Here is a 57,671-nt window from a genome sequence, read left to right as displayed (position 1 = left end):
CTTTAAATGAATATTAATAAAACCTGGGCCGGCAATTTCTGTTTTTTCAGCGATGTCGGTTACATCTAGGTTATCAATAATTTTTTGCGCAAGCTCACGTGGGTTGCTTTTCATTTTTTTAGCGGCGCCCATTGCACCATTAATTTGGTAATCACCAAACTGTGGGCGTGTGCTTTGTGTAACAGCTGGGTTTGTGTCTTCTGGTAGGCCTGCTGCGGTCATGGCGGCAATGGCTTTTTCTACTAAAATAGTACGAATGTTCATTATATTATTTACCTTTGTAAGCCCGCCATAGCAGGCTTTCAGTTAACTTTAGTCAGTCGATTCTAGTTTTCGCGCGTATGGTTAAAGGTTACTTCTGGGTAACGCTCTACCGATAAGTTAAGGTTTACACGGCTCGGTGCTATGTAAGTTAAGTTATCGCCACCATCGAGTGCTAAGTTGCTTTCGCACTTACGTTTAAACTCTTCAAACTTTTTAACATCGTCGCTGCTTACCCAACGTGCCGTATTTACATTTACGCCTTCGTAAATTGCATCTACGTTGTACTCAGCTTTTAAGCGCGCTACAACTACGTCAAACTGTAGTACACCTACCGCGCCTACAATTAAATCGTTGTTAGTAAGCGGTCTAAATACCTGTACAGCACCTTCTTCAGAAAGTTGTACTAAGCCTTTTAATAACTGCTTTTGCTTAAGCGGATCGCGCAAACGAATACGACGAAATAGCTCAGGCGCAAAGTTAGGAATACCGCTAAATTTAAGCTTTTCGCCTTGCGTAAAGGTATCACCAATTTGAATGGTACCGTGGTTATGCAAACCAATAATATCGCCCGCATATGCATCTGCTGCACGCTCACGATCGCCCGCCATAAAGGTTACCGCATCAGAAATACTAATTTGCTTACCAAGGCGTACGTGGTTCATTTTCATGCCTTGGCTGTATTTGCCCGACACAATACGCATAAAGGCAATGCGGTCACGGTGTTTAGGGTCCATGTTGGCCTGAATTTTAAACACAAAGCCAGTAAAGTTTTCTTCTGTTGCGATTACTTGGCGGTCATCTGTTTCGCGCGGTAATGGCGTTGGTGCCCATTGCGTTAAACCATCAAGTACATGGTCTACACCAAAGTTACCAAGGGCTGTACCAAAGTACACCGGTGAAAGCTCACCCGCTAAAAACAATTCAAGATCAAACTCATTTGAGGCACCAATTACCAGCTCTAGCTCTTCACGTAATTGCTCAGCGAGTTCTTCACCAATGGCGGTATCAAGCTCTGGGTTATCTAGGCCTTTTACAGTGCGAACTTCTTGAATAGTATGACCTTGGCCTGTTTTGTATAAAACCGCTTCGTCGTTATGAATGTGATAAACACCTTTAAACTCTTTACCACAACCAATTGGCCAGGTAATAGGCGCACAGGCAATATTTAGCTCTGTTTCTACTTCATCAAGTAGTTCCATTGGGTCACGAATATCACGGTCACACTTATTCATAAAGGTAACAATAGGCGTGGTACGTAGGCGCGTAACTTCCATTAGCTTACGGGTACGTTCTTCTACACCTTTTGCGGCATCAATAACCATTAAACACGAATCTACCGCGGTCAATGTACGGTAAGTATCTTCTGAGAAGTCTTCGTGTCCAGGGGTATCAAGTAAATTAACCAGCGCATTGTTATACGGAAACTGCATTACAGAGGTAGTAACCGATATACCACGCTCTTTTTCCATTTCCATCCAGTCAGACTTTGCATGCTGATTAGAGCCACGGCCTTTTACAGTACCGGCTTTTTGAATCGCTTGTCCGAACAAAAGTACTTTTTCGGTGATGGTGGTTTTACCAGCATCCGGGTGCGAGATGATAGCAAAGGTCCTTCGCTTATTGATTTCATTGAGAAAATCTTGGTTTGCCATGTATAAATTCTTTTAGTTTGTACACGGATTTGTACACACTTTTGGAAGTACTCTCTTTTCAGTTCTTCGCTTGTCAAATCCGTCGTGTTAATCGTAATTGGTCGCTATTTTCGCTGATCTTGACTTTATAAACAATCAATGGTTATCTAATCGGTTACCATTTACTCTCAGCGTGCGCCAATGCTCAGTTGTAGCTGTTTGCAATCGTTGCTTCTTCAGCTCATGAACAACTGTGGCTAAACCACAAATTCCTTCGCTACCAAAAATCGATGATAGCTTGTTTAACAACGCCAATAATTGAGCAATTGCCGTTGATCGGTATTGCTGGATATTGTGGATTGAGAGGCTTCAAATATTTTTGCTCACCATCCAAGACTAATTGTTTAAAGGTTGCTTCTCTTGAATCATCAAGCCGCGCTACAACCAATGAACCAGATGAGTAAGGAGCATCAGGATCTACAACTATAACAGCACCTTCTGGTATTGATTTTTTGCCGCTTGGATTTTCCATACTGTCGCCTTTTACGCGAAGCGCGAAACAACCTTCATGTGCTTTCCCAGTGACTTCACGCCACTCCTCTGCATCTTCAAAGGCAAATCCCTCCGCTATTTCAGTCCAATCCCCAGCCTGAACCCAATTAATAAGAGGAATACTCCCTTTAATGTCAGGCCCTACTTCTACATTACCGACCCCCAAGCCAATCTCGCCATCACCTGTGGCGAGCCAATGAGCATTCACGCGAAGCGCCTCCGCGATCTGCATGGTGTAACGAGACCTAGCCGATTTACCAGAGCAAATCTGGCTGATCGACTGCTGTTTGATACCAATGCGACGAGCCAACTCAGACTGAGTCACCCCAGTAAGCTGCAAGGCATGGTTTAGTCGTTCGGATAAAGTTTTCATAAGCCCGTATTCTACAAATAAAACTGTAGCCTTTCAACAATTTTAACTGTTGACTTACCTACAGTTTAAACTGTAACATTCAATCTTGTAACAGTTATTATTGTAACAGGAGACGGTATGGAAGTGTTCAACACGACACAAAAACATCTCCGCCGTGCCATTGACTTGGTCGGCGGGCAATCAGCATTAGCACGAGCCATCAACTCAAAACAGCAAAACGTCTGGTTTTGGTTGAATAAATCAGGGCGTGTTCCCGCTGAATTCGTTTTACCCATCGAACAAGCTACGCAAGGACAGGTAACCCGATCTCAGTTAAGACCGGACATCTACCCCGAATGCCCAAGCGAGCTGAAAGCCAGTAACCAGTAGGATTAAGGGCAAGTAATGGTCAGCATTTTACGTAAACACAAAAGCGAGTACCTCCATGCGTGATTATGGCAAGGTCTATACCCGCTTTTGGCTAAAGCAAAGTGTTTTGTCCTGGAGTGACTCAGCGAAGTTGCTAGGACTGTATTTGCTTACATGCCCGCATTGTAATTTGCTTGGCTGCTTTCGACTGCCGATTGGTTACGTTGCTTCTGACTTGAACTGGGATGAGCAACAGGTTGCCAAGGCGTTAAGTGAGTTAGAACAAGATCAGTTCCTGATTCGTTGCGAGGAATCTGGTTGGACTTTGATTCGAAGCTTTCTGAAGCACAACCCAATCGAAAACCCAAACCAAGGTAAGGCAGCCTTTCGGTTGCTTAAAGATGTACCTGCCGACTTCGTTGGTATGGCATCGCTTTTGAAATCTCTTGCCGCTTTTCAAGCTCGGCTTCCAGAAGAATTTTCATCATTGTTTATGCCTGTTGGCAACCCGGTAAGGGACTCTCAACGGTCGGATGACTCTGAGAGAAGCAATAAACCAACAGTTAAAACTGTTTATCACATACAGTTTGAAGACTTCTGGGATGTACAAATACGCAAAGAAAAAAAAGCTAAAGCCAAAGAAGAATGGCTACGCATGGGCCTCAATGAAGACCATGAACTCGCCTTGGAAGTGCTAACACGCTGGAAAGAGCAACGAGACAACCGATTGCAGTATCAAGATCGGACTAAGACCCCTATGCCACATAACTGGCTTTTAAACCGGCAATGGGAAGACGAGTACGTTCGCATTGATGAAGTACAGCAATCATCGACGAGCCTAAAGGGCAGCAATCACCAATTGAATATTGAAGAAAGCAATCGTCGCATCGCTGAAAGCTGGGCCGGACCAGGTATTCGGGAGGTTCGTTCAAGTGCAGGAGGTTGATAAACGCGAGTTTGCTGAAGTTTGGGGAGCAGCTTGGGCCATGTATGGCAAAAGCGTATCACCGCAATTGCTATCCATCGCATTTGAAGCCCTTCGTGCTTATAGCATTGAAGAAGTGCGAATCGGTCTGACTCGGCATATTCAATCACCGGATACTGGGCAATTTTTTCCAAAGCCCGCTGACGTCATCAAGCATATCGATGGCAACTCGGGTTCAAGAGCCATGGTTGCTTGGAACAAAGTTGACAAGGCTGTTCGTCAGGTTGGTGCTTGGACATCCGTGATGTTTGACGATGCACTTATCCACCGCGTGATTTCAGACATGGGGGGATGGGTTGAACTCTGCAAAGTTGATGACAGGGAATACCCCTTTAAGCAAAAAGAGTTTTTAACACGCTACCAGGCTTACTTGCTGCGGGACGAAGTGGGTGAATACCCAAGGCTATTACAGGGTATTGCAGACCATCAGAACCAGCAAAAAGGATTTGATATGCAAGCGCCTGTTGCCGTGGGTGACTGGTCAAAAGCGGCACAAGTTTACACGAGAGGCATCGCCAATTTTAGCGCAGTGCCTTTGAAAAGAATAAGCCCGAAAGCCATTCAGGCGCTTCTCGGAAATCAATTAGAGGACAAAAATGAAAACGATTAAAGCAAAAACCGTTGCCCTAGTGATAGCCATGTCCGCAAGCACTTCAGTCTATGCGTTTCCGGGCTATCAGTGGGAAAAAGCAGCACAAAGTGTTGGTATTGATCCAGTCATGCTCTACGCCGTTGCCTTGGCTGAGTCAGCCTCACATCGAGGTCTTAACATGACCAGTCCATGGCCATACGCAATTCGCAATGGTTCAAACGCAACCTACGCCAAATCTAAGACAGAAGCGGAGCAACTGTTAAACCAGGCACTTCAAGAGAGTGAAAAATACCAGCTCGATATTGGCCTTATGCAAATCAATTTGCATTGGCATGGGCATCGAGTGAGCTCAGCAGCTGAACTGCTAGACCCCATCACCAACCTTACTGTCGGCTCCAGTATTTTGGCCGAAGCAATCAAGTCTTCACCAAACGATTTAGAGCTTGGCATAGGCCGCTATCACAGTTGGAACGAAGAGCGTGCACGCTGGTATGGGCAAAGAGTGCTTTCTATTTATCGCAATATTTTACATGAACTGGAGGTCCGTCAATGACAACCAATCAACAAGACTTCTATCAATTAAATTTGGCGTACCTACACGCAGCACGAGAATTAGCGCGAATTGATCCGCAAGAGGCTGTCTTGCGCTTTGGACTTACACGCGATGTGGTTGATGCACTGATTAATGCTGGTGTTGACGACCTGCAACGAGTGGCGACCTCATCATTCATGCTGTTTCAACCAAGGGGAAACCAGAGCCAACTGATTGAGATGGTGAAGAGCAAAGGCACAGGTATCCCAAGAATCGCTTATTTATTATCAACCTTAAACAACAAGGGGGATGCATGATTGATAACCTGTCCAAAAGTGAGCTGTTTACCCGAGCCTCGCTGCTTATTAAATACGGATTTCGAACAACCATTATCGCGCTCGATACAGGTTTGCCAATCCACATTATCAGAAGGCTCCACAAAGAAGTGACTGGCAAGTCACCTTGTCCTGGTCAATTGCCAGAATCTGATGCCATCGTTAAAAGTAGAAGAGCCTTGGTTGAAGGCTCCCTGCTGATGGCGCTTTATGTCAATATTGGTGGTGACAATGTCTACAAGCAATTAAATATTGATGCTTTGATGAAGGCTTACGATGCGTACTTGGTTGCAAGAAAAGAAGCAGATCTTCCAGCTGAGATCCCCTGGAAAAAACTAACCATCAATGAAGGTTGGGTTCTAGCTCGTGATTTAAGATCACAGCTTGCATCCTTACACCGGTGTCGATGCGGTAGTCTGTATTTGACGGTATCTCAACAGCGCATTCAGCTTAAATGTCCTGTGTGCGAAATTATGGCCGAGCAAACCACTAGAGCACTTTTTGAGAACTAACATGCTGATACATGATTTGATTGTGCACCGCCCGTGCACTTTGAGAGTACTAAGATGACAAACTTACTTAAATCTTTACCAGCACGCTGCTGGGTTATATCACTGGGGCTTTTTCTGGCGACTTTGGCTGCGGCTCATTTTTTTCCATCAGAAATATTAACGGCATCTGCCAAGTTAGCGGCTCTGCCATTTCTGTTCTGCACCGTCGTTTTTCTCAGCTACTTGGGATTCAAAGCGACCTGCAACCCCATCGGCCTTATAGCCATCACCACTATGTTTTTAGCAATCGCATATTGGCAAGCGAGTTGGACAATTTTCTGTGTCGGCTTAGCTTTCTTAGGCTTAAGCGGTCTAATCCGTTTGTTTCAAAGGCAACTGAAAGATACCGGTCGAGAACTAAGCCTGAGCGAAAAAAAATATTGGTACTGGGTAAACGAATTTGCAGATGGTCGCTCATCTATTCTCCCCAAAAAACCAAAAAAGTAGCCAGCCTATCACGCTGGCTACCTTCTATTTCTAGTTCCTTCCTGATGCCTGGTTATAGGCCCTAATATCAATCAAGTTGTTCTGAGCATAATCTCCCGCAAGGGATGCATTTGAGATCACCGCTATCTGCTTATCCACAAATGCTTTATCTTCTTCAGACACACTGTCAGAGATGTAAGCGCCACTCTCATCCTTTTGACGATACTCATTTAGCATTTGCTCCCTTAGGCCAAGCATTTCAGGCGACCAACTCGATGAGTCTTCAGAGTTGAATACGCGCCCCGCCAAACCTTCATTGAAAGCTTGAGCGAACACTTGACTTTGAATCGGGGTCAATCCCATTCTCTGCCCTTCGCTGTATGCTTCCTGTTTAAAATCACCGGCATACTGTTCTAAGAACTCACCATATCGATTGTTAACTGCCGCACCGAATGCCCCAGCCAACATGGCTTCAGACTTAGTACCCCAGTTTACTTCGGAGGCATACTGCGAACTCGATCCACTGTATGCATCATTAAACGCCGTCAATGGGTTTTCCAAAGAGGTTCCGGCGTCAACGGCTGCTTTTAAGCCATCCCAGGTTGATTTACTGGCCACCGTTGCATTGTGCAAGAAACCTCGTGAGCCAGGATCTTCAAGCGCTTGTTCTTTGTAACTCTCATAGTCTTCGCCAAAGTGATTCAAGGTATGCAGTGCTGCATCAGTATGCTTGCCACTGAAATCACCAATAGCACTGGCGCTGTTGAAGAACATTTCAGCACCAGAAACTCCGCTATCATCAGCCATAATGCGTGCTCGCCACTGAGACCCAGCTTCACTGTTTAGTCCAGATTGATAGGTACTTGTGTCAGAAACTACGGCCTGTTGGGCTTGTTGTTGATGCGCATTTAGTTGTCCATCAACACCAGACAAATTAGTTTGGTAAGCTGATTGAGCTGCGTTGAACTGAGTTTGAACAGTTGCAGCATCCTCGTAGCCGCCCAATACACCCGATTCCACTTGGCTTTGAGTGCCACCAAAAGTAGGTGCAGCTGATGACAAGCCTTCATTAGAGCGCGGTTGAATTGATCGTAAATCGGCTCCGGTAGCCATGGCCATAACAGTCATTGCTGCTTGATAATCATTGTCTCGTTCAGCGGGCGTCGATGAGTTGCTATAGGTTAAAGACTCCATAGCTGCGGCCACATACGCCTGATTATCATCAGGTAGCAAGCGCTGATACATTGGAAGGTTTTCACGTAATCGGTTACCTGCTTCAACATGCTGGTTCATATAGCGACCTAAATAATCCATGACTTCAGGATTATCCGCTGCTAATCGAGTTAACGTCGCACCATCCGTGTTCCTTTGTCCTGATAGACTGTAGCTGGCCTGATCAAGCTCACTAAAGCGGTTTGATGCCGTGATAACGTCTTGTGCTGAACTCTGAAGTGACTGATAGTCTTGGTTAGACAACGACATTTCAACGCCAGAACGTCTTGAATCTGAAAGGTCCTTAACCATGGCATCGCGAAACTCAGCACGTCGTGAATCACTCGATGCCAAGCTTTGCATCTCCCCAGTGAGCGTATTTGCGGTCGTAGACCGAGAACTGCCTTCTGACGACTCAACTTGGCCACTAAAGTTTCCACCTAAATCCAAGCCTGCTCGTAACCGTGATATTTTTGGCACTCTTGAGGATTCGGGCTTATCGACTCCAGGCAAGTTACCTTGTCGGGAGTCATTCCCCCCTGTACCAAGTAATCTTCCCAAGAACCCTTTATCTGCTACTTCTTTATCATCGGTATTTGTAATGGTTCCATCTCCACCGACCCTTAGGCCTCCCGATAACACGCCAGATACCAAGCCACGTACAGCGTCTTTTTTATCGTCTCCGAAACCATACCGTGTTTGCAGGTCATCAGTGACCTGATTAACAACGGCGCTAGATGCGGAATTAGAAGAACCGATCTGACGTCCAACCGAAGAAAGGTTGTCGTAACTTAGCTTTTCACCAAAGGTTCGACTCATGGTATTGCCAACCTGACGGCTAAAGGCTTGAGTTGCCTGAGTCATGGATTCTTTTGTAGAGCCGACCATTGAACCCACTGCGTTTCCAACAGAGAAACTGCTTAGTAGGTTTGACGCGCCGGTCATAGCAGAACCAGTGAGGGCTGAATTTTGGAACATTGACTGTGATTGCATCACCGGGGCATTTTTCGCGACATCTGGACTTGCCATCTTTTCATCAATGGCATCGCCGTTTTGAAGACGTCCAGCCAAGTGGGTAGCGGTTATTGCTGAGCCATACACGAGCATGAGCGAAATCGCCGGAACACTCGACGCCAACATGCCGCCAGTAGCTATCCAGGTTTGCAGCACTGAATCCATCTGCATCATCCCAGCAAAAGATGGCACTTCTGTACCTGCAAAGGCATCAAGAGCCGACATTTTCCCTGCAACGGTTAAATGAATATACAGGTTAATGATGGCCATGACAGGCATCCAAAGTTGAATCCAAAGCAGGATTAACAAGTACTTCCCAGCCATTCGCATCCCGATTTGGCCAAGGGCTATCACAAAGGCCATCAAAGGGGTGATGGCGTAAATGAAACCCTCAAAAAACGTCATCATCGGACGAACGATACTTTGGAAAAGAGTCTGCTCCGCCGCCCATTGTGTATTGCGCTGTTCAATCGCTTGGTTAACCATAACGGCGGCGGTGAAAGCTTGATCATCCATATACTTGCCCGTCACGCTTTGCTCATAAATAGGCAAAAGCACTGACGCGGTCATGTACTCTTGGGTGTTAACCGAAGCCAAACCAAGGTTATTCAGTGCATTTCGGATCACGTCATCAGTGTCAGTGGCTGACGAAGTCCCCAATGAGGCTGACAGAACCTGTTTAAGCCTCGGAATGAAGGTTGATTCTGTCATGAGTTTCAGTTGGCTATAGGCATCGGTGCAGTCCAGATCGCTACTGCTACCACTGAGCATGATGCGCGTGCCATAAATGCGCGAATCAAACCTAATCGCAGTCATCGGGTTAGGATCACTCAGCACCTGATCGAGGTTCTTTTGGCCAATGTCGATACCAATCAAGGTGCACTCTTTAATGTAGTTAAACCACGATTGCTCGATATCCGAGCCGCCGACACGATTTGCATCACCCAACCCAGAGCGATCCATCACCTGTTTTCTCACTATAATCAGTGACTGTAAACTGGATGCAAAGCCGTATTCCGTCATGGCGGGAGTTGAGAACGCCGTTTCAAACAATCGCGTGATTTGAAAGCCAACAGTTGAAATCGTACTGCCTGCGGCAGCAACACCGATGGGCACATTATCAACCACTCGAACTTGTCCCGTGTACGCATCCTCAATGCTCACTCGGGTACTGGGTCCAAACATGGTTGCAAAGACGAGCCATGAGACTAAAACGTGTTGAAAGTTAATCCCACGACCGCCTTGCATTAAGGCCTGAACAGAGACCATCAATACCCCAATGAGCAAGCCAATGCGAACCATTGAAGTAAAGTCGCCTGTACCAGTGATCATCGCGACAGCGTTCAGGACCTGCTCTAAAAAAGCCGAATCCCCGATGGAATAGATTTCCCACATGACCTATTCCCCCAGCGCCGTAGATTTAACGGTGTAATAACGCTGTTTGCGAATGGTCTGAATCACCTGGTTAAAATGCGCCAGCAATTCTTGCTCTGAGCCGTATCTTCGCTGCAACGCAGCGTACTCCTCATTGATTTGGCGACGTGCACGTTCAAGGTCTTCGGTTAACAACTTCGCATAGGCATGATCTTCCACACCGGAGGTACTTCTAGCTGCATTGAGCATGTCTTCAACCAATGCTCGGGCCATCTCAACAGCAATAAATGGTGCCGCTCTTGAAGCAAACGACCTAGCGGCCCCTTCATTTAATGCAGAAAGTGTTCGAATCATACCGCCAATGCTCGCAGGAGCCGAGGTCATAAAAGCCTTTTCGGTGGTGCTAGCAGCCCCTGTATTTCGAGCAAACTTAAAAATAATGCCGTTACTAGAACCTGTACCAAGAAGTAAATTTTCTACCTGAGTTGATAACCCGGTAAGAGTCACGTTAGTAATTGTCGGATTCAGACAGCCGTCTTGTGTCACTGTGTCACATCGGTACATAGCGACGTTACCGCCATGAATTAGATGCTCAATAGTCACTTTATTGCCATTCAATCTGGTCAGTTTTGGGGCTTTACCTTGACCATCAGCCGCATTAGCCAAATCACCAACGATGATCGAACCCGTCACCGACATAACCGCTTCAAGAAAACGGTCATCCCCCGATGCAAACCAGCTTGATGCCGAATGACGTTTCAGTGCTCGCCAGACCAAGTTACCTTTAATCGTTTTATTCACATCAGATGCCGCGACACTTGAAGCATTCTCATAAGGGTTCTTACCGTTGGACTCACTCCAACTGGTAAAAATGTCTCCAGCCCCTTTAAGTGAGCTCAACATGCTGGCTTCTGTTTGCCCCTTTTTACCAAAAGCAGCCAGGGTATCGTTCACGACTCCCTGAGCCATTTGACAGGAATTGCCAAAATACTCGTTCAACTGCTGGATTTTCTTTTGCAGTGTCTCCATGTGCTGAGAGCATTTCTCACACATAGCACTGAGCGCCAATTGGAATGCGTACCCCTTGGCATTTGCCGCTACAGAGCGAAGTAATTGAACAAACTGATCTGCATTAACAAATGACAAACTTCCAGCGAACATATCAATGCCGCCACAACCTGCTTGGAATGACGGAGGCACCATTGAGACGAGGTTCTCGTTCATGATCCTGTTACGGACAACAACGCTTCCACCAGATATAACGCCACGCCGCTGACTCTCGAATACACCAGGCGCAGTGGTGTTGGTCATTGAACCAAACAATTGATTCATCTCCTGTTGCAAGCTTGCTTGGCTCATAGACGAAAAACCAATCGCACAGGCGATTAGCGATACTCGGAATACTTTTTTCATTGTTATAACCCTCCTTGTGCACGCAGATAGCGAACAAGGAACTCAGGGTCCTGTAATATCTTTTCGTTAAGCTCTTGGGCTGACATCGCGAGTGACACGCCGGGTTGAACAGGTCTGGTGGCATAGTAAGTTTGATCGTCAATCCAACTGGCTTGATGGGCTGCAAGAATGATTCGATTATTGAGCTCATCAAGGCTCATTGCGCCTTGGCCAATCGGAGTGATGACATTAGGCGGATCAACTAAGAACACGGCAGGGACAGTCGTAACGGACAAGGATTGAGCTTGTCCTGAATCGACTTTGTAATTAGGAAACTCTCCACCAGGTAAAGGCAAGCCATCGACTGCAATAGCAAACACCTCGAAACCATAGTTCAAAGCCATTGATTCGATGATAGGCGCTTGAGCATGGCAGTAAGGGCAATCAGAGCGATAGAAGAAGAATAAGCCAGCCCGTTTTGCTACTTCACCTAAAGCAATATCTCGTTGAGCGCCAGCTTCTCGATCCATCCGATTGGCAGCATAGGTAGCCAAGGGTCTGCGACTGATTTCATCCAAAACTGGATCGCCCATGACCACCTGCTGACTAACATCAGCAAATAGTGAGCCCTTATCCATCATGACGCGCTGTAGATACAGATAGGCTCGGACGTTCTCATTCGTCGGCTCATCAATTGCCTTGTCCATGAACGACTGCATATGCTCTCGAAACCAGGCAGCACTGAAGGGCTTTAGCTCGCTCTGACTCGACTCTGCCGCACCAGATTCCGGCTTAATAAGCTCTTCAGCCTCCGCTGGCTCAGGAATGACCTGATACCAAAACCAGCCTTCCTGGCCACGCTGATAGAATGGCTCGTCACTGGCATAGGCGGGTAAAATGAATAGAAAGAAAATAATGATTGGGATGGTCACCCATAGGATGAACCAAGGTAACAAAGGCGTTCTCATTGTCAGCTCCAGAACATTTCATAGAGCTAACATGCTAAAGATCCCCGCTAGAGCGATTGGCCAGATAGATGAAGGAATTGTGAGTGTTTCTGACTAGCTGTTGTAACTAGTAACAACAGCTAACGTTAATGAACAAAAGATATGATTTTACGCTTTGAGCGAAAGGCTAAGCCTCAGCATAGCCATCACTTTTATCTCAAAGATTAAGAGATAAGCTTTTGAGCAACAGTTTTTAGTTTAAGTTTTAAGTCGTCAGAAATAATTGGAAGCGCTACACCGTCATCGCCAACAGCTACTGCTGGCCCATAATCATCATAATCTTCACCAGTGTCAGCATTGATTGCCCTGTAACAATCTTTGGTTACGTCGACATCATCCTGTAGACCAACGTAATACCAAAACCACTTTTCAGTTTCACTAATCGTAGCTTCGATTATTTCAATCAACCCTTCGCGTGACGGAGCAACAATCATTTCAGCTTTTAGCCAATCAAGATAAAAACTAATTGGGATTACTGGCTCATCTTCGTCATGACAATGCAAAGCATATCCAATAGCCTCAATCACAACATAAGGATCATCATAAAAATAGCCACTCCAGCAGTGGCTATGGCCGTCACCACATTGATCATAGATTGGTTTCAACGATGAAGGAATTGGAAATACCGCATCATTACTGTTTTCAAATTTCTTTAATACCAGCGTTAAAAGCTCTCGATAAGGGACGATTTTCTGGTATTGCTCAGCAACGTCAGACTGAATTACATTAAGCGAATGACCAGCTAGTTTTTTGTTATACCAGAACTCGCCACTTCTGTTATCCGGATTGTCTTCATATTCAGCCAATAATGTCGCAGCTACAACAAGACCAACCAATATCGCTTCTGAGTCATTTGCATCTATGAATGAGGTTAAAACACCTAGCATTCGTGTTTCACCTAATGCTTTTTCAAAAGAAGCCTCAGCATAAAATGCATAAACATCATCTAAAGAGATAATGTTAAATTGCTCCCAAGCTTGCTGGATTCGCTGGCATACTTGAAGCGTAACACCTGCATCAAAATCCAAAGCTTGCAAGCGCTCAAAGCACTGTCTATTTGCGATCTCAAGGTTTTCAACTCTATATTCAGAGGCAACTTGAAATGCCGCGTAGCTTTTAAAGCCGCAAAATGCTGCGAACGCTTCGTATAAATGGCTTTTCTTTATTGATGGAATTGCTGTTTTTAACTCAGAATGAGCCGTAAAAATGATGGGTTTTAAACTTTTCATATACATATCCATATGCTTGAGACAGTTATTAACCGTTATCAATCATTGCTACACACGATTACAACATGATCTCTCAAGCCATGTATGTATAATTAAAATTTAAGTAAATATTGGGTTCTCTATACGCCTTTTCAGGTCAATTTGCTGTTTTTCACTCGTGTGCAAGTGTGGCTAGCGCCACTAAAAAATATATAGGATTTTTGAAATTCAGGCAACCATCACAAAGAAAAACTGAAAACGTATGGATCGTGCAGTTCAAAAAAGGAAAAGATGAATCGACCAGATCAGTGCTCAAGGTAGACCCCTAACGTCTACTTCTGGCACATAAAGCAATATTCAGAAACTTCGAATACTACGTTAGCTCACTTTACTGCAATAACCGTAACCAAAATTTTAATTGAGCAACTTGGAACCATGACAAAGTACATTTTGCTCCCCACATGCTGCCAGAACTCGGCCTCTTGGGCATATTTTTTTGCTTTTTGGATAGCGACGTTTTCTGGCAACTGAGTTTTAGTTAGCCCCGAACATAGCAGCTTTGAGCACAAAGCCTTCCAAGGATGCTTAGGTACGCCGTCTGAAAGCCGTTCCACAAACCGATCCAGTGCATGATGAGTCACCACGACAGGTCCAATGTTCGGAACATTTATTACCTCATCGATTTCTCTCACTGTAGCATTATCGACGCTGTATTCTTCGAAGGAATATGAGAGCCAATCTTCCCGTTTCTCTACCGATATCTGTGCTTCTTGGTAACGGGTGAGCAAGAACCTGGTCAGGCTGTAAAGTGAATGCTGAGTTGAGCGTTGTTTCTGTAACTTTTTGATGGCTCCTTTACTGACTCGGATTTGAAGCCCATTGCCGCTTCGGTTACTCCCCATCACCTCTTTCACTGACAATAGGTGGTGAATAGCATAAAGCTCAGCTGCAATTAGCTTTTGCTGCCCAGGTAACTTGTCGTATTGCTCACCTAAATCGACCTTTAGCTCACCAGCTCTTCGAAGGCCGGTCTTCCAGTAAACCGTAAATTCACCATCAATCTGCTTTGTCAAAAGGGTTAAAACCATCATGTTTGTTTCTCCTATTGGTTATCTATTTTTCATTCTCCATGTTTTTTCAAATATGCAAGGCGCAAAAAAAGGGGCCGAAGCCCCTTCGATCAGATATGAACTTTAGGAAAGCCCATGGCTCCGTAAACATTCAGCACATCATTCCAATCCCAACTTTTCACGCCAAGTGACGTTGGTATCGGAGGGATCAGAACTTGTGTCAGAATGCCTTTTTGCCAGGCTTTTTTCTTGAGTTCATTCGCTGCATTCAGGCCGGTCTCAGAGAGATCGTGATCTGCCCAGATGTACAGCATTTTCACATTACTTGGTGGTTCAAACCTAGCCAGTAGCGTTGCATTCACAACCGACCAACATGTCTGTCCCGTAGCTCTGGTAACCGCTAAAGCTGTTTCGATGCCTTCAGAAACACCTAATACCTCACCAGGCTCACCTATCGGAATGGCACCACCAGTGATTGTTCTGTCACTTGGTATCGGCATCATCTTTTTAGGCTTTTCAACCGGCGCTTTGAATCCATCTTCACTTAGGTAGATCCGATGAAACGTGGCCGAACGCCCTTGCTGAGTAACGATTTTACCTAGCAGCGCTGGGTAGCTATCGATAAACAAGCCATCTTCATCATGGTAAGGCAAGTTTGGATGATACCTCAGCACCGAATCCCATTCAGGACGAAGCCGGGTAACAATGCCACGACGATGCATGTAGTTCCAAACTGGTTGCGCACGAGTATCTGCAAGAGAAAACGTTTCTCCCCAGGTTTGATTCAAGCGATGGATAATCGCTTTGTCCTCTTCCTGCTTTCTAGCCTTCCAGTCAACAGCGTTACTCGGTATTACCCGAGTTGGTACTTGTCCGGGTTGAATACCTAGAGCTTGACCGATTGCTTCAATAGACTGAGCAAAGTTCCATCCATTAATCCAAGACAACAGTTCAAAGCCATCATGAAAGATCCCGCAGGTGTTACAAACGCCACCTCCGGTATATTCAGCATCTTTGAACAGCCTAAAGCCATCACGACCGCCATGAACAGGACAAGCCACATGACGGCCTTTTCGAGCAATAGCGGCATCAAGTTCTGGCACCAACGCCGCCAGTATTTGAAGCCACTGGCCATTAAGATATGGCCTTACAGTTTCAATTTGTAAAGGTAACGCCATATAACCTCCTTAAGTAAAAAGCCGACTCCTACCACAAGTGATAAAAGTCAGCTCTGGGCCTGCATTGAGCCGTTTGGTTAATGCAGGAACGTTAGTCAAGCTGGATACCATGTCGTCTTAATAGCCACATGATGGAATCACGAAGCACATCAGGATCGACAACCGCAGCCATTGCGCAAACACGAAAGCAAAATGGCGTTAATTCGTCATTTTGAATCCACGACAACACATCCTTTCGCAATCGAGTACTGACACGACCGTCTAGCAATACACGGATCGCATCCAATAGAATGCCTTCGCGTAACTGCCAGATTTCCGTGTCAGACCAAGTGACAGGGGCATCATCAAACTCAAATAGAAATTCGAGCTGTGCTGATGTGTGCTCATGGGACTGCTTTTGTGATGTAGGAGAATGGGCAATACGCCCATTCATTACAGATAACCGCGTTCGGCAAGCGAAACGCAGCCCTCGGATGCGACCACGACATGGTCAAGCGTTCGAATATCAACAAGTGACAAGGCGTCACGAAGTCGATGAGTGATGCGTTTATCAGCTTCACTGGGTTCAGGATCACCCGATGGATGGTTATGAACCAGTATCACAGCTGCCGCATTAAATTCCAACGCCCGCTTTGTTACTTCCCTTGGATACACGCTCGCTGCATCTAAAGTGCCTTTGAACAGCTCTTCAAATCGAATAACGCGATGCTTTGTATCAAGAAACAGCACGCCAAAGACTTCGTGCTCATACTCGTGCATCAGTGTTTGCAGGTATGAGAACGCCGATGATGGCTGTTCAATTTTGCGACCTTTACTCAATCGATCACGGGCAAGCTTGAGCGCCATATCTAAGATATCCGCTTCAGTCACTTGCTCAGGAACGATGTAAGTACCGGCTTCTTCGCCAGCTAAGAATTTTTTGTTTTTCATAGGAGTCTCCAAAAAAAACGGAGACGAACCCATGCCCTGAAGGGGACGGAATCGTCCCCGCAGGGTGGTAAAATTGATGTGGTTACTGAATTAACAGTTGTTGTGTTACTTCGAATAACTCACGCTTCAGATCTTTGACGTCGTTAATCACGATGCTTTGAGGAAAGAATTTCTCAACACTGCGTGTTTGAATCCCTATTCCCAGCAGCTCAAAGCCACTTCGTCTGCACCGGTCAACAATGTCATGCGTGGCAGCCCAATCATCTGGGTCACCATCCGTTAGCACTATCATTAGCTTTCGCTTCTGTTTTTGCGCTAACAAACTGTTTGCCGCAAACCACATCGCTTGTGCCATAGGCGTACAACCTCGTGGTTTTTGGTCAAAACAGGCGGCCCGATGTCGAACCGATTGCTTGGGCAATAACGCGATAGAAACTTCCTGATGAATACCAGGAAAATAACTGACCGCAGGTACAACACCCGGTATGCCTTCCAGTGCCATGGCCAAAGCCAAAGCGGCTTCATTAGCAACATGAAAGTACTTTCGATTACCTTCGCCAATGGGCTTACCCATTGAGCCCGATATATCGACAAGCAAGTGCACAGCAGCATTGGGCGCAATGCGAGGTTGCCTTTGAATAAACAATCTCGACTCACCTGCTTGTGAAGCGGCAAGACGATGAGTTGCAACTCGAAGACCGTGCCTTTTGGCATGATTCCGATTGTCCTGACTGGACTGAACCATGCCCCTAAGTCGGGCTCGAATTTGAGCCGACTCAGACGCCGATAAGCTCAAGATGGCCTCATCACCCAACATAGCTTGCTCTGCTTGGGGCAAACTGAGAGGTGTGACGCCCTGATGTCCTTCAGCTTGTTCCGACAACACTTCTGCCACTTGGGCAAAGGTATCGGGTTCAAACTGAGCGGCACTGGCCTCTAAGGCTTGTCGCAAATTGTCAGCTTGATCAGAGTTATCAGAATCACTCGTTTCAGCAGCATCCCCTGTTACAGACGAACCTGTTTCCGGGGTTTGACTGTCACTACTGCTATTGCTGTCATTACTCGCATCTTGTCCAATGTCATCACCGCCATCAGCATCAGACTCATCCTGTGGTGGACGAGATTCTTCTTCCAACATGGCAACGATGGCATCGACAAGTTTCAGCACTTCACCTGTAGATGCCAGGCTAGGCACTGCTGTCAGCATGGCGCTTAACCGGCTCATCGCTGCGGCAGGAAAGAGTTGTCTCACTCTTTCATCAACAGCTTGATACAAAGGCGTCAGCGCTTTCTGGCCCAGAAAATGGCATCTCAAGCGAAACAACAACCAGGCTTGCAAGTTAGATGCAGGCTCAGGCTGTTCAGGTACACACATTTGCTGTGTGTCCACCATGTACTCAATCACTTGCGAAATACTGCGCCGGGTTCCGGGGTAATCCTTTGCCAATTCGTTTTCAATGCGAACGTCCTCAATGATATTGAGAAGTGCCTTACGGATCGGCTTAGACGACGCCTTCTGCACCATGTCAAAATTGGTATGCCGAATATGCGCCGCTTCATGAGCCAGATAACCCCAAGCTATCTGTTGATAGTGTGGGTCGTCTGGGTTTGCTGTTGGGATCACAATCCGCTCACCATCGGTAAACGCATCTTGTCCTTGAATAAGCACCTTCACACCAAACTTTTCGCCATAAGCGGCGGCAACGATTGGCAGTGCGTTTTTTAATGGATGATTCATGGGAGTCTCCTAATCATTAGGGGGAATACTCCCTCAGCGGGAGCGTTTCCCCGCTGGGAATGTAAGTGTTTAAACCTGTGCTTTTAGCTTATCCATGTCGTATTTTTGACCTAACCAAGCCACCAATTGAGCTGGACTCTCGTGCTGCTCAAATGACGTTTTAAGCTGGTCTAAACTCAGGATGTCATCCAATGTCAGACCGTACTGGTCTTGTAACTGAGTAGACACCTCGTGTTGATATTGCAGCCAGGCCCGCTCATGAGCGGTTTGCTGCAATGCCATGTTTGGAACAAATACCATGGCCGTTACCCAAGCTCCTTGTGCGTCCGCATCTGCGATCAGCACAGGGTTCTCGGGGATCACGACACTATGTGTTGAGTACGACCGTTGTACTAACCTTCGACAACACGCCACTTCTGGTATCGATTCACTTTCAACAGCATCAGTCACACCACGAAAATGCGGTTCAAACTGCTTTAGTTGGCTGGGGTTATGGATGGTTGATTGCATAATTTCCTCTTATATAGTTCAGAGGACATGCGCCCTTCAGGGCAACATGCCCTCAAGGACGTTAGAAATAAAACGAGTTTGGTACAGTCGAACCAAGGTTTGGTCTGACGGTTGGTTGGGGTATTGCACGCAAGTTATCTGCCTGAGCAGATACTGGCTGTGCGGGTTTAGGTTCAGGTTTGGGCATCAGTTGCCTGATATCCAATTGACCTTCACCGTGCATTCTCATCTTGTCTGGATCAGACAAAATTAAAATGGTCGCCATCAGTTCGTGATAGAGATTGTCTGTCACAGGGCCGGTCTTCGGCAGACGAACAAATAAATTGTCCATCGCTTCAACCATCGGCTGAACTCGATGATCCAGAAATGACAAACCATCCAACTTGTCTCTTAACCGTTTGAGAGGGTTAAGGGCTCGCTGACTGATTTGATTCTTACCTGCAACGGAGCGCTCAAACAGTTCGTTGGCATCACGAGCTACCTCCCTAAAGAGGGTGTGTCCCATACCATTGACCTTGTCATCTAAGCCGCCAGCTTGATCAGCCGGTTGCATTCGATAGATGGCATAATCGAACTGAAGCCGTTGTTCCACGTCTTCGATGGGTGATAATGCACGTCGGATTGCATCTGCAAATTCCGGGTGTTTTGCAACCCAGTCAAAAGTCACCTGATCATAGTTGTCCAAGAACAACTGCTTGCACTGCGCAAACTCCTGACCGATCCGGTCAAGCTCTGGAACAATCTGATCAATTCGGTCTTCAGGGACGGCATAGCCTCCTAAGAACCGCACACCGACTTGCTCACACAAACGCTGCGCTTCTTTCTTAAGCCTTTCAAAGTTCGCCAATGCCTCAGGGTCGCAAATTTTTTTACTCCCTAAGCTGGCAACATCCTTCGGTGGAAGTTGGCTGCCATTGGCTAATCTGAAATCTTCAGGCCTTAGTTTTTTTCTACCGCTCCAGATGGAACAGTCGATGTGACAAATCAAAAGTTTGTCGAGGGTTTGAATACTCATAGTGCATCCTCATGCGAGATGGGGACACACCACTCCCAACAGGAGCAATGGCCCCCGCTTGGGTGGTAGTAGTTGACGCGCTAATGGCAATACCACTATCAGAAATAGTAATTTTGCGAATCAGGCGACGATTGGTTGAGATCGATTTTCGCAGGCATTAAATCCAGTGCTTCAGCTATCGGGCGAACCCGCTCTAAATCACTGCCTAGCAACCGCAATACATCTTTTTCCAACTTCAGTTGGTCAGATACTTCTATCCCTTCAGGACTCGCTACTGTGAGCGAACAAAGTGGTGGTAATTGACGCTTAAAGGCCAGTAACAGCAACAATGGCCACGGGCCATCATCAGTGTTAACAATGCCAGCGCCTTCACCTGACACCATGCTGATTTGATTGGTACTAGGTAATCCGCTTTTGCAAAACCCTAATGACCATTCTCCAATCCTGACCTGGTTATCATCAATAACAGCCAAGCCATAGGCTTCAAGCAGCTTTGCCATATCGAACAACGCTTTTTGCGCTAGCGAGATTTGGCCATTGACGTCCTTGCGAGTACGAAACTCCCAACTGACGTTATTGGCGCACGCGACGCTATCAAGCGCATTTGATAGTTCAAATGGCCGCCCTTGATGATCAATGCCGACTTGTCCAACAAATCGATAACCCTTGTTGATTTTCTCATTGATTCTTCGGTCTGCTTCTGCGTTAGGATCAGTCGAGTCAATCAATCGCTGCTGCGACAATTGACCTGCTTTTCCAAACCGAACTTCAACCTCCTGGTTATCTGCTCCAACGTAAATAGCCCATTCTTTGGCTGTCCCATCAGAATGACTGTAACGGTAAAGAGCAAAGCACTTTTCCATCATCAATCCTCCCAGTGGTCACCGAAGACATCAGCGGCAATACGGTGAATGGCTTCTCGTTGCTCCAACTCAGCACGAGCCGTCAAAGACCGAACCAGTGCATACTCCACTGCGTTAGGAGCACCTTTGAAAGCAAGTGTTAACTTTGCCCAGCGCACCAAGGTCCTTGTGGACATGGTGATACTAAGCTCAGCACCGCCATCCGCGCCGCCAATAAAAAGGCGACGAATGTCACCAGCCACTTTCACCATTTTTTGGCGAAAGACTTCTGGCAAGCCCGGCGCAACGTTCTCCAGAATGGCTTCCTCTACAGATGGCTCTGCATAGGTCGCTTCGATGATTCTAAAGCGATCAAGAAAAGCCAAATTCTGTTGAAGCACGCCTTGATACAAGCCCGTTTGGTCACCGCTGCCCGCACTGTTGCCGGTAGCGATAAAACGAAACTTGGCATGTGGCATGATGATCTCACCGCCATTTTGTGCGATGACCAACGGGGCACCTTCCAAAATGTCATTGAGCCCAGCCAGTTCAGCAGGCTCAGCAAGATCCATTTCATTAATGATCAGCAAATGGCCATGCTTGACAGCCAGTGCCAGTGGTCCATACACAAAGGTCATGTTGCCATTAACCAGCGTGTGGTGACCGATAAGATCGGACAACTCCAATCGACCGTGCGCCGTAATTTGCTGAACAGGCCAATTCAATCGAGAAGCAACTTGGCAAATTAGCGAGGTCTTACCGCATCCCGTGGGGCCTGTAATATATAAACCGTCACCGTCTGGGTGAGACAAGAACGCCAATACGTCACGTAAGTCTTCTTTTCTAAAAACATACTCGTCCTTGCGAACGGGAATGTTTGGATGGGTAGTGTCGGCACCATATCCTTCCAGAACGAAAGCATCAGGAGCCGGGACATTAAACGCTTGATTCACTTGAACCAAAAATGGGGATTGTTCTGTCATGGTAAACCTCATTAGTTTTAACGAGGCCCCATGCCCCAACAGGGAATGAAGTCCCCGTCGGGTGGTGTGTTGATTGTGGTATGGCTGTGTATGTAAGAGTTCAGCTCGCTCTATCATTCGTACCCAGCATTGGCTACGAGTGAAACTGCTTTCTGATGCACTCGATGTAAGCGCATGAGAAAGGAGCCGAAATCGGCTCCAAGTGAACGTTAAAAGTAAAATGAGCTCGGCGAGTCACCTGGCAGAACCAAGTTCTCTTGCTCAAGACTGATTTTGATTGGTGTTTCAACGGGCTGATCTGGCTTATTGGTGCTGATACGCAACCGCTCTTGTGGCGATTTTCGGTAAGCGGCTAAAACCTGTTCATCCAGCTCGCCTAACTTATCGGTGGCCAATTGCTTATAGTCCACCGTGCCCGCCATCATGTAGCGACTGAGTTTGACCCCAGCATAGTCGGCATGAGCGTAGTTACCCATCATGGCGACCAATTTTGACTGGGCGTCTCGCATTTCCTCTTTCAAAGATTTAATGTGATTTTCCAGTCGGACAACTTCGGAATGTGCTGAGCAATACTGCCGAGACAGCGATGTCCAGCGGTATTGGGCTTCACCCTTGGGAACAAAACAATCTTGTTCAGGGCATTTTGACGGTTCTTTTTTGGTCTGTACTAACTCCCAAAACTGAAGCGCTGTTTCTTGCAATTCAGTTAAGAACGCCGCGTCTCGTTGTATTTCAAACTCAATCAGTTGATCCTCAAAATAGAATACCAACCAACCACGCGTGCTATTGGCGACCAGTATTTGATGCTGTACTTGCACCCAATACAACTGGTACGCCTCGCTTTGTTCTCGGTGAGCTTGCACATCCTCAAAAACTGACTGGCAAGGACATTTCAGTTCAACGGGTTCGCCCGCATCGTTGATGCCATCAAAGCTGGCTCGAAAGATTGCGTTATGATCGGCTTCTGCACATAACGGCAGAAGAAAGTCATTATGCGCATTCTCAAATGCTCGCCTTGCTTGAGGCTCCAACCTTATACCGCGAAGCACATTTGGATTATTCGACAGGTCTTCCGGTAATACGAATCCGGTTTTTTCTGCCCATAATCGCCAAGGTGTTTTGTAGGGTGAACGCCCCATAATAATTGGGGCTTCAGATGCCGTAACCCCTGCAATGCGCCACTGGTGCCATGCAGGAGTACGCTGTGATAGGTCGATAACCTTCATATTGCCTCCTTTGAGGGGAGACTCCCCCGAAGGAGAGAACTCCCCTTCAGGGTTAAGTGGTTACTTTGCAGCTTGTGCTAACGCTGTTTGGTGCTGAACAACACTTGCTTGAACCGAATCAATTGCCGCTTTACCGGCTTGAATCGAACCTACGACAAGGGCAACAACCAATACCAAGCGAAAAAGTGAGGCTGATTTAGTCATGGAAGATCTCCAAAAAAAAAGACGAGACCTTCCCCCTGACGGGAGAATAATCCCGCCAGGGTTCGTAAAGTGAATGCGTGGCGCTAAGAAGCTAAAGGCTGTGTGAGCGCTTTGGCTGCTTGTTGCTGTGCATTAAATATTTCTTGTTTCGCAAACGTCAGTTCAACACCTTGAAAATGTTCATTGGCATATTCCAATGCACTATTCCAAGCGTTTGAAGCTTCCGCCCGCTCGATAAGCTTGTAAACAAGCCCTCGGGTTCGATCATCAACTTGCTCGGGTGGAATCACCGATGGCTCAACAACGTGTGTTGCTTGGCCTTCGATAATTCGCTCCGCTTCGTCTTGATCGAAAATTCCCACAAAGCCAAACGCAATGCGGGAACACTGGATCATGGATTTATGCCTTAGCATTCGCTTAGTGTGCGTCTGCCATGGACCATCCACACGGTAAGGGCCATTTTTGCCGTTACCTTCAAAAGGCGGTCGATAGACTTCATCCAGGTACTCAGTGATTTTGACTGGGTGCGAACGGTCGCGCCGATAGATAATGCATTCCATCCATTCCGGGCATTCTTTCGCGCCATCCAGTGAGACTTTGGTTTCTGAAGTCTTGAACTCCATGCCATCAAACTGGTCGTGTTGATTGATGATGCGAGACCATCCATCGACACCTACCACTGGAATAATTCCAGCTTGTTTATCAGGGAACGCAAAAATCTCTTTGGTGAAAGGGTTCAAGCCGTACTGATCTGCAACCACCAAGAGCGCCATCATCTGCTCATTGGTCGGTGCACTACCGTCACGTTGCTTGAATGCTGTTGCTTTTAGGGTATCGAACAACTTGTTTGGATCGACACTAAAGCGCTCAGCAAAGCGTTGGATTAGCTTTGGTTTTTCCATTGTGGACTCCGACAATCAAAGTGGGAGTCTGACCCTGACGGGAAAGTACTCCCGGCTGGGTTAAAGCGTTTTCGCTCGGTTAAAAATCTGGTTCAGGATAAGTTTGTGCCCAATTAGTTTGGGAGCCTGCATCATCCGCCGGTGATGGCTCAGATGCTCTGTTCACACTATCAAGAAGCAGAAACTCGTCCGCGTCCACTTCGGTCAATCGATGCTTAGTGCCATCTTTCTCCCATGATCGCGTGCGCTGAGGCCCTTGAACAAAAAGCTTCGCTCCTTTTTGGATCAAATCTTTTGCTCTTAGCCCTAACTTAAATCCACCACGATCTCGAAAAACAACCCGATGCCATTCCGTATGCTCTTTGAGCTCATTGGATTGACGGTCGCGCCATTTCTCAGAAGTGGCCAGTGAAATACTGGTCACTAAATCACCTGATGGATAGGCTCGTGTCTCTGGCTCAGCGCCAACGTAGCCTATGAGTGTTACTTGGTTTTTCATGATGTTCTCCTCGTCTTAGTTGAACTCTGTGCACACAGTCGTTTCTACCCGGCTGGGCAAAGAAGACTGACGGCGCAGATAGGTTGGTATTTCGAGTAAAGCCATGTCGTACTGATGTGGCTCTTTGTAAAACGCAGATGTCAAACGGGGCATACCAGGAGCTTTAGGCACTGCCATTGGACGACGTTTTGGTGTTGGTGTGAGCAACCGTTTGATTTGAATAAATACAAATCGAAACGGGCGCACGCTTTGACGAGCAACCAATCGTAAAAGCGACCAGCTCAGTTTTGCAAGCAACATAATGCCTGCGATTTGGATAATAAATCCGAAGATATATTCCATTGGTGACTCCTTAATTAGGTTGTGAAGGAGTCACCCCCAACTGGGGAAAACTCCCCCAGTTGGGTGGTGAAAAGGCGAACCATTAGGAACGCATGGTTGAGCATGTAAAAACATGCAGGCTATTTGTTTAAGGAGGCTAGCTACCTCTTAGTACCACTGAGAATACTCAGCGGCGGGCTTCCTTTGAGCTCATGCTCTCAGGCGCAGATATCACTGAAACAGATCAGCAATATTTGATAGTCAGTGTAACCGTCTTATTCAGACAGGATAGTTAGAAAGATGCTCAATTCTTCCACCTAGCTGAAAGGCCATTACCTCACAGAGGATTAGTCTAGGGACTGATTATTGTCATATCAGGAGCAAACTTATGGCCCAAACAAAACCCAATTACTCAAAACCCATCTTTGAACAATCATTCACAATTAATAGCTTACAGGCGCAACGTGTCGTTGACCGTGTTTTTAGACGGACGGTCAGTGCGCTTTACGGAATCGATGTCATCCTACGCATCATTGGCGATGAGAACGAAATTGATGAAGTAGAACAGATCATTAGCCAGTTGATCGAGGATTGCGCTAAAGCGGTAGACAACGAACAAGCTCGTTTGGACAAATTGATGGAGTCCAACGGCATCGATGAAGTACCTGACTACACCGACCCGATTACCTTCAACGCCAAAATCAGCTCGCCTCAGGTTGGCCAGTTTGTCGGCTTAGTTCGCAAACTCGATGCGTTGATGATCTCAATGGACACACTCTGGTTGTCTAGCGTGCTTAGCAACAAACAACGTGTTGATGGCAACTACGCATGGCAACAGCGCATTATCAAACTGGCTCGACGCATTATTGATATCGAAATTCGAGCACGAAAATCAGCTCAAGCCAAGGGTAAAGAAGCAGAAGTTGAACAAGCAGTACCTTCAACCGATGACGATATCACTGAAGAGGAAACAGATACCCCCGCCAACTAGGCTCCCATCAACCAGCCCCTCTCGAAGGGGCTCTTCAATATTTGGTGTTGTGGACTTTGTAACAGAGTTTTGGACATTAGTGAGTTTGAAGCTTCGAACGAAATCTACCCATCAGAAAGTTTTCCATCTTCCAAACAGCAGAACGGCACCACTTCAGGTGGTGCCGCTAGTGAAAAAAGTGGACAATTTCTATCATTACATGGAGTATTACCTGCAACCCCTTAATGCATTTCAATGCTATTTGAAGAGATGTCTATTCAATAGTCAACCATTCACGTTTACTATGCTTTTTATTAGGCGAATTTTTTACGAACTTCTCCAGGCCCCATATTGAATTGTTTTTTAAAAGCATGAGCGAATGAAGCCTCAGAACGATAACCAACGCTTTCCGCTACATTCGATACAAGCTCACCATTTTTCAATAATGACCATGCCTTTTGCATACGCCACCAAGTTAAATAACCAATTGGCGTCCATCCAGATATTTTTAGAAATCTAGTCGCAAATGAAGATCTAGACATTGCACACTCTTTAGCGAGTTTTTCTACTGTCCAGCTGTTCTGGGGCTCATGTTGAATGACACTAAGGGCTCTGCTAAGTTTGTTATCGGACATTAAGTTGAATATTCCAGCCTTAAAGGTACTATTTTCTATATAGGAACGAATGGAATGTACAAAAAGAGATTCTATTAACTGCTTTATAATAAGCTCCGAACCGAGACCAAAATTACAGTTTTCGTACTGAATTAACTTTATTAACGGGCCAATCCAATGTTTTGTATGCTCATTATTTTTGATTACAAGAATTGGGGGCAAAGCAGCAAGAACACTCTCAGTCGAGTTGTTCTGATAAGTAAAAGACCCACAGAGTATGCCCGTAGAACCTACAACCAGCCCCCCTTCATACTTTAGCCTTTCTGCTTCACAAGAAGTGGATTCTCCTGCAACCAACTTATACTTCACATCACGCGTGTAAATTACTAAATCACCGGAATTAAGGAGCTGTGCTTCTTGATCATCGATGATTAGTGAACATGAACCATGGGAAATCACATGAAACCATTTTGTTCTTTTGGCTTTGTCACCCAACAACCAATCTCCACAAAACTGTTCATTGATAGAAATTGTGACATTAAGGTGTACGTTTAACAGCATTTCAGAAAGCGGATCCTGATAATTTGGACGATTAAACATATTACGTAGACTCCTAAACATTCACTAGTCGATAGTGTAAGCATACAGTTAATCACGGTGATAAAAAGACAACCCCAGCATTGTACCAATAGGTACAGTATAGGTGCAAAAATAGTTCTTGAACTCTTAAAGCACGTGTCTGGAATAACCTATTTAATTAACGTGACTTTACGAAAAATTCATACAAATCAATAAAGGAGAAAATATGGGCAGTTCTGTTAAGTTAAAAATAAATGAAAGCTTTCCAAAATTAACCGTAACACTATTCGGTGATAAAAAAATCGTTTTAGGTGAGCCACGAGAAGGTTCTTCATGGAAAGCTGTTTTTATATATAGAGGATTGCATTGTCCGATTTGTACTGATTATCTGAATCAACTTGAGACACTCCAGCAAGAGTTCTACAAAACTGGAATTGATATTATCGCTGTTTCTGCGGATACGAAAGAGAAGCTCATTACTCATAAGACATCTGGCATCAAAGTGACTTTTCCTATTGCTTATGGTTTGACGATAGAACAAATGGAAGAGTTGGGGCTTTATATCTCCTATAACACCGATGATATCGTAGGAAACTACAATTTTTCAGAGCCAGGTCTGTTTATTATTAACGAAAAAGGAAATGTTCATGTAGCAGATATTTCCAATGCACCATTTGCAAGACCTGATTTGAAAACGTTAATTAAAGGCCTGAAGTTTATCCGTAGTAAAGATAACTACCCTATACGCGGTACCGAAGGATACTGAACACTTATTATCGAACTCTAACTGGCTTACCTAGCCACTCATAATATGTATTGAGGCTAAACCGTAAAGCTGGCCTGAATATATCTAATTCAGAATCATTGGGTTAATAAACACAAAATGGAAATAACTTTAAGAACGCACAATAAATATGTAGTCATTGTTCCCTGGCTTTTTGTATTTCTCTGGAGTACAGGGTTCATCGGTGCGAAATACGCACTGGCATACAGCGAACCTTACTTTTTGCTTTTTTTGAGAGGTGGCTTTTCTTGTGTTTCATTCGCCATTTTGTCTTGGGTTATGAAAGTTGAATGGCCAAATCTCAGTATTGCTTTCAAACATATGAAAGCAGGTTTTATGCTTCAAGCAATGTTTGGAGTAGGATGCTTCACTGCTATATCATTAGGAATGCCGGCCTCAATCACGTCGCTTATTGTTGGAATGCAGCCGATCCTTACCGCTTTGATTGTTACGCTTGCTTTTAAAAAATCATTTCAGCCACAACAATGGCTTGGTCTTATGTTAGGCTTTTTAGGCGTTTTTCTAGTATTAAATCCAGTGGCCTCTCACGACTATGAGCTAACAACCCCTGCGATTATTGGATCAGTTATTGGCTTGATAGGCATTACTACCGGAACTCTCTATCAAAAAAAAATAAACACTGAAGGTCACCCTATTGCACAGATATTCTTTCAACAACTGTCGCTAGTGATCACTGCTGGAATATTAACATTGGGTATTGAAGACCAACAGGCTCATTGGAATGTGAACTTTGTGTTTGCCCTTGCATGGTTAGTTACAATTGTAGGTGTAGGTGCGACTTTGCTGCTGATGTATATGATTAAAAATGGTGAATCCACAAAGGTAGCTACCTATTTCTATTTGGTTCCAGTATTCACTGCATTCGAGTCTTGGATGTTATTCGGTAAAACAATTTCTTACATGGGGTTTGTTGGAATGGCAGTTTCCATTACTGGCTTATTGCTCGTTGTTCGTTATTCAAAAGGTAAGCAGCGTTAAATATACGTTGATGATTAGTCTACCAGGTCGTTAATTCAAAACTATCCAAAATGTAACTTTGAGAACGCCATTATTGTGAAAATGCTAAGATTTTTGGTCGTGGGCATCCGTCCCCTACCACGTTGCAGAGCTACATTGTGAATTATTATGCATTTTGAACACGGCCAAAAAATATTTGTTTATGAACATTTCTGGGAGTAATGAGCACTTCGCTTTAGCTCCCAGTCATTCCAGTAAGCCCGATTAATTGCGGACGGAATTTATCGGTTCAAAATCGGGCTGAATTGCAATGGGGCAAAACCGAGTTATCTGAATTATGTTCGAGCTGCAATTATAAAGTGCAAAAATGGTTACTTTGTAGCGAAAAAATGCATTAAAGTAACCAATATGAAACATTAATGAAAAGCCGTCTGAGCTAAAGTCTACCCCTAACCACCTCTGGTACAACACTCAATTATTCCCCGAAATTTCTTCCGTCGCCTCCTGACGCAGTTTCTGTGCATCCATTCCGTTTAGCCGTTCAATGGCTCTATCTGCGGCACTTTGACGGTTTCCATCAACATTTAGCGTACTTCCTGAGCCTGTGAGTCGTTCCAGATCCAGTGACGGTACTTCAGGTAGGTTGCCAGTTATCGATAAAATACCTATCCATTCATCAAGATTGACTTGGCTCCAATCCACTTGGTTTAACTGACTCGCGGTCAAACCTTCACAGTTGGGAGATTTCGCACTGCCCCAGCCAAGACCAAGTTGCGGACGCACTTGTTCTTGAATGATCCGTGAAAGTGGCGAAGTAAAACAGCAATATGACTGCCGTTTTTCAACACAGGCACCTAAGAACTTAGACTTGCAGTAAGAGCCTACATAGTGGCAACTCTTCAATACCCGCTTGGCGTTCATTTCAAACTCGCTCTGCTCACATTTCCAGATAAGCTGAATGAGGATCATAGTGACTGAATAAATCATGTAGGCCGTCATAACCGTACTCAGAACCGCGCCCGCAGCGCCCCCCAGGGCAAAGTTACCACCCGAAACGACACCATCGGCTCCAACTGCGCCACCAACGTTACTAAACAGTGCCGATTGCGCCCCCGAACCAAACGTAGAGCCTACCCACTCAGCCGTTTTGTTGGTCAACACCTGCATAAAGCCAGTCGCAGCTTGCTCCGCTCCCGCGCCAGCAGCCGTTGATGGCCCAGCCCCCATGAGAGAGTCCCATGCAGACACAAAAGGCTCTTTAACCGCACTCCAGGTACTGGTGATTGGTTCCCTGAGCGTATTCCACGAACCATAGATTGCCGAAGACGGATTCATGGCCATGACTGCCGTATCAAGCTTGTTAACCGCCACTATCATCGTGATGTAATCCGATAACGACACGCCACTTGGCTTTTCACAGCAATCCACTATGCCACCAACGGCTTTTTTGCACTGGCCAGCATTACCTTTAAAGACCGTACACTCGACGTTATCTTGGCCATCAGCGCCCGTACATGACATATCATTGGTCATAAACTGCGCCGCATTAAGCATCGCAGCTGCTTCTGCAAAGTTAGCCTGCTTGATTGACTCTGGCTCTAAACAATCAGTGCCCATACAGCGAACTGGCCCCTCACAGTTGTATTGAGTTTCCATTCGAGCATTTTGCACTTCAACGCTTTGTCCGCAGTCATACACCAAACTTTGGATATAACAGAAGCCTTCATGACCAGCCCCGCCTTCAGTGCATTCGGTTCTGACATACTGGCAGGCAGGGTTTTGCTCTAGCGCGGCACACGTATTGGTGGTCGTGTTTTGTCCGTTATTGACGATGGTTTGTGTATTACCATTGGCATCTACCCAGCTATCTGAGCTGCCCATGTTGAACTCTGGATGAGCAGTCGAAGCATTGTAGGTCGCTCTTGCCCTCCAGCATGAGAGCCCCAGTCCATCAGAACTGCCGCGACTGGTTAAATGAGCAGGAGACGAAACAACAGCCGGATAAAGGCTTCCAAGATTGGCCAACTCGCCACTACCAACCGTTAACCCGTCGATTCGTTTTGTGCCCGTATCCAAACACTGCCACTGCACCGCAGTGAACTGATCCGTTTGCATCAAGCATTGGTCTATGCCGGGATCACTTGATTGATGAACAATGTCCTGTTCTAAGTACTTGCCGGAGAAGGTCAATGAAGCTCTCAGTTTCGCAGGAACCAAACACTTCTGGACTTCTCGGCTGCAAGTGTCGAAATCGACTTTATTCCAGCCGGATTCACATCTGGAACGAGTGACTTCCTGAGGTTCATGCCACGAAATAATCGACCCATTAACGACCTTGCACAATGAGCCAACCAAGGTTCCTTTTGGACAGGTCATTTCAGGGTACTTAATGGACGGTTTCGTCTCAGTCACCGTCTCCTTGTTGCCCGTCAATGAGAGTGTCGTTTTCCAACCATTTGCCTTCGATGGCGACTCGGTGATTTGTATCTCAGTATTTTGATTATCAAAAATCCTCAGCGTCGCGTTTCCAGTTTGCATAGTGCTGCTGTGCTGTGGAACAAAGCTGAGCGTTTCAGAGCTAAAGCAACCGCGCTCAATGGACCAGCTTTTTTGATGGGTTTCAACGGATACACGTCGTTCTAACTGACACTGAGTAAGCGTGCTGATCTTCTCGCACACCTGGTAATCGGGTACATGCTTGGTTTCAGTAAATGGCGTGATCGTCTGAGTAGGCTCACAGGCCTCAAAACTACTCGGCATAAGATTGGATACCACACACTTTGGATCGCTGGTTTGCAATCCACAGTCATAGGTATCGGTAAAACGAATGCATTCACCTTTATCATTGGTCTCGGCACATTCTGACGACATGAATCCACAGGAAGGATTCGCTTCAAGCACTTGGCAGGCCTGATTTTCAATCCCCTTATAGCTTTCATCATCCACACTAACTTGTACACGCCGACACAAAGGCGATATGCCAGCCACTGGGCTTGGGGCAAAATAGGATTCACAAACTGAAACACCATTGACCACCGTACATCCGTTGGTTGATGACGGCTGATCCGTACATTGAATGCTGTAGTCTGAAAACTTAGCCGGGATATCCGCTGCTTGTTCGATACAGGACTGTGGTGACCAACTATCATTCATCACCACCTTGGTTGGATCAAAGCGGACCTTGATGCGTGCATACCCCTCACCACTACCCGTTACCGATACGCGAATTTTGACTGGCACTTCTAAACCGGGCTCTACCGCTTTTAACTTGGCGGTGAGGTCAGTATTAGGATTGCGCTCCCAACTGGTACTGAGCTCGCAGCGGCCAGCCGTTTCTGGTGGAAAGTTATTGTTCGGCCCAGACCAGACTTTCTGATCGCCAAGCCAAACTTGCATGTAGTCATCCCATTTGGCGTACTCAAGAACGGCTGAAGTAATCGCATCGGGGTTCACGACTTTTAGTGTGATGGCCTGTTCAAACACTTTACAACGGCCACTCCAGTAGTTGTCGCCAATACGTCCTATCCAAACTTCAAGACACCCTTCACCACAAGAGCGAAGGTTCATCGGCCCTGAAACATGCTCAATGATGCCTGCCGTGTAATCGTGAGTAATAGTGCAGCTGTTAACCGCTGTATTGAGCCTGTCACATTGCTGGTAATTTGGGCTGCCTTCACCTTGAGACTCACAGCCTGGGAAGCTTTGCGTTAATAGATTGGGGTCAGTTTGAACCGCATCAGTTAATGCCCAAAGCGGATCATTGACCATATCTGGCCGAGACCGGTCTTTGATTTGCTGTAGCGAACGAAATGCTTCACCCATAGCGCCACTTTCGGATGCCATGCTCTCTTGGCGCTGTGTCCCCAATTGATTCATACTGGCATCAGAGCCATAAACGCCCGTTAAGACATCCAATGAGCCCTGATCCATACCAGGGAAAAGCTCTTGCAAGTTAATCGTCTCATTACCACTGCCATTCGGCACCGACAACGTATTGCCGTTAAGTGCGGGCATCGTCCAGTTTTGCAGTAATTGCTTACCTTCTTGTTGTCCGCTTAGGCCGGATTGGCGCTGCACATCAGCGGCCACACCATGTAAGGGCAAGCACGCCATAGTGATTGATAAAATACCCGCTAAAACTCGGGTAAAAAGCGTTGGTTTCATGGTTAACCTCCCGAGTTACAGCAGTCTTGCCAGCGCCACAAAATGTAGAGCGCATCTTCACCGGCACCGGGGATCATTCTCCACTCTCCCCATTTCATGGTGCTTTCACCGATGACATGCGCACTTTCAGTTTCCGGTACAGGGAAGAACATACTCATCTTGTATTGTGATTTCGGCAGCATGGGTTCGATAACAGGTCGGCATAGCGCACTGTTCCCCATTGTTCGTCTTGCAAGACCACGCCTGTGTTGAGCCGCGATTGCACGCGCCGCTAAATGACTGGTGTTTTCTGCTAATGAACCAAAGGCTAAGGTGTGGCCAGATAACGGATAGAGATGTCCCCAACTGCCAGCACACCAAAACAACTGGTCGATGGGTTTACCAAGCGTTGATGAGGCAGCGTCAGCGGTACAAGCAGAGATAGCTAATGGATTGGCAACGGCAGCCGCTTCAGGCTGAGTAAAAAAGGCCAGTTCATCGTTCAGCCATGTCGGGTCCAATTCCGACAAATACATCAAGTCAAAGTCCATGTAACCATCGGCATTGCAATTGCCATCCATGAACAAATCGAGCATGACCAAAAGCGGAAAGGCGTAATAATGGTAATGGTAGAAAGCGAGATCACCGGTATCGTATTCACCCTCACCATGACCACCTTGCAATCGCCTATCACCTAACGGTAAGCGAATCCCTCCCAGTGAAGGCGAACAACCTGGCGTTCTGACCAGTTCAATCAAACGCGCTGGCTCCCACATGCTGGTAACAATACCTGGCCTTGGCACACCTAAGTTATCTTCACATAAGCAAAACGACTTGTTTGATGCGCCGCTTGGGACATTGCCTGAGCCAAGAGGAAGACCGGCAACCCGGATAGGAAAAATGCATGACCAGCAAACATCCGTCAGCAACTTGCCCGACAATAAACCCGCGTCTGGGCAGGTCAGTTCGGCTTTTGCAGGAATAGATGCGCTTAGGACAAACATGACAACGAGAGTCCACAACAGACGATACGTATTATTGAGCTTTTTCATGAACAAGCTCCTTTGCTGGAATTTCTTCTATTTCAAACGCTAGTCCCTTTGCTTGAACAAACGATGGGGTGACTTGCAGATCAAAGCGCTGCTTTAGCGAGGCATTGAGAAGGTAAACCGGACTATTCAATGTCTTTTCGAGCGCATTGAGGCGATTCCAGCCTTGGGCACGGTCGAGCTGCGTGGTGATAAGCGTAATGCGGCGCAGTGTCCTATCTTGCGTCTCAAGCCAATGCGCTACTGCGTCCACTTCTTCAGCGTTCGACGCATTAAACACCACGAGCTGCTGAGTAAATGGCAAGGCTTTTAGCGGGTTAATACGCGTTCCTGCTGGGATCAATGTTCGGCCATTGGCATCCAATAGTGGCCGCTGCATGACGATGGTTGGATCAACCGTTCTTATCCGATACTGCGTGGCTTTGGGTAAGTCAGTGAATGTTTGGCGAGACCAGAAACGCTCAATGGCTTTTTTCTTTAACGCGCCCAGGTCAAGCGACTGTAAACGCTGCATCGCCACTTGCATCAAATCCGGTTCTAAAATCGAATGAATTGGACCGCGTTGACCCAATGAACCGGTATTGCCTGTTTCAATTTGACGCTGCAACCAGTCCTTGCTGTAAACCCCTAGTGCACTTGCAGTCACCTTGTCATCTTCTATGCGGAAAATGGCAGGCACGCTAGTCACCCGCCAGTGCACAAAGGCTTTCGGATCAATTCGAACCTGAGGAACAGGATCAAGCCCCGTCATCAGCATATGCCAATCACGGATAGCCGCCCCCAAGGTCTTTCCTTCAGGAATTCCCCGAAACAACACAATAGCGCCGGTAGCACTGGCCTCTTTAAATAGCTGCTTCAGTGAGGAATCCCCCAGTGAGGACGACGCAAATATCAACCATTCATCGCTGTGTTTGAGCGACACAGGTTGTTCAACCGGTGTAAAAGGCTCAATAAATTCAGATGAACCATCCACAGCACTTTGTAAAATGCTGCGGCTCATTTCGACGATCTTTTTGTCCTCGTCAGACAACGGAAAAGGCTCTTGTGCCCAGGACACTTGAACCCAAGACAATGGAGCAACCAACAAAAATAAGAGACATAGTCTTTGCATCATCCACCTCCTACCAAAGCGGCCAAGCGCGACCGACAATCTGCTCGCGCTTAACGGCATTCCAATAACGGGAGTCGAAACTCGTTGCGGCCTCACCGGAAAACCAATACTCGTTTTCTTGCAGCGTCAATGAGCGGCTAAATTGTGATCCCGCCACACCAAGACGCTGGGCTAATGCCATGCCGGTAGAGACTTCAGCACCGTTCACCAGCACATGATCAGGCGTCACATTGACTTCATCCCCAGGCATCCCTGTTAGGCGTTTCAGCATCCGAGTACCGTCGTTATATAACGGAGCGAGTCCTTTTGAGTGGAAGGCATACAAACCATCCTTAACGGGCTCTTTATTCCATAGGTCAATCAGATACACCGTGGTATCAGGCAGGCAGCGCTCTTGCTGGGTATCAATACCTATTCGGTAGCGCATCATGGCGTAGGTGCCTACCAAGGCCATGATTAACGCAAGAACAGTCAACCGGATGAGGTATGGCCGCCAAGGCATTCTTTTACGGAGTATCTGCATGAGACACCTCCTTTGAGCCTACTGGCACAAATACGGAATCATCAGCACCCACCACCGCTTGGGCATCCAGCACGATAAAACCGGCTTTTTTTAACTTTTCAATTTGCTGATTGGTCTGAAGCAACCTGGATTCGATGTCTTGTTCGCTGGCATTGGGGCCCAGTGACAACACCGCCTCCCCAAAATCTACGACTGCAATGGGCGTACTTAACGCCAACTGGCTGTGGATGGGTTCGAGTGTTTTCATTAAGAGCCAGCTGGTCATTAAACCGCTGCCTGCAATAGACAAAGTAATAGAGGCCATAAATGGCCAAAGCGTGGTTTTATTCATAGCCTCGCTCCTTCAACAACTGAGAGATGGCATCAGCAACAGAAAGGCCTTTGCGCGTTAACTGTTTAATCGCGTTTACATCTTCTGCACGGGACGAGTACAACAGCTTGTGAAACGGATCGACGATGAGGCGGCCAATCCCGGTGCCCATTTCGGTAATAAAGAAAATTTCGGAATAGACACCAGTGACGGTATGAACGGTTTTCAGGTACTCATAACCGCCTTCACCTAGTGGCAAGCGGCCTTCTTTTTTGAGTGCGTTGATGGTTTCAGCTTTTTGGCCAAGCAGGTACATATTGGCCGAGTTTTCAGCGATGGCTTTACCTGTAGGGCTGTCATACAAATCGTTGACCGACTGCGTTACCGTTACAGCACTGCCGCCATATTTTCGAAATCGCCGGTAACCCGTCTCGATGAACTTACCGACATCACCTTGAGTCAGCAGATCCCAGGCTTCGTCGATAAACACAATCTTGCGACGATCCCGCTCACCTAAGTACATCTCTTGTTGGATTTGGTAGATAAGCTGAAGCAACACCACTTGTTGTAGGTGCTTGCGCCCCTTGAGCTCTTCTAACTCCAAAACAGTGAAACGGTTTTTGAAGCGAATATTGTTGTGACCATTAAAGAAACGGCCATATTCGCCCTGTGTCGTAAACGGATAGAGCTGCTCACCCACGTCCTGCACACGTCGGTCTTCATGATTTTTTAAAGCCTCTGCCACATCATCAACCAACATGGCACGACCTTTTTTCTCCCACAGTTCACGGGTCTGACGCTTTAGATTGGCCATCTGAAAATCGGTTAATGACTGCGTAGGTGCGGCCATTGCGGCCAATAACCCAACCAGTACATCCGCTTCTTCGTCATAGTCCTCAACGATTTCAAACGGGTTTAAGCAAATGCCACTATCCCGCCCGAACTGTAAGAACTCTCCGTCATAAACTTCACACAGCTTTTCATAAGAGCGGCCAACATCAATCACCCAGCATTGGCCGCCTTCTGATAAGTAGGAGGAGATGATTTCGTTCACCAGGAATGACTTGCCCGACCCCGATTGCGCCGCGATGCAACAGTTGTAATTACTGCCCGAGTCATAAAGGGACACACTCATGATCTGGCCATTACGGGAAACAAAGTTAATCACTGGCGTGCCAGTGCCTTTCCAATCCGCAAACAAAGGCAACAGAGGGATCACATGCCGTGTCGCCATAGTCTTGAATCGAAACAAGTCGTTCATCGCTTGGCGGTCAGCACCAAAAGGCAAGGCATTCAGGAAAATGGGCAAACAGAAGTACTTGTCTTCCATCAGCTCAAATCCGAGTTCTTTGAAATAAGTTCGAGCATTTGAAACAGAGCTGATGGACGCTTCTTCCGTTGGTGAAAACAGCGTCAAAGTCATATTGGCCCGAATAGGACGATCACCTTCTTGCAAAGCTTCAAAAAGAACATCAAATCCCTTTTTCTTGGCTGCAAGCACCGGCACAAACTTGAGCATCGGGCCATAGGCCTGATTGACCGCCCACTGACGCTTCGTCTCTAAACGAGATCGCATCGCCTCAGCTGAGGGAAAGTGAATGGTGACATTTAGCAAAAAGCTGCCGCGTAAACCGCGACTGCCCGTCATCATATCGCCCGCAAAACTTGCGGCATGACCAAACCAGATCCGCTCAGGCAAGCGCTTAAACGATAAGGTTTTAACTCGGTAATCACCCAGCATCAGACCTTGGCTATCCACCTTGATAGCTCGGTCATAATCCAACACTTGCTCTCGAAGTGGTTTATCTGCCTCACTGCGGATTGGTGATGGATTGCGCCAGGAAGCATCTTTTCCCCAGTTAAGCTGCGCACTTAATGCTGCGAGCCAATTTCGGTCAGTCATCTCCGTGACGCGAAAACCAACCGTTGCCAGCGCTTGCGAGAAAGAAGCCCGAAGCGCGGATGCTCGACTCAACTCACGCTCCGTCGGTATAGGACTTTCCAAAGGCAATTTGCAGGTGACGATCAGTTGAAAGTTGCGTACCTGAGTCTGGGTCGATTCTTCTATCGGTTGAACCGTGCCCCCATCGAGGAAATCCGCACGTTTGCGTATCGACGCCCTAAGCAATGGATCGGATTGACGATGCCGTAAGCCCATCATGCGCTGAAGGTCGGTTTGAATATCAGGGGATGCGTACAGGCCAAATTGCAGCAAAGTGTCTTTTGGCCAGTCGTTGTTGAGTAGAACATTAACCCTGTCTGCAACAGACTCATCACCACCTGGCAATGGGTCACATAGAAAACCAAAGCCAACACTTTGGTCTTCCATGAAAAACAGTTGCTCATCGTCGGAATAGGCCAATACTGGCAAGAGCTCTGAAGCGCGTTGCCCTGAATACAGAGAGGCTTTCATTAACGCCCCTCCAACCAAGCAGAAAGATCATAAGGACGGCCTCGGCTGATGCGACCATCATTGGCGACGATGAAAGGCACACCTTGAATGCCCAGGATTTGAGCCGTCACCAAGGTACGCTGCATTGGTTCTAAGTTGCAGGCATCATCCTGTTCTAGGTTACCAATCCGGCCATTCAGCAATGCATCGGTGGCCGCTTTTTTGTCACGCGCACAGCCAAGCTGGCGAACCTGACGCTCTGAATCAGGACCAAGCACTGGCACAGGGAGTATTTGGAAGGTGTATTCTTTGGTTAACGGTAAAGCTTGTTTCAAAAGCTCATGGCAGTGCGGGCATCGTGGGTCAACAAAGACCACCACTTTCTTTTTGCCTTCGCCCAGCGTCAGTGGGTTCAAATCATCCATTTTTAAGCCAAGACGACTTAAGTCCAGCGTGTTCCCCGCTTCACGAATTTCTTCAAGGCTGGTAAGCGGCTTTTTGGACCAGGCATCATAGAGCGTGCCATCAATGACGAACCGGCCACTGTCTGACATGAAAACAATACGGCCATTGCTTTCGACCGCTTTCATACCCGTGACAGGTAAAGAAACCATGCCGTCAATTTTGCCAACGGGCGACACTTCAGACACAGGTTCAGCTTGAACCAAAGGAGACAGCGCAAGCGCCAGAATGATTGGAGATAGTTTTCGCATGAGGAGTCCTCGTTAATGTATATCGAGGCTCCAGTCTATGCAGTTGTCCTATGTGGACTCGGTTAGATAGATTGAAGAATTTGTCGTCTTGCTAAGCAGCACCAACACCAAATCTTAATGAAAACAATCACACACTAAAATAACTCAATTGTCTCTCATATACTTTTGCAAAGTTTTTTGATCTACCTTCAATGCTTCTGCGGCTTTAACCCATGTACCAAATTGCTTTTTGGCAGCTGTTGCAAATTCCTTATGAAACGCTTTCATTAACTCATCCTTAGTTGTCTTGGATAAATCACCAAATGCAAACCTTGTGTCAGGACTATCCTCCTGGATAACAGGCTCGCCCAACGCAGCTAATGAGCTAGAGATTGCCGACTCTGTCGTTTGGGAGCTCAAAAAAGCACAAGACATGTATGCCAGCTTTTTTAGGTCACGTAAGTTACCTGGTAAATATGCCGAGTTAAAAAACTGGATTAATTCATTTGATACTGGAGCTTCCGCAGGCAGATTGGGGTTAACATTAACTTCCTGCCAGATTCTTTGCCAATCCGACAGAATATCTTCTCTGCATGCACGAAGTGGAGGTATTGTTATTGTGAGCATGGATACACGATCAAAGAAATCAGCATCGAGTATCGTTGCCAATTGCTCAAGTGATTTATTACTCGCACAAACTAGCTCGAAGTCAGATGCTTCCTCAGTGTCACTTCCAACAGGGCGAAAACTGTGATGGTTATCTTGAAGCACTCGAACCAGCTTTCGCTGAACCGAAGTTGGTAAATCTTGAATCTCATCCAAAAACAAAACTTTTCCATTTGCTTCTTTCAAAAGTCCATTGCGATCCTTTTCCGCCCCAGTGAAGGCACCTTTTACGTGGCCAAACAACATACTATCAACCACTTGAGAATCTAGTCCTCCACATGCAAGCGTAACAACCTGCTTTTGCTTTACCTTACCGACAACGGTTTCAATTAGCCTCGTTTTCCCTGTACCACGTTCACCCAGTACAAGTAACGGAGCTTTGGGAACACAAGAGAACTGCTTTAACGTTTGTAATGCATCCTGCCTTGCTTTTGATTTAGGGTCTAAATCGTAAAGGGCGTAACCGCCCTCTGAACTTGAAATAGCAGAGATCTCTGCCAAATACGTATTTACACTGAAATCAACTTTGGCAATGCTGGTTCTTTTGGTATCGGGGTTATATTGTGATGACCAGAGGATTGTTTCGCGTGGAAAATGCCCCCGAGCATGAAGAATCAACCAAACCGCATGCATCGCCGGAGTTCCCGGCGATACATTGATATGAAGATTCTGTTCAAGCTTTAGCTCTGGAATAATCTCAGACTCTATTGCGTGATAGATTTCGTTATGATCAGCTGGGTTCTCGATAGCTACAGTTCGAAAGGTAATCTGTATATCGCCAAATTCATGCTCTTTGTACAGACTGTTATCCCCAGCTGACTGAGTAAGAACAATTACTTTGCCAACATAAACTTTACGATTCTTAAGCCGCTTTAACGCTTCGTCTAATACCTCAACCCCAGCTCTTTTTGAGTGCCAACAAAGCAGTGTGTTTTTGTTATCCAAAATTACGCCTCCAATACAATTCGGGCGTTTGGCAATTCACTTTGCTTCAGCCTTTTTGCCATGGCAAGTTCGTATTCTTGACGAACTGTAATAGCTAACTGTTTTTTTGTCAGTCGAACAACCTTTGGCTCATAACTCTCTCTAGGCGATCCTGAATCCTGCTTCTTAGAAGTTTTATCCTTAGCCGTTAAAGGTTTGAAATACTCTGGACTGGCGTTAGTGATAACTGGCGGCTCTATACGCCATTTATACTCAATCTTGTGCGATGTTTTTTCCCGCCAGTTTGCATTGGGTATTTTTGGGTGCTTATCCATATCAGACAAACAATCTGCTTTTATAGGTGATAACTCAACAATGTCTACTTCGCTGACTGAGTACCTCTTGAATGTATTATTTTCCCAAGCTTCAAAACCACCAGAAATCATCCCTAGACTCATGTCGATGCTCAATTCATTGTGGCTATTAGTTAAAAACATATCTAAGCAGTTCATCAGCTCTTTTACCTGAATACCGGTGAGTTTTACGCCTAACTCAAAGCCTTGATCCATACCATGCGCTTGAAAATTGGCCGACATCACCATGCCATGCATTCCATCTACTACAATCGCTTTGGCATGTAGCCATTTAAAACACATCACCGATGCACCAGCCTGTTTCATAGCCAACAACGCTGGCATGGCTGCGGGTCTTTGGCGAGATAGAATGGTGACTTTTAGCCCCGACTTCGCACGTTCACATATTGCTTTTACAAGCTGATGGTCCTCTTGCCATCCAAAACTCGATATGATGAGTTCATTTTCCGCTTGATTGATCAACGCTAATGCGTGTTCCCTAATTCGAGCGTCTTCACTCGATGTGACCAGTATTTCAGTTAATTCCCTTGGGTATCTGACATTGCCTGGCGACTTATATGCTGAGAATTCACCACGGCTTGTCATATGGTGCTGCGCACTCTCGAAGATTGCCCAACGGAACACATTCACGATCTCAGCTATTTGATGGCGTGAAAGCGCGACCCCCAGCTCTTCATTTCGTAAAAGTGCTTCTTCTGTAAGGTTTGCCGTTAAAAGCAACCCTTTAGCATTACCAGTTTCATGTAATGCGTCTATAACAACGGCTTTTGCGTGGAAATGCGGCGCAGATGCAAAGTGAACATGTCCAGACAATTTGTTTAACATTTCCTTATGCTGCACAAGACACTTCTTACCAAAGTCATCGTCAGGCACATCGCCATCAAGACGAGTCTCACATGCCAATAGTATGTACACACGAACTTTGCGCTTTGCAGCTTTTAGGACAGCAGATTCGACATTCTCATCAGCAAGTAAAAACGTACTAAGAATAACCGAGTGCTCAGCATTATCGATTAATTCGACAACTCTTGATTGCAGCTCATTGCAGAACAAAGAGCTATTAATAGGTTGCGGATCAGATACCTGTTTAGGTAAAACAGGCAAAAGCACAGGGGGCAACTTGGTATTTGATTGATCAACAATCTTAGTTTCAGTCTTAGTAAACTTTTCAATTAAATTCATCACTATTATTCCTTATAGGTTCCAATCATGGGCTGCAATGACATGCCAGGTATGCTGATTTTGCTGGTCTTCTTCAGTCCAAAACTGATTTGCCAACTCAGCCCTATCAGGTAGTGTGAAATTCCAACGTTTAAAAGGTTCGAGTGCTTTTTCTCTCCAAACTTGGTACTTGCTATTAGTGGCATACATATTGATATTTTTCTCTAATCTCCATTCAGCCCACTTTTTAGCATCCAATTCAGTCAATGCTGATATAGAAATATTGTGTAACTTCATCGCATCAAACGAGCCCAACTTGTGAACAGATGGTCTTTTTACGCTTACCGAGCGCTTCATATTGATTCGCTCAGATTCAGTAGTATTTTCGAAAACCACTGACAAGATTTCAGTTTGCTCATCCCATTGTTCAAGCAAGCCCTCACTATGCAGAAGTACTTTCAAAACTTGCTGACGACTGATTGGTTCAACCCGACGTGAAAATATAAGATCCTTTCCGCGCTTCACATCGACATTGCCTTCAGTCACATTCCACTCGATGTAATACGGTTTTCCTTGCGGTGAGATGCGCTCACCTTTGAGTTCAATTTTGTCAACGCGTACTTCCGAACCTCCACCTATTGGTTCAACCTTCAGGCCACGAACGTCTTTGACTAGTTGAGGAACCTCAACTAGTCGCTTTGCTCTTTCATTTAGCTCATTTCTGTTTTTTCCAAGTCCGATCGACGCTGCACTAGGCTCTGTGTGCGCATCAATAGTAAGAAGTGGATGAGGCAATAAAGGCTCATGACAAACGCAAAGGCTCCAACACCCATCTTCTGGCACTAGGATTTGATCTTTCTCAAGAGCAATCAGTCCTGATTCAGTGAGCCTGTATTGGTCTCGATTAGACTCAGCAAGCCCATATAATCGACATATGTTTAGTAACCTATCAGCAACTACACGACGTCCGAATTTCTCCCCAAATAAATGCTCGGAGCACTCAGCAGAACTCGCATTCGGATAATCTTGAAGGAATTGCAGCACGCAGTTAATTTCTGGACGGCTATCTGCCAGCGCGATTTCACCCTGTATGAGCCAACTTTCAGTTTTAATTTCTCGTTTTAGTATGATGTCCTGGCTCATAGTGCCTCCTGTGATTCAGTCTCGATTGTTGTAGACCAGTAAGAATTGCTGGCAAAAGTACCTAACACACCCGATGCCTTTTGCATTGCAGGGCGGTTTCCGTACACAATGAGCTGATGCTTGGCCCTCGTAATTGCCACATTCAAGCGATTTGGGCTTTCAAGAAAACTCGTGGGATGGTTATTTGCGAAACTAAGCATGACAAAATCAGCCTCATGCCCTTGAAAACGGTCTACGGTACATATCTGAATATCAATATACGGTGAGGATTTTTCACCTCGATAGAAATGCCTTACTCCGTGATGATTTCCCGTCCACTTTCGTAAAGCTCGACGTATAGCTCGCTCTTGAGCCCGATAGAATGCCAAAACAGCAACTTCCCAAGGCTTTTGTTGGTTTTTCTCAACATTTGGGTTTGATTTTGCCCAAGAATCAAAGCGACTTAATTCTTTTAATATTTCTTCTACTTCAGCGGTGATTTCACCTTCTTTTCCTTTTCGACCTTTAACATCGTGCCATATACAACGATGTGAGCCGCTTCGGTATCCCCAGTCCCGCTTTTCAGCTTGGCCATCAGGACTTTGCAGTGCTTTTTCATGGTATATATGTACTCGGGAAAACTCGGCAATGTCTGGATGCATTCTGTGCTGGTAACTAAGCCGTATTTGTCGTTGTTCCAAAACACTGGCTGGAAGTCCATCAGACAGAGCGGTGCCTTGTTTCTGATACTCTGTTCGTTCAAATCCAACTTGTAGTGATTCAAGGATAGAAGGCAGTGCGATCCTACGTACCCTGTCTATTGCAGTGAACGTATCTTTTTCTGAGTCAAATGGTAGTAGCGCTTTGATATCTTCCTCTAACTTATTAACAGTTTTAGAACTTCCGTTAGATTCTGTATTTAGGCGCTGTTCGTACATACGAGCCAGTCGCCACGCTAACTGGGATTCCCAGCTATCGGACTCGGTCTTGATTTTTGTACGAGTTAATCTCGAATGCGCTGCAAGTCGCATTTCTAACTTTTCCGGTAACGCAGGCAGCCCCCTTATGGTCGTCAAATCCAGGGGTAGGTGATTAGCATTCTGAGCGATGAACGCTGACGAACCAAGGATTACTGATGCGTAAGGGAGATCTGTCTTCGGACCTGTAGATGATGCAACCAATACATTTTTGGACTTTGCTTGCTGATGATAAAATTCAATTGTCTTTTCATCGTCAGTGCAAACCAAGGATACTTCTCGTTTCTGAATATTGATTTGTCGAGCAGAGAAAATATCTGCGCATGCTTCTCGCTGATAACTATCCTGTAAACATGGCTGCAAATTTACTTCGGTAGCTTCATCATCAACATAAGGTGAAAGCTGTTTTGGGTCTCCCACCATGATCCAACGCTTGGCAAGTACCGCTGGCACCAAAAACTCTTGAAAAGTTGTTTTTGATGCTTCATCAATAATCATCACATCGAAGATTGGCGATGTTGATTGTTTATTTTTGATATCAGGATGCTGAAGCAAACCAATAGTTGTCCCGCAAACTAAATTCGCCGCTTCAAGAACAAGACGCTCAACAATATGTTTACCTTCACCGACCTTACTTTTAAGTAACTTCTGACTAACTGAAATGTGCGGTTGTTGCTGAAGATGTTTTAGCAATCTTGTGCGTTCAGTTTTAACAAACTCTTCCAATTGCCATGGCTTTGCCTTTTGAGAAACGCTTGATTTATCTCCAATCCGTACAGGTAACACCATGTCGCGATAAATATTTTCTTCAGACATCATTCGTTCAAGAACATTGTCAACAGCAACGTGTGTTGATGCACAAAGTAAGATCCGCTTACCTCGCTTTATTAATTGAAGAATCAGTTCGCAAATGGCTGTAGTTTTGCCAGATCCTGGGGGGCCTTCAAGGAAGGCAAAGTCTGGTGTATTGAGTGCAATATTTACAAAATCACGCTGCTGAGATGTTCCCTCTCTTGCTCCATCGGTAAGAACGTAGTAGTCATCGTTAAATAAGTGCTCATCATAAGGAACATTCGGCCACTTAGCATGATCCTTACCTTCAAACAGCCTCAATAGCGGAAGATGGTGAATAGAAGGGGTGTCTTGTAAGCTTTGTAATGCATTAATCTGACACTTTAACTGGTATGTGTTTGGACGAATAACCAAATAGTCGTGGTCAGGTAAACGATCCAATAACAAGCTGTCATTCTCTACATTTCTGTCCAGGACTGAAATTGCGTTGGATTTATTGAATCCAACATTGCTTTGTGATTTACCCGTCAAATGCCAACCATAACCGTCTGGACACTCATACGACGACAGCCCATTGCCTAATTCACTCGCAATTTCGTCCGCGTGCTCCTCAGTTGCATAAGCCATTTTAGGTTTACCGTGACTTCTACAATTTGGGCATTCTCTAGCGGCACTACCCACGGCTTTCCATCTAGCGGGGCTTGCTTCGTATACCGTGTCGGTACTTTCATCTAAAAAGAGCTTTAAGTTCTTTTCGAAATCACCGCAGTTATCGGCAGGCTCAACTAATTGTATCCATACTCCACTTTGAGCATCGTCCAGCTTTTCCCAAGCTACCGCTTTAACAGCCTTCGTACTTTCTAGGTATTTTCGAGTGGTGTCTAAATACTTATAAAAGTCACCAAGACCACTCACTGCTTTACTAAGCAGGATGTCTGGCCTGTGAATTCCTAAGTTTGCGTATCTTAATAACGCCATGTTTCGTCCTTTGATCGAATAAGTTGTTCATCCTAAATATCAAGCATCGTGCCAACAACCTTCGATTCAAAGGCCTTATTAATTGCGCACCACCGAACAAATAAAGGTTTTTACAGGAAGGTATTTTTCACACCCTTTGGGTAAATTTATAACCTATAAGTACCATTTTGTACATCACATAACTCTCATGAAGCCAAGACAATGAAAAGAACCCAAACAACTTTACTTTGACTACTTATAACTGAAACGCCGTCATGATAAACGGGTACGGGGTAGGATGACGCCCAAGCCGTCAGATATCTGGCCGCTTGGGCGTTTTTTATTGTTATCAGGTGCCCAGTAAAACGGCGCTGATTGCTGGAACTGTTGTGCTAATGACTTCTTGAGTGCTGGCAACGATAGGTAAGGTTGCAGACATAACACTTTCAACGACTGTTGGCGTATTGTAGAGACCCATACCGCCACCAATGCCCAAGGCAAAAGCCATCAAGCTTTGGCGAGCGATACCGCCCACAATACCCACCAGAACCATGGCTCCCGCTACGATCCGTCCCAAAGTACCTTGGGTCCAATCTTTTAGGGTATCCCACACATCAGTGAAAGCATCACCACCGGTGCCCGCAAATGAGGGCTCCGAAATCATTAACGCCATTAAACCAAGCGCACCAATGGTCATTAGGCGCTGAGTTTGAATGGTGCGAACTGCATTTGTCATTCGTTAGTTTCTCCGTAGATACTCAAGTTATCACGCTTACCATCAGCTCCCGCTGAGGCTGAATCGCTTTGAGTCTGAAGTGGACGTAGCACTGGCGAAACCGTTCGAGGTGCTGACACCCCAATATCCCACCGGCGCGGTTCAATTTCGGTAAACACGTAGCTGGAAAAATTCAGATCTCCACGGTCATCCTCCCAAGGAGCAATCCAAATTCGCATCACCCTTGAAGGAATGCGAAGAGGTGCAGATTGCTGCGTCTCAGGTAATGCTGGATGGCTCAGCAGTCCTGTCTCTAAATCAGATTGTGAATACCCAGAGGGAGAACCAATTCGAGTCGCCACAGCATCAATCGTCTTGGGTGCAGCGCCATTACTGGTAAGCTCATAGACTTCACGAGCGGATAAACAGCGCACACCGTCAGGCATACCTGGGCATCCATATTCACTACTCCCAAGACCCAATGAACTACAGCCAGACAATAAGGTTGAGCCGACTGCCAATAAAAGTAATCCAGCTTTAGACCACTGTTTTGACTGGTGCTTTGGGTTGTTCTGCATTGATGTCGTCATGGTTAACTCTCCTCTGGATACACATCTTATTGTCTGAAACGGACTTCGATCGGTTAGCAACATGCAGGATTTTTTCATCTTCTTGCACCACCCCTTTGCGAAGTGGCCAACGACAACGAGGCACCACGAGTGACTATGACTTCAATTTTCCTTGCAGCGTCTACCTCTATGACTGGGAACATATTTTCAGCCATGTCCAAATAGAACTTGGCCACTCGATCCAATGCTTTACCTGTGCCTTTAATCGCAGCGCCTTGTAATGCTTCTTGGCTCATGACTTGCTGGTACAGCTGAGTATCACCGGCATTCCCCGTCTGAATCGTTGGTACAGGATTCACATCAAATGCGCCAGCCAAGCCCTGAAGGAATCCGGCCATCATCGATTTGGCCACCAGCTGGCCTTGTTTCGACACTAATCGGCCACGAATACCGGCTTTGCCGTCTTCACCCACGGCATAAGAATCCAGTCGCGTTTCAATGACGCCACCATCTTCTCTCACACATGAAATGGTCTCGCCTCGCAAATAGGCACGCTCAGAGCTCAAATCACCGTAACCTGCGGCGATCAAGAAACACTCTTTGATATCCGCTCTAAATCGGTTGGGTAAAATGGCTTCCTTTTGAATCCTCAGCAATGCAGGAAAAGGCTCGCGTCTTGCGGACTCGTGAGTAGGTGCATCCAAACCGGTGATCAAAGTACCTGAGATGATGCTGCCCGCCGGTAGATACAAAGGCGGCGCTTCTTGCACAACAACCTCTGGTTCAGCAACCACTTCAGGCTCAATCATACGAATCGTGATTGGCGGCAATGGAACATCTCGTGCTCGTGTACCTTGGCCATTGGCTGGCTGCTGATAGAGCGAATCAGGCAGCGGCGCATTGGCAAAATAGTCGTCTGGGTTAGACGGCAGTGGCTTTTCGTCTTTAGGCAATTCCATGGCAGATAAAGGCACTTCAAAACGGCTATTTGTGCCTTCAACTGCTGCATCACCTCCAGCGCGAACATCATCAAGTTCCGCTCTAAGGCGGGCCAGCTCCGCATTGACTTCACTTGGTATAGAAGGCGAACCTGGGCTTAGCCGTCCTGAATCGACGTCACGACGCAAGCGCTCAACTTCACGGCGTAACTGTTCATTGCGCTCACTGAGTAGTTTTACGTTTGCAGCCAAACTATCGACGCCAACATCACGAGTATTGGTATCCGTAAGAATGTGCCGGATCGTTTCCTGTCGGTTCCGACTGTTCGCGCCATCATCAGGATTAGGTGAAAACACCATAACCATAAGAATGAGACCACCAGCAATACCAGCAACCGATAGACCCCGCTTCATGTTCGGGCTCATTTGTTCCCATTGTGCTTTCATCGTTATTCACCTCCCACAAGAAGCGAAGGTCGCTGACTTTCCACCGCTTCTTCACGATGATTGCGAACAACCACATACAACTCAGTCTTTTCACCCGGCAACAAGATATTGCGAGGCCAGTAGGCGCTTGCCACTATATCTGGTGCATGACAAGCTATTTCACTGGCTTCTATCGGCTCATCGGCAAAGCTTTCAACCAGTCCTACATAGACGGTGAAGTAATGTCCCGTCACAATTTGCCCCTGCTTAAAACCAAACTTTAAGCCCGGCTGAAAACATTTCGGGCTTGTGTCAGTTTGGCCAGCCAAACGGATGTCATAGCCTTGTGGTAGTTCATTTAGTGCAAGTCGTCTGAGTAAATCACGTAGGCTATCGACGTATGGCTGAGCCGTTTCCCAAGTGGCGGCTTTTCGGTTCACGACGCCCTTAATAGGCCACTGCTGACCATCAATAGCTAAGGTGATTTCACGCGGTGGAATACGACGAGGTACTAAGGTGACAGATAACGCAGGCGCTTCCTGACCAGGCGGAGTGATGTAAAGTGAAACCGGTGATTCTTTGTCCGTGGCCACATATACAACATTCCCCTTGATTTGCGTCTGAGCATCACTGGTTGTTCTCACCTGAGGCGATTCAAACGGCGTCACAATCCGATTCAGATGGCCAAGTGCTACAGGGATTAGTTCATTAACCCCCGGTGTCATCAGTAGCGTTGTTGGCACATCCGTTGAAGCCGTATTGGTTTGAGTCGGTGGATTTGCAGTAGCAGACTGCTTCATCACACTGGCTGGCACAATCGGCAATTCCACGTCTGCATACGACGCTTGAGATAACAGGACGCCACTCAAGCTCATTGCGATTAAGCTTGGTGTCATCCATCGACTAATTTTGGTTCGCATCATTCACCCTCCGGTTTTGCTCTTGGGTCAACTTTTCACGAACGCGCTTCGTTCTAGCTTGCCCCTCATACGTATCCATCCAGCTAAGTTTTGGACGGTATTGCTCAATATCGATGTCAAACTCATAGGTGCGAGTTTGGCGCTGCTCATCTCCAGATGGTCCAGAAACCAAGGAATAACCGGTCACAAAGACATGGCCGGTTTCATACTCATATTCCACTTGTCTGGGTTGGAATTTGAGCGTGACCCGGTCTTCGCGGATTTGTCTTGCCTGAATCTCCAGTGCATCGACCACTTGCTGGTACACCGCTGGAGAAAGTAGCGGCTCAATGGCAACCCGGATGAAAGACACATTACCTGGCGTCACGTTACCCATAAGCTCAGCCAGGTAGAGTCCCCAGGATTCAAGGTAAGGTTGAGTGGCTTGGTTTCGTGACACTTCAGCCGGTTCAGACAAAGTTGGTGGTTGAATGGCTACCACGGTATTGCGAGAAAATGCCGCTACCGCAAGCAGCAAGTTAGATAGCACCAGCACCGCAATCAGGAACCGTTGCCATCGGTTCTCTAATTGCGTGCCTTGCCATGATTTTAAAAACACGTCGAACTTCACGGCAGATAGCTCCTGATAAATGGGTTAGGGATCGTCTTGGCTTTGGTTGGCAACAGTCCGGCCCAGTAGATGGCGTGAAGAATAAAACCATCCGGGCGACCATCACGAAAACGCCGATAGAGCTTGGTTGTCACCAACCCCAACAGGCATAAAACCAAAGCATTACCGGTAAAAATGCCGATCACTAGCCCCAACAGAATGGGAGCCATCTCGTCGGCACTCCAAAGCAGGAAGTGCGGCGGGTCATCGATATAGGACGGAATACTCACAGGTTCCATAGTCACTCCTCGTTGTTTGAATTGAGAAGTGAAGGATGCCTTGGGATTGGCAGGTTCAGTGGTCAGCTAGATGCCGAATTCTTGAATGTTTTGAGGGTTCTACTCAGACAATACTAACAATTGATCTTTTTGATGCGGTTGATATGATGGGGATATTGGTCGTGTCGAGACCAGCTGCCCACTTTAGCAAACCCGGACGGGACGACATGCATATCAAATTTATTTTTTGCTTAGGTTTTTTCTGCGACCTCGGCAGTGGGCACCGTATTCGCTAATAGGAGAAACTCAATGCAAATTACTAAAATCATTTCCTCTGCCACGGTTGAACGTTTAAAGCAAAAAGCACGAAAGCTTAAACGTGAAAAATCTATTCCACACACTCAAGCACTCGATGAAATTGCAGTAACTGCTGGTTTTAATCATTGGAATCAGGTTGTACAAGCTAATGACGTACTGAAACCATCAGAAGTGGCATTATCTTCTGGATGTGTCATGGCTTTTGATGTCAAAGATGGTATGGATGTCGATACCAGTGATGGGGTCTTAATTGAAGACCACTTCTTGGAGATGCTCACTGAAAAGCAGCTATTTGAAATTTATGCCAATTCCCCTGATGAGGACGACGAACAAAACAGACCGCTAAAAGAAACGCTATCGGATTCAGAGCTTCATGAGTATTTTCGAGATGATTGCTCATTCATGTACTTCCGTCTTGCCGAACCTCATGCAAACAAACCGATGAAAGAAGTATTGGCTCTTATACGACAGTACTCATTTTGGATGCCTCAATATATTTGGCTTCAAGGTCACCTTATTGATACTTACCATTTGCCTGCTGAAGACGAGAACGGTAATACCGTAGGCGTAAGGTTTTAGCTCTACAAGATGAGGTCTAACTGGCCTCATATCTTCTTCTGCAAGTGACTTAACGCTAATCCCGCCATCAATGCTAAACCGATGATCATCGACGGTAACACCACTGGAGGAATGGCCAGCGGGGCAAACAATCCCATAAACAGCAAAATGACACCTGAGCCCAGGATAATCATGCTGTAGCGGTGAATAATAGGGCTCGAAAAATCAAAGGTTGTCTTCTTAATCTTCCAGGTCATCAAGCCGTCCCACAGGGCCGGTAACATGAGAATAAGCGCAAAGGGCAACCAGACCATCAGCAAAGCAAATCGAGTGAACACTTGGTACAACACATCAAAAAATGACTGAATACGGTCTTCTACCCAGACGAACCAAAAGCCTCCCATGTTCTCCATCCCTTTAGAACGAAGTCGTTGTTCTTCAGTGGGGATTAGAAAATCACGCACAGATTGCTCCATCTGTGTATCCACAATCCATGACTGATACCAGCGATGGCTAGTTTGACCAATCCAATAGCTTGTTTGAGCGCCCAATTGATTTTGGATCATCTGCTTCTCTTTACTAATGACCCGGCCAGTCCAATCACCGGGCACTAACACGCCAATGGCAATAATCTCCAGCATCAGTGCCAGACACAGTAGCCAAACCGACTTATGCTTGCTCATGCCAAACATCCTCTTCTACTCGGGCCAGCATGGCTGCAACGGTCGGCGTCATAATCCGGGCTTTAATCACTTGTTGAAGCCGCTTTGTCGTCGTGTGACCACTTTCATAACGCACGTCGATGCGTCCTTCAGCCAAATACGCCATCCGATTTGGACGATTACGAATCCAGGAGTAGAAATACACACCATCTACGGCGGCCCACTCGAAATGGTCAGGATCACGCAGGCGAATCCCCGTTAAAGCACTGGCGGCAGTCCAGGTCAGTGCCTCAATGAAATGCCAAAGGCGTACACTGTCATCATCACAACTGACTTCTTCATAACTGCCCAAGCCATTACACAGACACAAATCAAAGATGGAATGGCCATCTAACGTGAACGCATCCGTTAAGTAGTCCGCCAAGCAATACACCGAGGCCAAAGCATGAGGCCAGTCGGTTTCAAGCAGTCTTAAGGTTTCCTTGTACTGGGGGTTATGTTGCTGCCACTGAGCGAGCATTTCTTTACTGGTAAGTGTTGTCATTTTCAGACAGACTGAATGATGCATACAGATTCCTTATGCTACCTGTGTAGAGCTGGTTAAAATAGGAATGCGGCCTTTGATCACGCGGCCACCTGAAAGCTTGGCGATGTACTCTAGGTTGGGGAGCTGGCCCAATAACTGCGGTGGAAACATATCGCCTTCTTCCTCCATCAAGCGTTCGCCATGATTGCCGGTAAACAACGCGGGGCTGTCCGAGTTGGACGACATACCTTGAGTTTGCATGATGTACTGCAACCGAGTCTTAGGCAGATTGTCAGTAATATACTGCTGCGTTTCGGCGTCCATCACCCGAAGGGCTATCAAGTTGTTGATGTTACCTAACACCTGGCGAGCCTTAGCTTCACTGCCTGTTCGAGCTGCAAAGTCAGCAAAGGTCTGAGTAGCAATCACACAACGCATTTTTGCGCCACGGCCTTTGTTGAGCAGTTGAATGAAGGGATCGTTGACGACTTCAGCCGCCTCATCGATGAAGATATTTACGGGACGATTTTCAACACCATAGTTATAGCGGTCACCGGCCACGGCGGTGAGATCGGATAAAAGCAGCGAACCAATGGCGCTGCCAACCATGGCGTCGGTCAATGAATCCAACCCGATATACGCCACTTGGGCATTGTTGATAATACGGCCAGAATCCGTAATTAACCGGCTGTCATCCACATCGTTTGCAATCGGTGATAGCAATGGGCCTAGTTCACTTGATGTGAGCATATTGAGTACCGGCATCAGTGAGGCCACCATCTTGGAATAGTGGGTTCTGTCATGCTCAAACATACTCAATAGCCCCTCTAAATCGGTATTGGCGGCAACGGGCTGAATGCGTTCGTAGTAGAAAAGCAGCATCGCCATGGCTTGTTTAGTCAAGGTGTTGGCCTTTTCGGTAAAGCGCTTGATCTCCACACTAAAGTTCGGATACACCTGCTCCCCCCAGGCCGTGACGGCTTTTACTACCAAGCCTTCTGGGCCACCTTCCAAGAATCGTCTCAGTGTTTTCAGATCAGGACGTTGTGACGTAAGCAACAGACCTTGCACTATGTTATTCAGTGCCATTTGGCCAAAGGCTTTAAATGGATCAGCACCGGTTTCAGATGGGATTAATGCCGCAATTCGGCTGGCAATTTCAGTGCCCCGGTTAAAGTTTCTCAGGGGATTAAGACGTACTGAATGCTCTGGAAAACCCGGATGAAAATACACAAAGCGTTCAGGACTACCGGCGGCAATACAGGCTCGCTGCGCATTATCCTTAAGTTCCTTGTCTCCCTTAGGGTCAATAATAATCACGGCTTCATTACGCAAAATGGCCTGAGTGATCATCGCATCAAAGCATCGGGTTTTTCCGGCACCGGTCGTACCGACAATTAAGGTATGGCCTTCTGTGTGACCAACTGGCTGGTACACATCTTCTTCTTTGGGCTCAACACCATGAATCCAGGTCGAACCCATTTGCTTGCCGTGACCTTGGTTAAGCAAGGTTTGCTTATCCCGCTTTAAGATTTCATAAGCACGTTGAGCATGACGTTGGTCCCACTCAAAGCCATACCCTAACCACAATTCATCAGGATGTTTTGCCATTACCTTTTGCAAATGCGACAGCGCCATAAAAGCCAATGGTTTGCCTTTTAGCCCCTTCTGCAACTTATACAGACGGTAAGCCTCAGGCAGGCGGTACAACGCCATGCCCGAGGAAATCCCTGTCATCCACCAAAATGGCTCAGGAGGTAGCTCAGTCAGCATTTCTGCGGCAATTACCCCAGTTGCACCAACCAGCCAACCTGCTGCTGCCATGGCTTCATAGTTCGTGCGCCAAGGCATCTCGTATGCGTTTTCTTTCATTCATGCTCCGCAAAATAACCGTTTGCAATCCGATTAATTTAAAATGGATTAACGTTTAGCGTGAGCGGTAAACAGAACCGTTTCCCCCTCATCAAACTGGCATTGGTCACTGGCCGAGATCCCCCGAAGCAGCTGTCCGGCTGGAATGCCGTGCGCATTGGCGACTTGGCGTAAGGTTTGAATCGTGACGCGAATACCATCGGCACTATGATCCACGTCTGGGTAATCGCCATCGGTCAGTAAGATGGGCAAATCTTTCACAAAACTAACCATCTGTTGCCGCTGCGCGTGTTTGGGGTCTGTACATGAGTTCGCATTGGCCGCAATCGGCTTTTGCTTACGCTCCGCTCTTGTGGCGGGCTCTTTTGCTTGGGCATTGGTTGTCTCAGTTCGACTCGGACGCTGTGAAGCCTCTTCGTTCTGAATTGCTGTCACTGATTCTGCGTCTTGATTGGAGAGGTCTATCAGTGCAGTTAGCCCTTTAGAAACTGGCACTTTTAGCAGTAACCCTTGCTCCTGAACTCCTTCATTTGTAGTCACAGTTCTGGCTTTACGCGTCGGGTTTGCCGGATCTAGTTCAAGCCAATCCAATCGACTGAGTTCAGCAAGCAGTTTTCGGGGTACACACCAAGGCCTTACGGCATCGGGATAGCGGATCAGAAGTTGTTCACCAACCATAACTAGCGTGCTGCTGGCCCCTGGGAGCCACGCTAAAGATTCAGGCAGATTCAATGCCTCTGCATCGTGCTGGTTTACGTTATTTGAGATAGCGCCCTCATATGAATTGTTAGAATTTTCATATCCATCACCCGGAACGTTTTCATTTTCCTGAAGGTGATTAACATCACTGGCAAGACGAAGTTCATCATCTTGGTCGGACGATTTTATCGATGGCGACTCAGCCGAATTACTGAGTTCAATTGATGATGACGCATCAGGCAAGTCTGAATGCTCACTGGAGCGACTCTGTGGCTCTGCTTGTGTTTGCTGTGTTTCTTCCCACTCCGATTTGTTAAACAGTGTCACACCACTTGGTACATTCGAGCTGAACAATAAATCGGCCTCAGATATATGCAGCATGGGTAGCCAGATTGACTTGCCGTCTTTGATCAGCACTTCAGGGGCAAGGCTTTCATATCGCTCATTTGAAGCGGATTTAGTGGCCAATCCTCGCTCAATGAGGATGTCCGCAAGGGTATCGGGATCTCTTGGGATGCCAGGTATCTTGTCTTTGGCCAATAGCTCAATGATGTCCTTAGCCGCGCTTTTCCAAACCAGGTAAAGATGGGTTGATTGATTCGATTTTCGTATCCAAACTCTGGCATCTCGCTGATTGACTAACCACTGGGAACTGGCAAGTAATCGCCTCATGGCATCAAGTAGATAGCGTTCGACTGGGACACCAAGGGCATTGTCGTCAACGGAAATTCGTTGAGCTTTCAGGTCTCGCTGGACACTGGTTTGGTCAGCTTCAATAACCAATTTAGACAGGACATGCTCGGGATCGGTATTGCCAATTGCCTCCAGCATGGCTTGCAAAATCTCAGGGCCTGGCTGGGTTAACCAGGCGAGCAACTCTGGTGTCATCACCCGGTTTAAAACCAGAATTGAAAATTGCTCGTGCCGCTTGCACCGTCCGTCGCGCCAGCGAATGAAATAGCGTTCAATGCTGCTATTTGTGGTCCACTGGGATAAGGTTTCTAAAAAAGGGTTCCACTGATAGCGTCCATCTTCGTCTGTAATAGACAAGTCTGAAACAGGCTTACCAATATCATGGAACAAACCGCCAAGAGCCGCCGCAACACGCCACCTTGGCTCTAGCTCTTTTTTCTCAACTGGGGTGCCACTGGCAACAAAGATGATCCCCTCAGCAGCTTGTGCCGCCCAGAAAGCAACTTCCAACGAGTGACGTAATAAACCACCAGCACCACTGTGATGATGATGCTCAGAAGCTGGCAACAAATGAACATAAGCAGCCAGATGATCAATGCAGGGCTGAATCAGCCTTTGAAACTCACGCTGGTTAAAGCCAAGTACCTGGCGAAGTTTGGCAATTAGCTCGTCTTGTGTGGACTGCAAATCTTCAGGTGATGCAGCTGGCAACCCCTTTAGGAATGGCGGGTAGCGTGGAATTTCTGCATCCAGTTGCGATGACAGCTCTGGTAGTGCTTTGGTTTGAAAAAATAGGTTTTTGAACATAGTGAACCTCCAACACGATAGTGTGAAGGTTCATAAAATCACCGGCGGTGAATTAGATAAAAGAAATCCAGATCTATTGACACACAGATATTTTGGTTAACAATGCCGCTGACTTTGTAAACTAACTAGTTACTCGGCTTCTGCTCGGCGCTCTATAAACTTCCGACTCTCCATCGTCTTTTAGATCTATTTCGTATCGACGCCTGTCTAGGACTTCCAAAAATCCCATAATCTGCGAGCTGTCTAAGTTAATCTTCCCATCAACTATATTTGTAACAACATTAGTCTTTTCGCAGTAACGTTCTAGTTTATCTTGACTGATGTTTATTGCTTCTGATTGGGATTTAATGGAAGCAATATATCTTGCAGCTCTCGGGTGGTTTTGCGCATACTGAGATATACTATCAAAGTTAACGAAATCAATTTCACTCGCAATACTCGCAATGTTGGCTGGAACTGCATCCATAATTGCCTTCTGAAGTTGAGCTGTAAACTCTAGGCCACTAGGGCGGAGAATGTGTATTAAATCGTTCTGAATAATAAAATCGAAGTCATTATCCAATTTAAAAACAGTTTCCTCTAACGACTTTAAAGTATTATCAACATACTGAACCAGCCTATGCCTTTTCTTTATTAAAGTTTTAAACTGAGTTGAACGACGTACAGCTGTTATTCTCTGTTGGTTGTTATCAGTGAGCTTTACAAAGTACGCGAAACATTGATTGATATTGTCAAAAGCACTGCAATCTTCTGGTACATTTTCGGACTC

The 57,671-nt window shown here is 46.4% G+C and carries 55 protein-coding genes (2 of these 55 only partly in view); 11 read left to right on the top strand and 44 right to left on the bottom strand.

The window, feature by feature from the left end; translation table 11 throughout:
• From argS to MTN96_RS02405, 3 genes are all read right to left on the bottom strand, one after another.
• Positions 1 to 264, bottom strand: the 5' portion of a protein-coding gene (argS, locus tag MTN96_RS02415) for an arginine--tRNA ligase (RefSeq protein ID WP_248442783.1). 1,479 nt of this gene lie to the left of the window's left edge; 264 of the gene's 1,743 nt are visible here — the first part of the coding sequence; it begins with the start codon at positions 262 to 264; the stop codon falls past the left edge of the window.
• A gap of 62 nt (positions 265 to 326) precedes the next feature.
• Positions 327 to 1,916 (bottom strand): peptide chain release factor 3, encoded by a 1,590-nt coding sequence (gene prfC / locus MTN96_RS02410; RefSeq protein WP_248530641.1) that lies wholly within the window; start codon positions 1,914 to 1,916, stop codon positions 327 to 329.
• A 256-nt stretch (positions 1,917 to 2,172) separates the two neighbouring features.
• Positions 2,173 to 2,820, bottom strand: a complete 648-nt coding sequence (locus tag MTN96_RS02405; protein WP_015066602.1) for a LexA family transcriptional regulator — start codon at positions 2,818 to 2,820, stop codon at positions 2,173 to 2,175.
• Positions 2,821 to 2,937: 117 nt separating this feature from the next.
• Between MTN96_RS02405 and MTN96_RS02400 the strand changes: the two genes are divergently transcribed.
• The 7 genes from MTN96_RS02400 to eexR are packed head-to-tail and all read left to right on the top strand — an operon-like array spanning position 2,938 to position 6,610.
• Entirely contained in the window at positions 2,938 to 3,189 is a 252-nt protein-coding gene (locus MTN96_RS02400) for a helix-turn-helix domain-containing protein (protein ID WP_000451746.1), read from the top strand.
• A gap of 55 nt (positions 3,190 to 3,244) precedes the next feature.
• On the top strand, positions 3,245 to 4,114 hold the full coding sequence (locus tag MTN96_RS02395; protein WP_248530640.1) for a hypothetical protein: 870 nt from the start codon (positions 3,245 to 3,247) through the stop codon (positions 4,112 to 4,114).
• Positions 4,101 to 4,763 carry a DUF6475 domain-containing protein gene (locus tag MTN96_RS02390; RefSeq protein WP_001158521.1) on the top strand — a complete coding sequence of 221 codons (663 nt, stop codon included), beginning with the start codon at positions 4,101 to 4,103 and terminating at the stop codon, positions 4,761 to 4,763. The genes MTN96_RS02395 and MTN96_RS02390 overlap by 14 nt, the downstream gene beginning before the upstream one ends.
• Positions 4,750 to 5,298: a lytic transglycosylase domain-containing protein gene (locus tag MTN96_RS02385; RefSeq protein ID WP_000848909.1), complete on the top strand. Its 549-nt coding sequence runs from the start codon at positions 4,750 to 4,752 to the stop codon at positions 5,296 to 5,298. The genes MTN96_RS02390 and MTN96_RS02385 overlap by 14 nt, the downstream gene beginning before the upstream one ends.
• Positions 5,295 to 5,594: a flagellar transcriptional regulator FlhD gene (locus tag MTN96_RS02380; RefSeq protein WP_000210563.1), complete on the top strand. Its 300-nt coding sequence runs from the start codon at positions 5,295 to 5,297 to the stop codon at positions 5,592 to 5,594. Before MTN96_RS02385 ends, MTN96_RS02380 begins: the two co-directional genes overlap by 4 nt.
• The gene (locus tag MTN96_RS02375) at positions 5,591 to 6,124 is read left to right on the top strand and encodes a FlhC family transcriptional regulator (protein WP_000566755.1); all 534 of its coding nucleotides are present in this window, start codon (positions 5,591 to 5,593) and stop codon (positions 6,122 to 6,124) included. Before MTN96_RS02380 ends, MTN96_RS02375 begins: the two co-directional genes overlap by 4 nt.
• A gap of 54 nt (positions 6,125 to 6,178) precedes the next feature.
• Positions 6,179 to 6,610 (top strand): entry exclusion protein EexR, encoded by a 432-nt coding sequence (eexR, locus tag MTN96_RS02370; protein WP_248530639.1) that lies wholly within the window; start codon positions 6,179 to 6,181, stop codon positions 6,608 to 6,610.
• A 30-nt stretch (positions 6,611 to 6,640) separates the two neighbouring features.
• Here eexR and MTN96_RS02365 read toward each other — a convergent pair whose 3' ends face one another.
• From MTN96_RS02365 to MTN96_RS02280, 18 genes are all read right to left on the bottom strand, one after another.
• Positions 6,641 to 10,210 carry a conjugal transfer protein TraG N-terminal domain-containing protein gene (locus MTN96_RS02365; RefSeq protein ID WP_248530638.1) on the bottom strand — a complete coding sequence of 1,190 codons (3,570 nt, stop codon included), beginning with the start codon at positions 10,208 to 10,210 and terminating at the stop codon, positions 6,641 to 6,643.
• A 3-nt stretch (positions 10,211 to 10,213) separates the two neighbouring features.
• Entirely contained in the window at positions 10,214 to 11,602 is a 1,389-nt protein-coding gene (locus MTN96_RS02360; RefSeq protein ID WP_025610843.1) for a conjugal transfer protein TraH, read from the bottom strand.
• Positions 11,603 to 11,604: 2 nt separating this feature from the next.
• Positions 11,605 to 12,549: a thioredoxin family protein gene (locus tag MTN96_RS02355; protein ID WP_248530637.1), complete on the bottom strand. Its 945-nt coding sequence runs from the start codon at positions 12,547 to 12,549 to the stop codon at positions 11,605 to 11,607.
• A 203-nt stretch (positions 12,550 to 12,752) separates the two neighbouring features.
• The gene (locus MTN96_RS02350; RefSeq protein WP_248530636.1) at positions 12,753 to 13,817 is read right to left on the bottom strand and encodes a hypothetical protein; all 1,065 of its coding nucleotides are present in this window, start codon (positions 13,815 to 13,817) and stop codon (positions 12,753 to 12,755) included.
• A 362-nt stretch (positions 13,818 to 14,179) separates the two neighbouring features.
• Positions 14,180 to 14,887, bottom strand: a complete 708-nt coding sequence (locus MTN96_RS02345; RefSeq protein ID WP_248530635.1) for a hypothetical protein — start codon at positions 14,885 to 14,887, stop codon at positions 14,180 to 14,182.
• Positions 14,888 to 14,976: 89 nt separating this feature from the next.
• Positions 14,977 to 16,044, bottom strand: a complete 1,068-nt coding sequence (locus tag MTN96_RS02340) for a primase-helicase zinc-binding domain-containing protein (protein ID WP_077671787.1) — start codon at positions 16,042 to 16,044, stop codon at positions 14,977 to 14,979.
• Positions 16,045 to 16,135: 91 nt separating this feature from the next.
• Complete coding sequence (locus tag MTN96_RS02335) at positions 16,136 to 16,477, bottom strand: plasmid-related protein (protein WP_248530634.1); 342 nt, start codon at positions 16,475 to 16,477, stop codon at positions 16,136 to 16,138.
• A complete protein-coding gene (radC, locus tag MTN96_RS02330; RefSeq protein WP_248530633.1) occupies positions 16,477 to 16,974 on the bottom strand; it encodes a DNA repair protein RadC in 498 nt (165 codons plus the stop codon). Before radC ends, MTN96_RS02335 begins: the two co-directional genes overlap by 1 nt.
• A gap of 82 nt (positions 16,975 to 17,056) precedes the next feature.
• Complete coding sequence (locus MTN96_RS02325) at positions 17,057 to 18,712, bottom strand: VWA domain-containing protein (protein ID WP_248530632.1); 1,656 nt, start codon at positions 18,710 to 18,712, stop codon at positions 17,057 to 17,059.
• A gap of 69 nt (positions 18,713 to 18,781) precedes the next feature.
• Positions 18,782 to 19,222 (bottom strand): hypothetical protein, encoded by a 441-nt coding sequence (locus MTN96_RS02320; RefSeq protein WP_248530631.1) that lies wholly within the window; start codon positions 19,220 to 19,222, stop codon positions 18,782 to 18,784.
• Between the two features lie 61 nt (positions 19,223 to 19,283).
• Positions 19,284 to 20,237 carry a DUF3150 domain-containing protein gene (locus tag MTN96_RS02315; RefSeq protein ID WP_053426188.1) on the bottom strand — a complete coding sequence of 318 codons (954 nt, stop codon included), beginning with the start codon at positions 20,235 to 20,237 and terminating at the stop codon, positions 19,284 to 19,286.
• Positions 20,238 to 20,335: 98 nt separating this feature from the next.
• Positions 20,336 to 21,103: a hypothetical protein gene (locus MTN96_RS02310; RefSeq protein WP_248530630.1), complete on the bottom strand. Its 768-nt coding sequence runs from the start codon at positions 21,101 to 21,103 to the stop codon at positions 20,336 to 20,338.
• On the bottom strand, positions 21,103 to 22,062 hold the full coding sequence (locus MTN96_RS02305; protein WP_067206276.1) for an AAA family ATPase: 960 nt from the start codon (positions 22,060 to 22,062) through the stop codon (positions 21,103 to 21,105). The genes MTN96_RS02310 and MTN96_RS02305 overlap by 1 nt, the downstream gene beginning before the upstream one ends.
• Positions 22,063 to 22,271: 209 nt before the next feature.
• Positions 22,272 to 23,288 carry a YqaJ viral recombinase family protein gene (locus MTN96_RS02300; protein WP_248530629.1) on the bottom strand — a complete coding sequence of 339 codons (1,017 nt, stop codon included), beginning with the start codon at positions 23,286 to 23,288 and terminating at the stop codon, positions 22,272 to 22,274.
• 60 nt (positions 23,289 to 23,348) lie between these two features.
• A complete protein-coding gene (locus MTN96_RS02295) occupies positions 23,349 to 23,492 on the bottom strand; it encodes a hypothetical protein (RefSeq protein ID WP_000167275.1) in 144 nt (47 codons plus the stop codon).
• Between the two features lie 83 nt (positions 23,493 to 23,575).
• Positions 23,576 to 24,394 (bottom strand): phage recombination protein Bet, encoded by an 819-nt coding sequence (bet, locus tag MTN96_RS02290; RefSeq protein WP_014703121.1) that lies wholly within the window; start codon positions 24,392 to 24,394, stop codon positions 23,576 to 23,578.
• A 79-nt stretch (positions 24,395 to 24,473) separates the two neighbouring features.
• Positions 24,474 to 24,893, bottom strand: coding sequence for a single-stranded DNA-binding protein (locus MTN96_RS02285; protein ID WP_248530628.1), 420 nt, complete (start codon positions 24,891 to 24,893; stop codon positions 24,474 to 24,476).
• 15 nt (positions 24,894 to 24,908) lie between these two features.
• Entirely contained in the window at positions 24,909 to 25,235 is a 327-nt protein-coding gene (locus MTN96_RS02280) for a plasmid-related protein (protein ID WP_217875210.1), read from the bottom strand.
• Between the two features lie 367 nt (positions 25,236 to 25,602).
• Between MTN96_RS02280 and MTN96_RS02275 the strand changes: the two genes are divergently transcribed.
• A complete protein-coding gene (locus tag MTN96_RS02275; RefSeq protein WP_217875211.1) occupies positions 25,603 to 26,205 on the top strand; it encodes a hypothetical protein in 603 nt (200 codons plus the stop codon).
• A gap of 293 nt (positions 26,206 to 26,498) precedes the next feature.
• Here the strand turns inward: MTN96_RS02275 and MTN96_RS02270 are convergent, their stop codons facing one another.
• Positions 26,499 to 27,398 (bottom strand): AraC family transcriptional regulator, encoded by a 900-nt coding sequence (locus MTN96_RS02270; protein ID WP_248530627.1) that lies wholly within the window; start codon positions 27,396 to 27,398, stop codon positions 26,499 to 26,501.
• Between the two features lie 205 nt (positions 27,399 to 27,603).
• Here MTN96_RS02270 and MTN96_RS02265 point away from each other — a divergent pair, with 205 nt between their 5' ends.
• Both MTN96_RS02265 and MTN96_RS02260 read left to right on the top strand, forming a co-directional pair.
• Positions 27,604 to 28,143, top strand: a complete 540-nt coding sequence (locus MTN96_RS02265) for a redoxin domain-containing protein (RefSeq protein WP_248530626.1) — start codon at positions 27,604 to 27,606, stop codon at positions 28,141 to 28,143.
• A gap of 117 nt (positions 28,144 to 28,260) precedes the next feature.
• Positions 28,261 to 29,160: a DMT family transporter gene (locus MTN96_RS02260; protein WP_248530625.1), complete on the top strand. Its 900-nt coding sequence runs from the start codon at positions 28,261 to 28,263 to the stop codon at positions 29,158 to 29,160.
• Positions 29,161 to 29,610: 450 nt separating this feature from the next.
• Here MTN96_RS02260 and traN read toward each other — a convergent pair whose 3' ends face one another.
• From traN to traL, 17 genes are all read right to left on the bottom strand, one after another.
• Positions 29,611 to 33,303, bottom strand: coding sequence for a conjugal transfer protein TraN (gene traN, locus MTN96_RS02255; protein WP_248530624.1), 3,693 nt, complete (start codon positions 33,301 to 33,303; stop codon positions 29,611 to 29,613).
• Positions 33,304 to 33,305: 2 nt separating this feature from the next.
• Positions 33,306 to 34,334: a TraU family protein gene (locus MTN96_RS02250; protein ID WP_248530623.1), complete on the bottom strand. Its 1,029-nt coding sequence runs from the start codon at positions 34,332 to 34,334 to the stop codon at positions 33,306 to 33,308.
• Positions 34,318 to 35,442, bottom strand: a complete 1,125-nt coding sequence (locus MTN96_RS02245) for a TrbC family F-type conjugative pilus assembly protein (RefSeq protein WP_248530661.1) — start codon at positions 35,440 to 35,442, stop codon at positions 34,318 to 34,320. The genes MTN96_RS02250 and MTN96_RS02245 overlap by 17 nt, the downstream gene beginning before the upstream one ends.
• Before the next feature lie 10 nt (positions 35,443 to 35,452).
• A complete protein-coding gene (locus MTN96_RS02240) occupies positions 35,453 to 35,965 on the bottom strand; it encodes a S26 family signal peptidase (RefSeq protein ID WP_248530622.1) in 513 nt (170 codons plus the stop codon).
• A complete protein-coding gene (locus tag MTN96_RS02235) occupies positions 35,949 to 36,296 on the bottom strand; it encodes a plasmid-related protein (protein ID WP_071701358.1) in 348 nt (115 codons plus the stop codon). The genes MTN96_RS02240 and MTN96_RS02235 overlap by 17 nt, the downstream gene beginning before the upstream one ends.
• Entirely contained in the window at positions 36,289 to 38,688 is a 2,400-nt protein-coding gene (gene traC, locus MTN96_RS02230) for a type IV secretion system protein TraC (RefSeq protein ID WP_024008831.1), read from the bottom strand. Before traC ends, MTN96_RS02235 begins: the two co-directional genes overlap by 8 nt.
• Entirely contained in the window at positions 38,688 to 39,380 is a 693-nt protein-coding gene (locus MTN96_RS02225; protein WP_001228924.1) for a DsbC family protein, read from the bottom strand. Before MTN96_RS02225 ends, traC begins: the two co-directional genes overlap by 1 nt.
• Positions 39,381 to 39,524: 144 nt before the next feature.
• Positions 39,525 to 40,970 carry a sigma-54 dependent transcriptional regulator gene (locus MTN96_RS02220; RefSeq protein WP_032469923.1) on the bottom strand — a complete coding sequence of 482 codons (1,446 nt, stop codon included), beginning with the start codon at positions 40,968 to 40,970 and terminating at the stop codon, positions 39,525 to 39,527.
• A 2-nt stretch (positions 40,971 to 40,972) separates the two neighbouring features.
• Positions 40,973 to 42,505, bottom strand: coding sequence for a phosphatidylserine/phosphatidylglycerophosphate/cardiolipin synthase family protein (locus MTN96_RS02215; protein WP_248530660.1), 1,533 nt, complete (start codon positions 42,503 to 42,505; stop codon positions 40,973 to 40,975).
• A 12-nt stretch (positions 42,506 to 42,517) separates the two neighbouring features.
• A complete protein-coding gene (locus MTN96_RS02210; RefSeq protein WP_248530621.1) occupies positions 42,518 to 43,627 on the bottom strand; it encodes a hypothetical protein in 1,110 nt (369 codons plus the stop codon).
• Positions 43,624 to 46,353 (bottom strand): DEAD/DEAH box helicase, encoded by a 2,730-nt coding sequence (locus MTN96_RS02205; protein ID WP_248530620.1) that lies wholly within the window; start codon positions 46,351 to 46,353, stop codon positions 43,624 to 43,626. The genes MTN96_RS02210 and MTN96_RS02205 overlap by 4 nt, the downstream gene beginning before the upstream one ends.
• Positions 46,354 to 46,681: 328 nt before the next feature.
• Positions 46,682 to 47,068 (bottom strand): TraA family conjugative transfer protein, encoded by a 387-nt coding sequence (gene traA / locus MTN96_RS02200; RefSeq protein ID WP_248530619.1) that lies wholly within the window; start codon positions 47,066 to 47,068, stop codon positions 46,682 to 46,684.
• A complete protein-coding gene (gene traV, locus MTN96_RS02195; protein ID WP_222132879.1) occupies positions 47,065 to 47,637 on the bottom strand; it encodes a type IV conjugative transfer system lipoprotein TraV in 573 nt (190 codons plus the stop codon). The genes traA and traV overlap by 4 nt, the downstream gene beginning before the upstream one ends.
• Before the next feature lie 74 nt (positions 47,638 to 47,711).
• On the bottom strand, positions 47,712 to 49,001 hold the full coding sequence (locus MTN96_RS02190; RefSeq protein WP_248530618.1) for a TraB/VirB10 family protein: 1,290 nt from the start codon (positions 48,999 to 49,001) through the stop codon (positions 47,712 to 47,714).
• Between the two features lie 2 nt (positions 49,002 to 49,003).
• On the bottom strand, positions 49,004 to 49,900 hold the full coding sequence (locus MTN96_RS02185) for a type-F conjugative transfer system secretin TraK (RefSeq protein WP_108479663.1): 897 nt from the start codon (positions 49,898 to 49,900) through the stop codon (positions 49,004 to 49,006).
• Positions 49,884 to 50,510, bottom strand: coding sequence for a TraE/TraK family type IV conjugative transfer system protein (locus tag MTN96_RS02180; RefSeq protein ID WP_000667167.1), 627 nt, complete (start codon positions 50,508 to 50,510; stop codon positions 49,884 to 49,886). The genes MTN96_RS02185 and MTN96_RS02180 overlap by 17 nt, the downstream gene beginning before the upstream one ends.
• Entirely contained in the window at positions 50,507 to 50,788 is a 282-nt protein-coding gene (gene traL, locus MTN96_RS02175; protein WP_000433891.1) for a type IV conjugative transfer system protein TraL, read from the bottom strand. The genes MTN96_RS02180 and traL overlap by 4 nt, the downstream gene beginning before the upstream one ends.
• Positions 50,789 to 51,076: 288 nt before the next feature.
• Between traL and MTN96_RS02170 the strand changes: the two genes are divergently transcribed.
• Positions 51,077 to 51,664, top strand: coding sequence for a plasmid-related protein (locus MTN96_RS02170; protein ID WP_248530617.1), 588 nt, complete (start codon positions 51,077 to 51,079; stop codon positions 51,662 to 51,664).
• 26 nt (positions 51,665 to 51,690) lie between these two features.
• Here MTN96_RS02170 and MTN96_RS02165 read toward each other — a convergent pair whose 3' ends face one another.
• From MTN96_RS02165 to MTN96_RS02145, 5 genes are all read right to left on the bottom strand, one after another.
• The gene (locus MTN96_RS02165) at positions 51,691 to 52,326 is read right to left on the bottom strand and encodes a DUF4400 domain-containing protein (protein ID WP_248530616.1); all 636 of its coding nucleotides are present in this window, start codon (positions 52,324 to 52,326) and stop codon (positions 51,691 to 51,693) included.
• On the bottom strand, positions 52,313 to 52,873 hold the full coding sequence (locus MTN96_RS02160; protein WP_248530615.1) for a conjugative transfer protein: 561 nt from the start codon (positions 52,871 to 52,873) through the stop codon (positions 52,313 to 52,315). The genes MTN96_RS02165 and MTN96_RS02160 overlap by 14 nt, the downstream gene beginning before the upstream one ends.
• Positions 52,874 to 52,882: 9 nt before the next feature.
• Positions 52,883 to 54,703 (bottom strand): conjugative transfer system coupling protein TraD, encoded by a 1,821-nt coding sequence (traD, locus tag MTN96_RS02155; RefSeq protein ID WP_248530614.1) that lies wholly within the window; start codon positions 54,701 to 54,703, stop codon positions 52,883 to 52,885.
• Positions 54,704 to 54,751: 48 nt separating this feature from the next.
• Positions 54,752 to 56,902, bottom strand: a complete 2,151-nt coding sequence (gene mobH, locus MTN96_RS02150) for a MobH family relaxase (RefSeq protein WP_248530613.1) — start codon at positions 56,900 to 56,902, stop codon at positions 54,752 to 54,754.
• A gap of 121 nt (positions 56,903 to 57,023) precedes the next feature.
• A protein-coding gene (locus MTN96_RS02145) for a Kiwa anti-phage protein KwaB-like domain-containing protein (RefSeq protein WP_008305532.1) crosses the window boundary here: on the bottom strand, positions 57,024 to 57,671 show its 3' portion. Its footprint extends 264 nt past the window's final position; the window shows 648 of its 912 coding nt (coding positions 265-912); its start codon lies beyond the right edge, outside the window — the gene reads right to left on this strand; its stop codon occupies positions 57,024 to 57,026.

This window comes from Pseudoalteromonas sp. 2CM28B (assembly GCF_023161935.1).
Note: the sequence above shows the minus strand (reverse complement) of the source record. Positions and strands in the feature narration are given on the sequence as shown.

Bases quoted from the DNA above. Each gene is read 5' to 3' on its own strand.
- prfC (WP_248530641.1), bottom strand. From the start codon at position 1,916: ATGGCAAACCAAGATTTTCTCAATGAAATCAATAAGCGAAGGACCTTT.
- MTN96_RS02405 (WP_015066602.1), bottom strand. From the start codon at position 2,820: ATGAAAACTTTATCCGAACGACTAAACCATGCCTTGCAGCTTACTGGG.
- MTN96_RS02400 (WP_000451746.1), top strand. From the start codon at position 2,938: ATGGAAGTGTTCAACACGACACAAAAACATCTCCGCCGTGCCATTGAC.
- MTN96_RS02395 (WP_248530640.1), top strand. From the start codon at position 3,245: ATGCGTGATTATGGCAAGGTCTATACCCGCTTTTGGCTAAAGCAAAGT.
- MTN96_RS02385 (WP_000848909.1), top strand. From the start codon at position 4,750: ATGAAAACGATTAAAGCAAAAACCGTTGCCCTAGTGATAGCCATGTCC.
- MTN96_RS02380 (WP_000210563.1), top strand. From the start codon at position 5,295: ATGACAACCAATCAACAAGACTTCTATCAATTAAATTTGGCGTACCTA.
- MTN96_RS02375 (WP_000566755.1), top strand. From the start codon at position 5,591: ATGATTGATAACCTGTCCAAAAGTGAGCTGTTTACCCGAGCCTCGCTG.
- eexR (WP_248530639.1), top strand. From the start codon at position 6,179: ATGACAAACTTACTTAAATCTTTACCAGCACGCTGCTGGGTTATATCA.
- MTN96_RS02365 (WP_248530638.1), bottom strand. From the start codon at position 10,210: ATGTGGGAAATCTATTCCATCGGGGATTCGGCTTTTTTAGAGCAGGTC.
- MTN96_RS02360 (WP_025610843.1), bottom strand. From the start codon at position 11,602: ATGAAAAAAGTATTCCGAGTATCGCTAATCGCCTGTGCGATTGGTTTT.
- MTN96_RS02355 (WP_248530637.1), bottom strand. From the start codon at position 12,549: ATGAGAACGCCTTTGTTACCTTGGTTCATCCTATGGGTGACCATCCCA.
- MTN96_RS02350 (WP_248530636.1), bottom strand. From the start codon at position 13,817: ATGAAAAGTTTAAAACCCATCATTTTTACGGCTCATTCTGAGTTAAAA.
- MTN96_RS02345 (WP_248530635.1), bottom strand. From the start codon at position 14,887: ATGATGGTTTTAACCCTTTTGACAAAGCAGATTGATGGTGAATTTACG.
- MTN96_RS02340 (WP_077671787.1), bottom strand. From the start codon at position 16,044: ATGGCGTTACCTTTACAAATTGAAACTGTAAGGCCATATCTTAATGGC.
- MTN96_RS02335 (WP_248530634.1), bottom strand. From the start codon at position 16,477: ATGAATGGGCGTATTGCCCATTCTCCTACATCACAAAAGCAGTCCCAT.
- radC (WP_248530633.1), bottom strand. From the start codon at position 16,974: ATGAAAAACAAAAAATTCTTAGCTGGCGAAGAAGCCGGTACTTACATC.
- MTN96_RS02325 (WP_248530632.1), bottom strand. From the start codon at position 18,712: ATGAATCATCCATTAAAAAACGCACTGCCAATCGTTGCCGCCGCTTAT.
- MTN96_RS02320 (WP_248530631.1), bottom strand. From the start codon at position 19,222: ATGCAATCAACCATCCATAACCCCAGCCAACTAAAGCAGTTTGAACCG.
- MTN96_RS02315 (WP_053426188.1), bottom strand. From the start codon at position 20,237: ATGAGTATTCAAACCCTCGACAAACTTTTGATTTGTCACATCGACTGT.
- MTN96_RS02310 (WP_248530630.1), bottom strand. From the start codon at position 21,103: ATGATGGAAAAGTGCTTTGCTCTTTACCGTTACAGTCATTCTGATGGG.
- MTN96_RS02305 (WP_067206276.1), bottom strand. From the start codon at position 22,062: ATGACAGAACAATCCCCATTTTTGGTTCAAGTGAATCAAGCGTTTAAT.
- MTN96_RS02300 (WP_248530629.1), bottom strand. From the start codon at position 23,288: ATGAAGGTTATCGACCTATCACAGCGTACTCCTGCATGGCACCAGTGG.
- MTN96_RS02295 (WP_000167275.1), bottom strand. From the start codon at position 23,492: ATGACTAAATCAGCCTCACTTTTTCGCTTGGTATTGGTTGTTGCCCTT.
- bet (WP_014703121.1), bottom strand. From the start codon at position 24,394: ATGGAAAAACCAAAGCTAATCCAACGCTTTGCTGAGCGCTTTAGTGTC.
- MTN96_RS02285 (WP_248530628.1), bottom strand. From the start codon at position 24,893: ATGAAAAACCAAGTAACACTCATAGGCTACGTTGGCGCTGAGCCAGAG.
- MTN96_RS02280 (WP_217875210.1), bottom strand. From the start codon at position 25,235: ATGGAATATATCTTCGGATTTATTATCCAAATCGCAGGCATTATGTTG.
- MTN96_RS02275 (WP_217875211.1), top strand. From the start codon at position 25,603: ATGGCCCAAACAAAACCCAATTACTCAAAACCCATCTTTGAACAATCA.
- MTN96_RS02270 (WP_248530627.1), bottom strand. From the start codon at position 27,398: ATGTTTAATCGTCCAAATTATCAGGATCCGCTTTCTGAAATGCTGTTA.
- MTN96_RS02265 (WP_248530626.1), top strand. From the start codon at position 27,604: ATGGGCAGTTCTGTTAAGTTAAAAATAAATGAAAGCTTTCCAAAATTA.
- MTN96_RS02260 (WP_248530625.1), top strand. From the start codon at position 28,261: ATGGAAATAACTTTAAGAACGCACAATAAATATGTAGTCATTGTTCCC.
- traN (WP_248530624.1), bottom strand. From the start codon at position 33,303: ATGAAACCAACGCTTTTTACCCGAGTTTTAGCGGGTATTTTATCAATC.
- MTN96_RS02250 (WP_248530623.1), bottom strand. From the start codon at position 34,334: ATGAAAAAGCTCAATAATACGTATCGTCTGTTGTGGACTCTCGTTGTC.
- MTN96_RS02245 (WP_248530661.1), bottom strand. From the start codon at position 35,442: ATGCAAAGACTATGTCTCTTATTTTTGTTGGTTGCTCCATTGTCTTGG.
- MTN96_RS02240 (WP_248530622.1), bottom strand. From the start codon at position 35,965: ATGCAGATACTCCGTAAAAGAATGCCTTGGCGGCCATACCTCATCCGG.
- MTN96_RS02235 (WP_071701358.1), bottom strand. From the start codon at position 36,296: ATGAATAAAACCACGCTTTGGCCATTTATGGCCTCTATTACTTTGTCT.
- traC (WP_024008831.1), bottom strand. From the start codon at position 38,688: ATGAAAGCCTCTCTGTATTCAGGGCAACGCGCTTCAGAGCTCTTGCCA.
- MTN96_RS02225 (WP_001228924.1), bottom strand. From the start codon at position 39,380: ATGCGAAAACTATCTCCAATCATTCTGGCGCTTGCGCTGTCTCCTTTG.
- MTN96_RS02215 (WP_248530660.1), bottom strand. From the start codon at position 42,505: ATGAATTTAATTGAAAAGTTTACTAAGACTGAAACTAAGATTGTTGAT.
- MTN96_RS02210 (WP_248530621.1), bottom strand. From the start codon at position 43,627: ATGAGCCAGGACATCATACTAAAACGAGAAATTAAAACTGAAAGTTGG.
- MTN96_RS02205 (WP_248530620.1), bottom strand. From the start codon at position 46,353: ATGGCGTTATTAAGATACGCAAACTTAGGAATTCACAGGCCAGACATC.
- traA (WP_248530619.1), bottom strand. From the start codon at position 47,068: ATGACAAATGCAGTTCGCACCATTCAAACTCAGCGCCTAATGACCATT.
- traV (WP_222132879.1), bottom strand. From the start codon at position 47,637: ATGACGACATCAATGCAGAACAACCCAAAGCACCAGTCAAAACAGTGG.
- MTN96_RS02190 (WP_248530618.1), bottom strand. From the start codon at position 49,001: ATGAAAGCACAATGGGAACAAATGAGCCCGAACATGAAGCGGGGTCTA.
- MTN96_RS02185 (WP_108479663.1), bottom strand. From the start codon at position 49,900: ATGCGAACCAAAATTAGTCGATGGATGACACCAAGCTTAATCGCAATG.
- traL (WP_000433891.1), bottom strand. From the start codon at position 50,788: ATGGAACCTGTGAGTATTCCGTCCTATATCGATGACCCGCCGCACTTC.
- MTN96_RS02170 (WP_248530617.1), top strand. From the start codon at position 51,077: ATGCAAATTACTAAAATCATTTCCTCTGCCACGGTTGAACGTTTAAAG.
- MTN96_RS02165 (WP_248530616.1), bottom strand. From the start codon at position 52,326: ATGAGCAAGCATAAGTCGGTTTGGCTACTGTGTCTGGCACTGATGCTG.
- MTN96_RS02160 (WP_248530615.1), bottom strand. From the start codon at position 52,873: ATGCATCATTCAGTCTGTCTGAAAATGACAACACTTACCAGTAAAGAA.
- traD (WP_248530614.1), bottom strand. From the start codon at position 54,703: ATGAAAGAAAACGCATACGAGATGCCTTGGCGCACGAACTATGAAGCC.
- mobH (WP_248530613.1), bottom strand. From the start codon at position 56,902: ATGTTCAAAAACCTATTTTTTCAAACCAAAGCACTACCAGAGCTGTCA.